We start from the raw sequence: 51,833 nt of genomic DNA, 5'->3' as shown, positions 1-51,833 counted from the left end.
ACTCAATGAGTCCAGAGCCTAGGAGTGTACCAAGGTTGGCTTTGGGCCACCCTTCAAATTTTGCAAATTCCGGCCCCCTGCGCGTTGCAGACGGGTCGTAGCAGAGGCGCGACCGTCCGCTTCTCGCGCATTCCTGCCGTTCGTCCAAGGTGCAGCGATTGGCAGCTCTCCGCACCCTTTCTGTCGTCTCCCCTACCAAACTCTCCGCCTCTCACCCCTCCCCGCGCACCAGACGAAACCCCAGGTGGTCCGGGGGCAGGCCGACGGCGCAGCCGCCGACGCTGGCGTCGCGGACGAAGTCGATGATCGCCGCGCGGTGACGGCCGCCCGCGATGCGCACGCCGCAGTAATCGGACGTCAGCGTCACCCGGCCGCTTTGCGCGATGCGGCCGTTCTTCATGCAGCCGTCCGTCCATTCCCAGATGTTGCCGCCCATGTCCTCGATCCCGCGGGCGTTCTTGCCGAAGGCCCCCGCCGGGCGGACCGGAAGGCTGGCGCTGCCGCGCAGGAAGACGCCGCTTCTGTAGCTTTCCAGCATACGTTGGCCGGGATCGCGCGCCTCGGGCGGGGCGGCGGCGTCGCCGTAGCGCGCGCCCGCCGCCAGCTGCCATTCGACATCCGTGGGCAGGCGCCAGGGCAGGCCCGTCCGCTTGGCATACCAGCTGGCGAAGGCAGTCGCGTCGTACCAGTTGACATGCGTCTGCGGCAGATCCTTTCCCGAGGCGGCGGAGGTGGGCACCGGGGTGCAAGCGCCGTCTTCGATGCACGCGGCGTACTGGGCGCGCGTGACCTGCTGCTGCATGATCTCGAAGCCCGCGACGTCGGTGGCGATCGGACGCGGGGTCCGCGCCTTGCCCTCGTAGGAGAAATTGCCCAGCGGGCGCCAGTCGACCGTCCCCGCCGGGACAGTCACGGTGGCCGGCGCGTCGAAGGGCGGCGGCCCGGGATCGCGCGACAGGACGCCGAACCCCGCGAGCGCGGCGACGGCCAGCCCCGAAAGGGCGAGGCCGGGGAGCCCGAAGAGGGAAACGGTGCGTTTCATGGCATCCTCGTGCCAGGGCGGAAAAGGGGTTTCAGGCCCTCGGAAGGCCCGAAGGCGCGGCGGGGCGCGGCGGGGCGTGATCGGTGGGGGTTTGGGATCTGCGCCGGGCCTTCACGCCATGGCGTTTTCGATCCGACCGCTGTCCCTTGGGCCGTGCCTTGCGCCCTTTCCTATGTTTCGAAGGTGTCCCGGCAACCGGCAGACGCGATCCGCGCTGAGGAAAAAGACGCCCCCCCGCCGGCGAATTGCGACCCCGGGGAGCGGCCTTAGGCTGTGCCCGGAACGTCCCCGCGAAATCAAGGGGGCCGTCCGGGGTGGCCCCGGGCAACGCCGCCGGGCAAGTAGTGGCGGCCGCCCCTCCGGCGGCCACCCTCAGGGCTGGGGCGCTTTGCCCCCTCTCGCGCTGCCTTACGGCAGGGCCGTCTTGCCCTCGTAAGCGGCGTCGTACTCGGTCGGGGCCTGCACCTGTTCCATCAGGTCGTTGTTCCAGGTCCCCTCGACCACCACGTGGGCCGTCGCACCTAGGTTCACCGCCTCGATCAGGTTGTGGTTCACGTAGGCATAGACGCCCGGCTGCAGGAACTCGTAGAGCATCGCCCCGGCCGAGCCGCCGCGGATGAACCAGGTTTCAAGGTCGCGCTCGGGCGGGTTGGCGAACTTGCCCGTCTCCCACACGAGGTCGCCGTGCCCGCCGATCAGGTGCGGACGGCTGTCGCGGTTGGCCTGGCTGTGCACGAACAGCACCTTCTCGCCCTGGTTGGCGTGCAGCGCGCCGTCGCCGGTCAGCGATCCCACCTTGCCGTTGAAGACGACGTGGCTGGGGATCAGCCCGTTCATCACCTCGAGCGTGTCGGGATAGCTTTCGCCCACGTCCGAGAAGCGCTTGTAATCGCCGTTTTCATCCTTCGGGATGTAGAAGTCGTTTTCGCCGATGTAGAACACCTTGTCGTAGCTGACGGGGTTGCCCCGGTCATCCTTCAGCCCGTCCCGCGGCAGGACCATGATCGCGCCCGACATGCCGCTGACGACGTGCCAGGGGATCATCGGGCCGCCCGGGGCGCAGTGATAGACGAAGGTGCCCGCGCGGGTCGCCTTGAAGCGCAGCGTCGTCTTCTCGCCCGGGTTGACCAGCGTCAGGGAGCCGCCTCCGAGCGCGCCGGTCGAGGCGTGGAAGTCGATGTTGTGCTGCATCATGTTCTCAGGCGAGTTGTAGAGCGTCAGCTCGACATAGTCGCCTTCGTGCACCACCATCAGCGGGCCGGGGATCGACCCGTTGAAGGTCATCGCCTGCAGGTAGGCGCCGCTGTCGACCTCGACCTCCTTCTCGACGATCTGCATCTCGAACTCGACGATCCGCGGCTCGGCGGGGGCGGTCTGTTCGTGGTCGTGCACCATGGGCGGGCGCACCAGCCGGTGCTTGACACGCTTGAGCTTCGACAGATCGACGGACTCGGCCATCGAGGTATCCATTATCTCATCGGCCTTGGCCGCCTTGGCCAGGATGGGTGCGGCTGCAACGCCCGCGGCTCCGATCAATGCAGCTCTTCTCGTAAGCACGTCCAGTCTCCTTTTGGATCCGTGTTGCGTTTGAGAAGACCCTAGCCACCCCCGTCGCGGCGGACTTTGCGCAGGAACAAGTTCGTTAAGATTTTCGAAGGTGCCGGGGATCTTTTCCGCGCGCCCCGGGCGCGCCGGCCTAGGCCGGGGGCCGCCCCGCCCCGCGGGGGGCGATGGGAAAGCTGCTGCGCGACAGCACCGCGCCGGCGGCATCGACGACAAGGCGGAAGGCGCGGTCGCCCCGGAAGAAGGTCATGCGCCAGCGGCCGGCATCCGCCCCCTCCCCGGTTTCCGAGCGGGTGGCGATGCCGCCGCCGCGCATCTCGTCCCGGACCTGATCGGGGGTGATGCCGAAGGCCTCAGCGATGACCCCGGCATCGACGACAAAGCCGTCTTCCGTTCTTGATATCGTGGTCATCCCGCCTCCTGCGCCGACCGCCCTTCCCTGCGCGGATCTGTCCGATCGCGCCGGATCTGAATAGGTATTTACAATACCGATTAAGGATTTTACCCCGGCGACGCAACCGCGACAAAGGCCCCCGATGACACTTTCCTGCCCCCAGCCCCCCGATTCGCGTACGGATCTGCCCGCGACACCACCGTCGCGCAGCCCTTCGGTCCGGCCGCAGATCACGGCCGAGATCGAGGCGCGGACGGGGCTGGACGACGACGTGCTGCGCCACCTGGTCCATGCCTTCTACGCCCGCATCCGGCAGGACCCGGTTCTGGGCCCGATCTTCGCCGCACGCATCTACGACTGGCCCCCGCATCTTGAGCGGATGACGACCTTCTGGTCCTCGGTCGCGCTGATGACCGGGCGCTATCACGGCGCACCGGTGCCCAAGCACGCGGGACTGCCGATCGACCGGACGCATTTCGACCGCTGGCTGGCCCTCTTCCGCGCCACCGCGGACGAGGTCTGCACCCCCGTGGGCGCCGCCCACGTGGCCGAGCGGGCCGAGCGCATCGCGCGGTCGCTTCACCTTGCCGTTCAGGACGCCCGGACCACCGGCGTTCCCAACCTGACCTGAGGCCCCCCATGACGCAGACCCCGGACATCGACATCGCCCGCGTGCAGGACCCCGATCCGAAGGATGGCCGCGCCCGCCTGCTGGTCGACGGCATCTGGCCGCGCGGCATCTCGAAGGAGGCGCTGGGGCACGACGACTGGATCCGCGGCGTCGCCCCCCAGCGACGATCTGCGCAAGTGGTTCGGCCATGACCCGGACAAGTGGGGCGAATTCCGCAACCGCTACCTGCACGAGCTGTCGCAGGCCCCCGAAGCGACCCGGCAGTGCCTGGACTGGTGCAGCAAGGGGCCGGTGACGCTGCTGTTCTCGGCCAGCGACCGCGACCACAACCAGGCGGTGGTGCTGCGCGACTACCTGGCCCAGCGGCTGAAGGGGGGCGGCGCGTGATGGGCATCCTCGCGCTGCTCATCCCCGTGACGCTGGTGATGGGGGCGGCGGGGGTCGCGGTGTTCTTCTGGGCGCTCAGGAACGGCCAGTTCGAGGACCCCGAGGGCGACGCCCACCGCATCCTTCAGACCGACGACCGCCCGCTTCCCGCCCCTGACGACACCGACCGGAGGTATGCAAGATGATGCAGCGCCTGACAGGCCCCGAACGCCAGCTTGCGATGACCTTGTGCGTCATCGTCGCGCTGGTCGGACTGCTGATGGCCGCGGCGGGGCATGGCGACCCCTTCGGCACCCATGGCGGAATCGTCCTGATCGCCGCCTGTGCCGCCGCGCTTTTTGTGCTGCGCGCCATGGGCGAACCCGAACCGACCGAGGACCGCAGCCGCAGCTACTACGACGACCCGACCAAGGTCGGCCTGATCATCGCGCTTTTCTGGGCCGTGGCGGGCATGGGCATGGGCGTCTGGGTCGCGGCGCAGCTGGCCTGGCCCGAGCTGCGTTTCGACGCGGCGTGGTCCAGCTTCGGCCGCATCCGCCCGGTGCACACATCGGGCGTGATCTTCGGCTTTGGCGGCAACGCGCTGATCGCCACGTCCTTCCACGTGATGCAGCGCACCAGCCGGGCGCGGCTGGCCGGGCACGTGTCGCCCTGGTTCGTGTTGCTGGGCTTCAACCTCTTCTGCGTGATCGCGGCGACGGGCTATCTGATGGGCGTCACCCAGTCGAAGGAATACGCCGAGCCCGAGTGGTACGCCGACATCTGGCTGGTGATCGTCTGGGTCGCGTATTTCATCCTATACATCCGCACCCTCGCCCGCCGGAACGAGCCGCACATCTACGTCGCCAACTGGTACTATCTGGCCTTCATCCTGGTGGTGGCGATCCTGCACATCGTCAACAACCTGGCCGTGCCCGCCAGCCTTGCCGGCGCCAAGAGCTATTCGGCATTCGCGGGCGTGCAGGACGCGATGACGCAGTGGTGGTACGGGCACAACGCGGTGGCGTTCTTCCTGACCGCCGGGTTCCTCGGGATGCTCTACTACTTCCTGCCGAAACGGGCCGGGCGGCCGATCTATTCCTACCGCCTGTCGATCCTGTCCTTCTGGGGCATCGTGTTCTTCTACATCTGGGCGGGATCGCACCATCTGCACTACACTGCGCTGCCGCACTGGGTGCAGACGCTGGGCATGACCTTCTCGGTCATGCTGCTGGTGCCCAGCTGGGCCAGCGCGGGCAATGCGCTGATGACGCTGAACGGCGCCTGGCACAAGGTGCGCGACGACGCCACGCTGCGCTTCATGATGGTGGCGGCGGTGTTTTACGGGCTGTCCACCTTCGAAGGGTCGTTCATGGCGATCCGCGCCGTCAACTCGCTGTCGCATTACACCGACTGGACCATCGGCCACGTCCACGCGGGCGCCATGGGCTGGGTCGCGCTGATCACCTTCGGGTCGATCTATTCCGTCGTGCCGCTGCTGTGGAAGCGCGAGGGGATGTATTCGTGGAAGCTGGTCGAATGGCACTTCTGGCTCGCCCTGAGCGGGACCGTCATCTACGTCTTCGCGATGTGGAACAGCGGCGTCGTGCAGGGGCTGATGTGGCGCACCTACACCGACAGCGGCACGCTGGCCTATTCCTTCACCGACACGCTGGTGGCCATGCACCCCTATTATGTCGCCCGCGCCTTCGGGGGACTGCTGTTCCTGACCGGCGCGATCCTGGCCGCGATCAACGTCTACCTGACCATCCGTCACGCCCCTGCAGCAGACCCCGCGGCCGATCCCGCATCCGCCCCCCCGCGTGACCGCCCCACCTCGTCCGAGGCGGCCGAACCCGCCGTTCCGGCAGCGGAGTAAGCGCCATGTTCCGCAAGATCCTTTCCCCCTTCGCCCGCCTCTTCGATCTGCAGGCCCGCACCCACTACCGCACCGAGCGGCATTCGATGGCCCTGACCTTCGGGATCATCCTGGCCGCCGGGGTGGGCGGCTTCGTCGAGATCGCGCCGCTTTTCACCATCGACGACACGGTCGAGGCGGCACCCGACATGCGGGTCTATACCCCGCTGGAACAGGCCGGGCGCGACATCTACGTGCGCGAAGGCTGCTATGCCTGCCATTCCCAGATGATCCGCACGCTTCAGGACGAAGTGGACCGTTACGGCCCCTATTCGCTGGCCGTGGAATCCAAGTACGACCATCCGATGCTGTGGGGGTCGAAGCGGACGGGGCCGGACCTCGCCCGGCTGGGGCAGAAATACTCCGACGACTGGCACCTGCGTCACCTGATCGACCCGCGCGCCGTGGTGCCGGAATCGGTGATGCCGCAATATGCCTTCCTTCTGGACAAGACGCTCGACACCGAAAGCCTGCCCGCCCGGTTGGCCGCGCTGCGGGCCGTGGGCGTGCCCTACACCGACGCGCAGATCGACAACGCCGCCCAGGACGCGCGCGGGCAGGCGCGGCCCTTCACCGAAGGCGCCGACGGCGTGATCGACCGCTACGGGGACGACACCAACATCCGCGTCTTCTCGGCCCAGCAGGACCGGGTAAGCGAGATGGACGCGCTGATCGCCTACCTGCAGATCCTGGGTGGCCTGACCGACGCGGCGGAAAGGACGCAGCCGGCGGGGGCGCAGGACGCCCGGGCCGCCGTCGCAGGCCCCGCCCCCCAGCCGACAGGAACGGAGTAGGCCCATGGACATCACCCACGCGCTCACCGCGGCGATCGCCAAGTCCTTCGGACTGTTCTACCTGATCGCCTTTTCGGCGGGGATCACCGCCTATGCCTTCTGGCCATCGCTCGGCCGGCGCTTCGACAAGGCCGCCAAGAGCATCCTGGACGACGAGGAGGGACCATGTCGGTAAAGGAACGCGACCCGCTGACCGGTCACCAGACCACCGGCCACGAATGGAACGGGATAACCGAGCTCAATACCCGCGTGCCGCGCGCGGTCTGGGCCTTCATCATCGTCACCCACGTCTGGGCGGTGATCTACTGGGTGCTGATGCCCGCCTGGCCCGGCATCAACGACTATACCCGCGGCCTTCTGGGCATCGACCAGAAGGACAGGGTCGAAAGACAGGTGGTCGCCGCCGATGCCGCCCGCGGCGTCTGGACGGACCGCATCGCCGCGCTGGATCTGGAGCAGATCCGCGACGAGTCCATGCTGATGGCGCATGTGGACCGCACCGCGCCCGCCCTCTTCGGCGACAATTGCGCGGCCTGCCACGGCGCGCGGGCCGAGGGCGGCCCAGGCTATCCGTCGCTGACGGACGGCGCGTGGATCTGGGGCGGCGCGGATGACACGATCTTGGAAACCCTGCGCGTGGGCGTAAATTCCCCCCACCCCGAAACCCGGTTCGCGCAGATGCTGGCCTTCGGCCGCGACGGCATCCTCAGCCGCGACGAAGTGCGCATCCTCGCCGATTACGTCCAGTCGCTGGCCGGCCTCGACAGCGGCGCCGGCCCTGCGCGGCTGGACGCGGGCGCGGCGCTCTTCTCCGACAACTGCACCAGTTGCCATGGCGAGGACGGCACCGGCACGCCCGAGCTGGGCGCGCCGAACCTCACCGACGACGCATGGATCTACGGCAGCAGCGACGCGGCCCTGTTCAAGACGATCCACGATGGCCGCCAGGGCTGGATGCCCGCGTGGGAGGATCGCCTGACCCTCGCGCAGCGCAAGATGCTGGCACTCTACATCACCGGCCTGGCGGACGCCGAGGGGGGGCCCGATGGCGATTGACCGGCCCCGCCTCTTCGCCCTCGCGGCGGCGGCGCTGGTCACCGCGATCTTCGTGGCGGCGAACGTCCACCTCGTGTCGGTCTCGCTGTCGTCGCAACCCACCTGCATCGCCACCAAGGAGGGCGCCGGCCATCACCGCCCGGCGAAACCGTCATGCTGAGCCAGTCCGATACCCCGACCCGATCCGACCCGACGCAGCCCGACAATCCGCATGCGGCGGGCGTGATCCCCGAGGTCGTCCCGCCCCTGCCCCGCCCGCGTTCGCATGCGCGCGACCTGCCCTGGCGCACCGCCTTCGGCTGGCTGCGGTTGGGCTGGCGCGACCTCTGGACGGCACCGCTGCCCAGCCTCGCCTATGGCCTCGGGGTCTTCCTCGTGTCGCTTGCGCTGGTCTGGGGTCTTTTCCGCTTCGAAGCCGACTACGCGCTTTTCCCGGCGCTTGCCGGTTTCCTGGTCGTGGGGCCGATGATCGCGGCGGGGCTTTACGAGAAGAGCCGCCGGATCGAAGAGGGCCTGCCGGTTGGCCTTCCGCCGATGCTTTTCGTGCGTCTGCGTTCGGGCCCGTCGGGGATCTTCGCAGGGGTGATGCTGCTGGGCCTCTTCCTTTTGTGGATGCGCGCCGCGGTACTGATCTACGCGCTGTTCTTCGGCATGGTGGCCTTCCCGGGCACGGACGAGATCCTGCCCATGCTGCTTCTGACGCCCACCGGCTGGGCGCTTTTGCTGGTCGGCGCGGCGGTCGGCGCGCTCTTCGCCGCCTTCGCCTTCGCCATCGGGGTCTTTTCCATGCCGATGCTCCTGGCCGAGCGGACGGACGCGCTTTCGGCGCTTGCCATCAGCATGGCGATGGTCTGGGCCAACCGGCCCGTGATGATCGCTTGGGGCGCCATCACGGCGGCCCTCTTCGCGCTAAGCCTGCTGACTCTAGGACTGGCCCTGATCCTGGTCTTCCCGCTCCTCGGCCACGCGACCTGGCACGCCTACCGCACCCTGCGCGCCCCTGCCGAAACCGTCCCCGACCCCCGCATGTTCATCCCCCCGGCGTGACGGGGGAAGTCTACCTCGGTTAGCGGGAGATATGTCCACGCACCCCGCTCAGGAGGTCTAGGGTTGGGGCTCCTTCTATATCAAAGCCAGAGGATGACGGTCGCAGCGCGTGCGATTGCTGAGAAGAAAGTCCGTAGGCAGCGGTCGTAACGGGGCACACTCCTCCGCAAATCCTTGCGCTCAAGACATGGTATGCAAGATTGCTGATATTCGAATACGATGATCTCTGCGTGCAGGAGCTCAGTCCAATCAACAGGAGAAATGCATGAGAACCGCTGCCGCGATATTGACTATCCTTGCCAGCCCAGCTTTCGCAGACGAGGATGTCGTGGATCTCCTCGCTCGGCAGGGCTGTACAGTCGGGCCAGCGACCCACGCTGAGGGAGTGTCGAGCGCGCAAGTCACGGCTTTTGTGCAGGACGCATTGGACGACAATCTCGCGGTGCGGGTGGGAGATTACACTGTCCTGGATGCAAGCATTTGCACCATGCGGCTTCCCGATATCGAGGACGCATGGTCATTGGATGACCCAAGGATCCAGGCGATCATCTCGGATATCGACGCCTACCCCGACGAACCCGGATGCTATTTGATAGAGCCGTCCAAAGCTTTCATTGAGGCGTATCCAGACGATAGCGCCAAAGCAAATGATGAATTCGTTGCCTTTCTGGCAAAGCACATCACCAGTGGCGAGCTAAGGTTTTATTCGCCCGATCCCCTATATACGCCCGTATCGTGGCAGGTCGTGCGCGGGGCTTGCGCAGAGCTTCCCAACATCGATGATCTGACGGCAACCCATGCCTATGTCACTGACGCAAACTTCGACAAGTATGTGCGCACAAGCGGAACTGATGTAACCTGTTCCAACGGACAATCCTTCAAGGCACAGCAAGCGACGCTTGAGATGCAAGGCGTCGACTTAATCACGTCCGAATACCCCGACCATGCGGTCAATGCCTTTCTATTCATGGAGCTGATGATACTGGCTTGGGCCTCCGATTTTCGCGTCGATATGACGATGCAGGATCGCGGCAAGCTGCGCCCGCCCATGTGCGGCCTCGGGCAGTGATGCGTACCGCACACCCACGATGACGCCTGAACAGAGCGTTCGAAACACCCGTTTTTGAGGCCTGCGGTAACCAGTCCGTGGCGCTCGTTCAGCAAAGCTCGATCGGTCCTGCACAACCGACGCTTGCGAGCGCCACAAAGAATGGCCGCTTCGGCGCAGGCCACCCGGTCACAGGCAACGCTTCTGAAGACAAGGGCAGGACAATGTGATGTCGTCCATCACCGGGCGGGAAACGTCACCAAGTCCTGCCTCTCGGGCGGGGAAGTATCGTTTCAATACAAAAATGCGGAAGCTCCGCCCCGCGCCGAGATTGCCTCTCTCGTCAGAAAGGTTTGCCCCTGACGGGTCGCGTGGCGCCCGGCAGCGTCCGAAGCTGCCGTTCAGGCAGCTCGTGGCGAATGGCTGGAAAGAGCCCTGCCACGACATTCGGTAGACCGTTCCCCGCGCACTGACGCGGGGGCTGATTTCAAACACAAGCACCTGCTTCGTGCTCCAAGACGGAGTTCAATCCGATATACGGATGGGGCCCGAAGCTAATGCGTGAAACGCCGAGGCTTGCCAGATCACCACTACCCGAAGAGTCAGCGACCATCACGTTGACCGGAAGCGAGACCGTCTCGCAGATCTTTCGGATGAGCGTCTTGTTTGTCAGTCCCGGCACGAAGAACCCATCCGCGCCTGTTTCGGCATAGGCAGCGGCGCGAGCGAGGGCATCGGCGACGAGATCGGCATGATCCGCATCGTGCGCTGCCTTCAGGAACACATCCGTGCGGGCGTTGAGGAAGACGGGAACACCAAGAGAGTCGGCAGCGGCACGGACAGCGCGCAACCGTTCCACCTGATCCTCGATGCTGTAGAGGCCGGGTGCGTTCACGACTTGATCCTCGAAGTTCAGACCGATGACGCCAAGCGCCAAAAGGCGGCGGACGTTGCGGCCTACCGTGTCGGGGTCGGCAGCATATCCTCCCTCGAAGTCCACTGTGACAGGACAATCCACGCTCTGCACGATCCTGCTAACAACCGCCAGCGCATCCTCGAGAGGTAGTTCCTCCCCGTCCTCATACCCTTGAGCCGCCGCCACCGACCAACTTCCGGTCGCGACGGCCTTGGTACCGGCGCGGACCACCGCCTTCGCACTGCCGGCATCCCAGATATTGTAGAGGACAAGCGGGTCATTCGGGACATGCAGGCGGTGAAACAGCTCGGCCTTGTCGATCTGAGCTGTCATGCAGTGCTTTCCTTCTTCGTTGTCTTGAGCTGTCGCTCGATCTCTATGAGCCGCTGTTTCCGCCAGAGACCGCCGCCATAGCCGGTAAGGGAGCCGTCAGCGCCGATGACACGGTGACAGGGGATCATAAGCGCGATCTGATTGGCCCCGTTGGCGCGGGCGACAGCCCTCACGGCCGAGGGACGGCCGACCTGCCGCGCGATGTCGGAATAGCTGCGTGTCTCACCTGCCGGTATCTCGCGAAGGGCGCCCCAGACGTCCTGCATGAAGGCGCTTCCGGAGAGGGCTAGCGGCGTCTCGAATCGCTCCGAGCGAGCGGCGAAATAGTCGGCCAGTTCCGCAGCCGCCTGCTCCGAGGGCGGCATGGGGCCAATCCCGAGTCCCTCCTTCGACATGGTTTGCAATCGTGCCAGTTCGGCGGGCAGCCCTTTTCGATCTATGAACTCCAGCAGGTGCAAGTGACTGCGACTGCTGACCGCGATCATGTCGCCCAAGGGCGTGGGTATCCACGTCGCCCGCAGCAGCCGATCCGCCCGGAGATCAGCAGGCGCACAGCCCAGAAGACGGGCAAAAGCCGCGCGAAAGGCGCTGGACGATTCAAAACTCGCCTCGTGTTGGGCCGTGATGACCTTCCCGCCGGTTGCGAGCGTCGCGAACCCCTCGCGCAGGCGGCGCTGGCGCGCCATCTCCAAAAACGTCATGCCGAACTGTCGCTTGAAGCTGCGCCGGACTGTGGACGGATCATAGCCCAGCTGTTCGACATGCCCCTCGGACCAGCGCAGGTCCGGCCGCTCGTCCAGCGCATGAAGCAGGGCGGCGATGGTCGGATCGGCCAAGGCCGCAGCCTGAAGCGGGTGACAGCGCTTGCAAGCGCGGTAGCCCGCCTCGATGCACTCTCCGATCGTGGCAAAGAACATGCAGTTCTCCGCCTTCGGCTTCCGTGCGGGGCAGGTCAGCCGGCAGAACACGCGGGTGGAGGACACGCAGACAAAGGCCTGCCCGTCCAAGCGAGGATCGCGGGCCAGCAACGCGGCATAGAGGGCTTGGTGGTCAGGGAGATCAAACAACATGAGGATGTTCTACTCCCGTCTGATGCGCCGCGTCGCCGCTTTTCGGGCGTCTATTCTTTTTCGCGCTGGACCAAACGGCAGCTATGTCCCGCAGAGCCGCCGCTCGCGCCAGCCGCAGGGAATGGCAGTTTCGGAGCAGGTCGCCCGGCCCGACGCAACGCTTCTGACGAAAAGGGCAGGACTATGCCCTGTAGTCCATTACCGGGATTTTGGTGGAGCCGAGGGGGATCGAACCCCTGACCTCGTCATTGCGAACGACGCGCTCTCCCAACTGAGCTACGGCCCCATCGCCGCGCGGTTTCGCGCGTCCGGGAGGGAATGTCAAGTGGCCCGGCGGGGCCGCCCGACACGGTCAGTCGACGAAGGACAGGTACTCGTCCTCGTCCATGAAATCATCGAGATCGGAGAGATCCCCGGCCCGCAGGCGATAGAGCCAGCCGTCGCCGATCGGGTCGGCATTGACCAGACCGGGGTTGTCGGCCAGCGCCTCGTTTATCTCGACGATCTCGCCGTCCACGGGCGCCATCAGGGTGGCGGTGGCGTCCTCGCCCTCTAGGGTGACGACCTCGTCGTCCTGTGCGACGGTCTCGCCGACCTCCGGAAGATCGACGAACAGAAGCTCGCCCAGATTGCCGGTGCCGTGCTCGGTCAGACCGACGACGACGAGGTCATCCTCGATTCGCAGCCACTCATGCTCTTCGGTGAATTTCATCGCGCAGCTCCTCGCCTTGGCCCCGGCGGCGCGCACCGCGTCGGGGGTCGATTTCACTCGCAATGTCCCGCGGGCGGCATCGGTTCCGGCCCGGGGGCAGATCCGCCGGGTTGCCGCGGTAGAAGAGGCCCCCGGGTCATTCGCTCAGGCCGGCACGGGCAAGGGCCGACCGGTGCGGGAGGGCGCCAAGGATCGGACGGCGGACATGGCCGGAGACTGCCCTGCGCAGGTTGCGGGGGCGGGATGGCGGGGGCGGGATGGCGGGGGGCCGACTTGCATCGGCCGGCGCGCCGCGGCATCCGTGGCGTCATGGCAGACCCGTATTTCTTCGGCTATGGATCGCTCGTGAACCGGGCGACGCATCTTTACCGCACCGCCTTTCCCGCCACGTTGCCGGGCTGGCGACGGGTCTGGCGGCACACCGCCCTGCGCCCCATAGCCTTTCTCACGGCCGAGCCCGACCCGGAGGCCGAGATCGACGGGCTGATGGCCGCGGTGCCGGCTGCCGACTGGGCCGCGCTGGACGACCGGGAATACGCCTATGACCGCGTGCCCGTCACCGGCCTGCGCCACGCCCTGCAAGCTCCGCTGGAGACCGCGATATACACCATCCCACCGGGCAGGCATGCCAGCCCCGACCGCGCCCATCCGATCCTGCTAAGCTATATCGACACGGTGGTTCAGGGGTATCTGGCCGAGTTCGGGGCGGAGGGCGTGGCCCGCTTCTTCGGGTCAACCCATGGGTGGGGCGCACCGATCCGGGATGACCGCGCCCAGCCGCTCTATCCCCGCCATCAGCGCCTGACTGCTTCCGAGACGCGTTTGGTCGACGACTGGCTGCATGAGGTCGGCGCGCATCCGCAGGCCGCCGTCGCTCCCGATCGGTAACGCGAGTCCGACGCCCAGCCCCCCGCGACCGACGGATGGGCAGCGGCCCCCGGCGCGACGGATGAGCAGTGGCCCCGGCCATAATCGAGCCCTCTCAGACGAGGCGGTAAGGGCCTGTCGCACAATCTCTCAGACTGCAGGCCGCAGACGTGGCGCCGGGGCCGCGCGCGCTGTCGTGCGTCGGTGGGCCCCGGGGGGTCAGCTTTTGGCTATGTGCGTTCCATGGGGCCAGCGCCACTGCGCCTGCCACGTCTCGCAGTCCATCAGATGGGCGAAAAAGGGCGTATCAGGCGCGGGCGACTTGGCCGGTGGCAGTGGCCATCCGGTCCGCGCGCCAAGTTTGCGTCAGAAAGGCTGGCCGCGGCGGCAGTCATGGCACCGCCGGTGGTGTCGGACGGCGGACACATCCGGGCCGCAGCCCATCGACCTGTTTCGCGTCGCACACCACCCTGAAGCACCCCGCCCCGCCCGGGGGGGAGACGGCCCGGGCAGACCCCGGGCGGTGGCCTCAGTCTTCCGACGTGTCGCCGGTCGCGTCGGGGTCCGCGGCGCCGGGCGCAGCCTCGTCCGGCGTCCCGGGTGCCTGGGCCTCACCTTCGGGGGCGGGCGTCTGCGGCGCGGGGGTTTCGGGGGCCGCAGCGGAGGGCGCTGCCTCGGGCGTGGCGGTGCCGCTGGTGCCCTGTGTCAGGGCCCCGTTTTCCCACACGCCGCTGGCTGTCTCGCCGCTGGAGTAGCGGATCGTGCCTTCGCCCTGGCGCTTGCCCGCGGCGAACTGGCCTTCGTAGACGTCGCCGTTGGAATAGGTCGCGACGCCCTGCCCCTCGATCTCGCCATCCGCCCAGGCGCCGGTATAGGAGAACCCGTCGGGCATGGTGATCGTGCCCTGCCCCTCGCGTTCGCCATCGACGAACTGGCCTTCGTAGACGGTACCGTCGGCGTAGGTGGCGGTGCCCTGCCCCTCGCGCTGGCCCTCGGACCACTCGCCTTCGTAGCGATAGCCGTCGGGGTGGGTCATCACGCCCATGCCGTCGTTCTGGGCATTGGCAAAGCTGCCTTCGTAGACCAGCCCGTCGGGATAGGTCGCCACGCCCTCGCCCGAGATCACGCCGCCCGACCACTCGCCTTCGTAGGTCGAACCATCGGCATAGGTGATCTTGCCGGTGCCGTCGGGCACGTCGTCGCGGAACTGGCCCACGTAGACCGAGCCGTCGGGATATTCCAGGCGGCCTTCGCCCTCGATCCGGCCGGCGATCCAGGTGCCGGTGTAGACGTTGCCGTTCTCGGACCGATAGGTCCCCTCGCCCTCGCGCGCGTCGGCGGCAAAGGCGCCTTCGTAGACGTCGCCGTTGGCGTAGGTGACGGTGCCCTGTCCCTGCCGTTCGCCCGCGACCAGCTGGCCCTCGTAGACGTCGCCGTTGGGCTGGGTCAGCGTGCCTTCGCCGTTGATCTGGCCGTCCTGCCAGTCGCCTTCGTAGACCAGCCCGTCGGGCATCCGCAGCGTGCCCTCGCCCGAGCGGACGCCGCGGACCAGCGTGCCTTCGTAGACCGCGCCGTCGGGATAGGTGATCGTGCCCTGCCCCTCTTTCACGCCGTCGACCCATGCGCCGTCGTAGACATAGCCGTTGGGGCTTTCCATCCGGCCCAGGCCGTGGTGCCGCGCGTTGCGGAAGCCGCCTTCGTAGCGCACGCCGTTGGCGTAGACCGCCAGCCCCTGGCCGTTGATTTTGCCGTCTTCCCACTCGCCTTCGTAGGTGCCGCCGTCGGCAAAGGTGATCTTGCCGATGCCCTGCGGCTTGCCGGCGACGAACTCGCCCTCGTAGATCGACCCGTTGGGAAAGCGCGCGATGCCGGTGCCGCGGATCTCTCCATCCACCCACTCGCCGGAATATTCGTACCCGTTGGGCAGGCGATAGGTTCCGGTGCCGTCCTGTTTGCCGTCCTGGAACGTGCCCTCGTAGACGCCGCCGTCCTCGTATTGCTTGGTCACGACTTCATCGATGGCGTCCTGCGCCCACGCCACCCCGGGCAGGGCCCAAGGGGCCGAGACGGCACAGGCCACGCCCAGCGAAATCGCCCTCATGCGAAGCCGGTCCTGCCGAGATTTCTGCACGTTACGCCCCCGTTTCGTCGCTCAGGCGGGCCCTTGGCCCAATTCCTCGGTAACCTAACCAGCGCCCCGATGGCCCGCAACGGTTTTTGCCCACGCCGCCCGCGCCGGTGACTTCACACCGCTTCACGTTCTGCTAAGGCTCACGGGCGACGATGAAGGAGCCCCGCCGCCATGCCCGATCCGCAGGATACGTTCCGCCTGACCATCGCCCAGCTGAACCCGGTGGTGGGCGATCTGGAGGGTAATGCCGCCCGCGCCCGGGCCGCGTGGGAAGAAGGCCGCGCCGCGGGCGCCGACCTCGTCGCCCTGCCCGAGATGTTCCTGACCGGTTACCAGATCTACGACATGGTGATGAAGCCCGCCTTTTCGGGCCACGCGATGCAGGTGCTCGACCAGCTTGCCCGTGATTGCGCAGACGGGCCCGCCCTGGCCATCGGCGCGCCCTATGCCTTCGGCGAGCGGCTCTACAACTCCTACGCCATCTGCCGCGGGGGCGAGGTCGTCAGCCGCGCGCTGAAGCACAAGCTGCCCAACTACAACGTGTTTGACGAACGGCGGATCTACGACGAGGGCCCGATTTCCGGGCCCGTCGCGATAGGGCCCCTGCGCGTGGGAACGCCCATCTGCGAAGATGCCTGGCATGTCGACGTGGCCGAGGCGATGGCCGAAAGCGGGGCCGAGATCCTGCTGGTGCCCAACGGCTCGCCCTATTTCCGCGACAAGTTCGACATCCGGATGAGCCACATGGTTGCCCGCACGGTCGAGACGGGGCTGCCGCTGGTCTATCTCAACATGGTGGGCGGGCAGGACGACCAGGTGTTCGACGGCGCCTCCTTCGTGCTGAACCCGCACGGCGTGCTGGCACGGCAGCTGCCCGCCTTCGACGAAGAGATAGCGCATGTCGATTTCACCCGCACCGACGCGGGCTGGCGCGCGGTCGAAGGCCCCCGCGTCGTCCATCCCGACGCGTGGGAGCAGGACTACCGCGTCATGGTAGAAGCCCTGCGCGACTATTGCGCAAAGACCGGGTTTTCAAAGGTCCTTCTGGGCCTCTCGGGCGGGATCGATTCCGCGCTGGTGGCCACCATCGCCGCCGATGCGCTGGGGCCGCAGAACGTGCGCTGCGTGATGCTGCCCTCGGAATACACCTCCGAGCATTCGCTGCAGGATGCCAAGGCCGTGGCCGAGCGGCTGGGCTGCCACTACGATTTCGTGCCGATCACCGAGGGGCGCGATGCGATCACCGCGACGCTGGCGCCGCTGTTCGAGGGGCGCGATGCCGACCTAACCGAAGAAAACGTGCAGTCCCGCCTGCGAGGCCTGCTGCTTATGGCGATGTCGAACAAGTTCGGCGAGATGCTGCTGACCACCGGCAACAAGTCCGAGGTCGCGGTGGGCTATGCCACGATCTACGGCGACATGGCAGGCGGCTATAACCCGATCAAGGATCTCTACAAGATGCGGGTGTTCGAAACCTGCCGCTGGCGCAACGCCAACCACCGCCCCTGGATGCGCGCGCCCGGGGGCGAGGTCATCCCGCAGCGGATCATCGACAAGCCGCCCTCGGCCGAGCTGCGCGCCGACCAGCGCGACGACGACAGCCTGCCGCCCTACGAGGTGCTGGACGACATCCTCGAATCACTGATCGACCGCGAAGAAAGCGTGATCGAACTGGTGCAGCGCGGCCATGACCGCGAGGTGGTGAAAAAGGTCGAAAAGCTGGTCTACCTCAGCGAATACAAGCGGTTCCAGTCCGCCCCCGGCGCCCGGCTGACGCCACGCGCCTTCTGGCTGGACCGCCGCTATCCGATCGCCAACCGCTGGCGCGACCCAAGCTGAGGGGCGCGCCCCGGTCTGACAGGGCGCTTCACGCTGACGAGGCGGACGAAGGCCACTTCGGCCCTCAGGTCCAAAGCTCGGTCACCGGGCCCGACGCGCCGTGAACCGGGTCGGTCTGCGGCGGGGGCACGGCGGCGATTCGCGGCTGCGCAGCCTGCGCCGCGTCGGGATCATCACGCAGGGCCTCGGGCGCGGCCTGACCCGGGGGATAGGCGCCGACGACGCCGAAATCGTCGCTGGACGACAAAAGGCAATGGCCGGTGCCCGCGGGCAGCACGATCACGTCGCCCGCCGCCACCTCGGCCACCGGCCCCTCGGGCCCGCCGATCTGCACGCGGGCGTGGCCGGCGCTGACGCCCAGCGCCTCGTGGCTTTCGGGGTGCCAGTGCTGGATGTCGTATATCGTCCAGTCCCATAGCCCGACCCAGCCGTTCCCCGCGAACCGCGCGCGGATCGCGTCGCTGCCGCCCGGCGCCGCCCCGCGCAGAATCAGCGCTGGCCACCGGGGATGATTGGGAATGCCGGCCGTGCCCGGCACCGAAATCCGTTCTGCCTCGCTCATCGCACATCCTTTCCGCGCCGCCGCACAGTCTGGGGCCTTTCCCTTGCGGCGGGCATGTATATGTCTGCCACTGCAACACATTTTCCGAAAACGGAGTTCCGACATGGCAGCCCCCAAGATCGCCGTGATCTTCTACACCACCTACGGGTCGAACCACGATGCCGCCGTCGTCGCGGCGGATGCCGCCCGCGAGGCCGGCGCCGAGGTCCGCCTGCTGCGCGTCAAGGAAACCGCGCCCGCCGAGGTCGTCAACGGCCAGGACGCGTGGAAGGCCCAGCTGGACAAGATGCAGGACATCCCCGAGGTCACGCCCGAGGATATGGTCTGGGCCGACGGCTACTTCTTCTCGGCGCCCACGCGCTATGGTGTCGTGGCCAGCCAGATGCGCGCCTTCATCGACACGCTGGGTCCGCTCTGGCAGGAAGGCAAGCTGGCGAACAAGACCTTCACCGCGATGACCAGCGCCCAGACGCTGCATGGCGGGCAGGAAACGACGCTGTTCAGCCTCTACACCTCGGCGATGCACTGGGGCTGCTACCTCGTCGCCCCCGGCTACTGCGACCCGGTTAAGTTCGAGGACGGCGGCAACCCGTACGGCTACAGCTTCATGGCCGGCCAGCTGGACGACACCGGCCGCAAGTCGATCTCGTTCCAGGCCCGCCGCCTGACCGAGACGACGGCCAAGCTGGTCGCCTGAGCCTTCCGGCACCGGCGGGGCGCCCAAGGCGCACCCGGCGGACCCGCCAATCCTTCCCGCCCGCACCGGAAATGGCGCGGGCGGTGTCATTTACAGGATGCATCGGCGGAGACTGGGGCCCGGACGGGCAAGCCCCCTCCGCGGTCCGGCGACGCGACACCGCTCTGTCTTGAACGCGCGGGACGGGGACGCCTTCGGGCCGCGGGCCTTCGCCTGCACGGGGACCCGCGATCGCCGTCGTGGTGCAGCCGTCCAGTCCGCCGCTTGTCCCGATGCGCCCCTTGGCCACGCGCTGGCTTGAGAATCGCGGGGGCCGGTCCGCCTCGCCCGCATGGCGGAGGAGGGCGACGGCCCCGGGCGTCCCTGTTCAGTCGGGGCGCGGGCGGTCGTCCCAGTCGTCCGACAGCATCCGGGCGGCATCGCCTTCGGGGTCGTCGAACTGCCGCCCCCTGACCGCCCAGACAAAGGCCAGAAGGCCGATCCCCCCAAGGAACAGCGAGACCGGGATCAGGATCGCCAGCACCGACATCAGCGCAGCCTCAGCGCGTTGATCGACACCGTGATCGACGAGAACGACATCGCCAGCGCCGCGGCCAGAGGCGTGGCCAGTCCGGCCAGCGCCACCGGGATGGCGACCGCGTTGTAGGCCGCCGCGACGCCGAAATTCTCGACGATCCGGCGGGTGGCCGACCGCGCGGTCGCCAAAGCCGCGGGGATCTCTTCCAGCGTGCCGCCGATCAGCACCGCGTCCGACACGACCCGCGCGGCATCCAGCGCGCTGGCCGGCGAAATCGAGGCACGCGCGGCGGCCAGGGCGGCGGTGTCGTTCAGCCCGTCACCCACCATCAGCACCTGCCGGCCCGCCTGCGTCAGGTCGGCCACGCGCGCGGCCTTGGCCTCGGGGTCGAGCCCGGCCTCCCAGTCGTCGATCCCGGCCCGCGCCGCGACCTCGGCCACCGCCGCGGCGACGTCGCCCGAACACAGGCGCACCGCGACGCCCCGGGCCCGCAGCGTGGCCACGGCCTCGGCCGCGCCGGGGCGCAGGGTTTCGGAGAACCGGATCGCCACCGGCGCGCCGTGCCCGGTGCCAAGGTAGGTCGCGGTGCCGTCGACCCGCGTGGCCCCCACCCAGTCGGCCCGGCCCAGGCGCGCGCCGCCGGAGCCCGCGACGCCGCGGCCCGGCTCTTCCCGCAGATCGCCCAGCTCGGCGGGCGCGATGCCGCGCGCGGCGATGGCACGGCCAAGGGCGCGCGCCAGCGGGTGCGAGGATGCCTCGGCCAGCGCGCGTGCGATGCCCAGATCGCGTGCGGGCAGCGCGTCCAGCCCCACCGGATCGGGGCGCCCGTCCGTCAGCGTGCCGGTCTTGTCGAAGATCACCGTGTCGATCGTCGCCAGGCGTTCCAGCGCGGTGTCGGATTTCACCAGCAGACCGTGGCGGTAAAGCCGCCCCGTCGCCGCCGTCGCCACCGCGGGCACGGCCAGGCCCAAAGCGCAGGGGCAGGTGATGATCAGCACCGCCACCGCGATGTTGAGCGACAGGCGCACGTCGCCCGAGGCCCAGAGCCAGCCCAGGAACGCCGCGGCAGCCAGAAGATGCACCGCGGGGGCGTAGATCGCCGCCGCGCGGTCGGCCAGCGGGGTATAGCGCATCCGCGCGGTTTCAGCCCGGGCTACCAGGTCGCGGATGCGGCCCAGCGCGGTATCGGGCCCAAGCGCCGTGATCCGCAGCGTCACCACGCCCGACAGCGCCACCTCGCCCGCGTGCACCGCATCCCCGGGGCCCGCGGCGACGGGCAGGCTTTCGCCCGTCAGGAACGCGCGGTCGAGGTCGGTGGTGCCGGACTCGATCACCCCGTCGGCGGCAAGGCGATCGCCCGGGCGCACGCGGATCAGGTCGCCCGGGGCCAGATCGGCGATGGCGACCAGTGCCTCCTGCCCCGCGGCGTCGACCCGGCGGGCGCGCGGCACCTCCAGCGCAGAAAGCTCGGCCGCCGCGGACCGCGCGGCACGGCGCATCCGGGCGTCCAGCAGTCGGCCCGCCAGCAGGAAGAAGGTCAGCGACAGCGCGGCATCGAAATAGGCATGCGCCCCGTGCTGGGTGGTCTCGTAAAGCGACATGCCCGCCGCCAGAAGCAGGGCCAGCGAAATCGGCACATCCATGTTCAGCCGCCCGACACGCAGCACCCGCACGGCCGAGACGAAGAAGGGCTGCGCCGAAAACGCCAGCGTCGGCAGCGCGATGGCCGCCGAGATCCAGTGAAACAGGTCGCGCGTCGCGTCACTGGCGCCCGACCAGACGGCCACCGACAGCAGCATGACATTCATCATCGCGAAGCCCGCCACCGCGAGGCGCATCAGCAGGTCGCGGCCGGCGGTGTCCTCGGACCGCGCCAGCGTCGCGGCATCAAGCTCGTGCGCCTCGTAGCCCGCGGCCTCGACCGCGGCGACCAGGGGCGCGGCCTCGAGACCCGGCGCCTCGACCGTGGCGCGGCGCAGGGTCAGGTTCACCCGGGCGGCGCGCACGCCGGGCACCGTGCCCAGCGCCCTTTCGACCGTCGAGATGCAGGCCGCACAGTGGATGCCCGGCAGCGCCAGAAGGATCTGCGAGTCGGCGTCGCCCATCAGCGCCCCCCGCCCTGCCCCGCGCCGGGCAGTCTCGGTGGCGAGCGGCGCCGCGGCACAGGCCGGACAGGCGCTGATCGCCACGCCGCCGCTCATGGCCGCACCCGCAGTTCCAGCCGCTGCCGGAAGGGCGTGCCGTCGGCGGCCTCGGCCGTCAGGCGCAGGACCCATAGCCCCCGGTGCAGATCCGCCGGCGCGGTATAGGCCGGCCCGGTCTTGGCCAGCTCCAGCACCCGGTCTTCGGACACGTTGGTAGGGCGGCCCAGGTCGGCCGAGATGCGCGGCGGCAGGATCGGGCGCCCCTCGGCATCCTCGATGCGCAGCGTCACGCGGCCGTCAGCATACGTCGCGTCGGCCTGCCAGCCCAGCGCCTCCTGCGCCTCGCGCTCTTTGTCGAAGACCTGGCTTGCGACATAGGAATTCGCGGTTTCAAGACCAGGGAAGGTGCCCACCGCCTTGACCGCCATCGTGACGTTGACGGCGATGATGATCGCAAAGGCGCCGACGGTGATGCCGGCGACGTGCCAGCCTGTCAGTTCACGGGTCATTGCTGTTCCCTTCCGTTGAAGACGCTGTCGCGCGAGGCGCGATCGCCGTTCGAGGTATCCTCGATCCAGAACCGGATGTCGCTGGCCCCGGTCTCGGCCGGGTCGGTCCCGGCGGGGGCGGTGACGTAGACACGCTGCGGCTCGGTCGAATCGGGGGCCACGCGCACGGTCTCGTATGGCGTGCCTTCAAGCGAAACGCGATAGGACGGGTGTCCCGTCACCCCGATCCGGAATGGCCGCGCCTCGCCATGCTTGTTGCGCAGACGCAGATCGTAGGTGTTGCGCACCGATCCGTCGGACAGCGTGACGAACTGCGGGTTGCGCACGGGCGCGACGCTCATCTCGATGTCGGGGCGGATGAAGAGCGCCACGATCAGCCCCACGCCCACCAGCGCCCACAAGGTGGTGTAAAGCAGCACCCGCGGCCGCAGCACGTGTCGCAAGAGCGGGCGCGGTGCCGCGCCCGCGCGTTCGGCGCGTTCGTCGGTCAGCGCGAGGTAGTCGATCAGGCCGCGCGGCTTGCCGACCTTGTCCATCACCTCGTCGCAGGCATCGATGCACAGCCCGCAGGTGATGCAGGCCATCTGCTGGCCGTCGCGGATGTCGATTCCCATGGGGCAGACGTTGACGCAGGCGTTGCAGTCGATGCAGTCACCCGCCCCGGTCTTGACCGGGATCGGCCCGCCGACGCCGGTGGGCAGGCCCGGCATCGGGATCACCGGCGCGCGACCGCCGGCCTGCGGACCCGCGGCATAGGTCGCGGCCTCGGCGGCCTCGGCCTTGGCGCGGCGGCGCATGCCCTTGCCGCGCGGCTCGCCCCGCCATTCGCGATAGGCGACGGTCAGCGTCTCCTCGTCCATCATCGCCGCCTGGATCCGCGGCCAGGGACACGCGTAGATGCAGATCTGTTCGCGCATGAAGCCGCCGAAGGTGAAGGTCGTGGCCGTCAGGAAGGCGACCGAGCCATAGGCGACCATCGCCGCCTGCCCGGTCACGAGATCGAGCGCCAGCGTCGGCGCATCGGCGAAGTAGAAGACCCAAGCCCCTCCGGTCGCGACGGCAATTGCCAGCCAGACCAGGTATTTCGTCATCCGCAGCCGCCACTTGCGCGCGTTCCAGGGCTGTTTCCACAGGCGGATGCGGGCGTTGCGGTCGCCCTCGATCCAGCGTTCCACCAGGATGAAGAGGTCGGTCCAGACGGTCTGCGGGCAAGTATAGCCGCACCAGACCCGGCCCAGCGCCGAGGTAAACAGAAAGAGCCCCAGCCCCGCCATGATCAGAAGCCCCGCGACGAAGTAGAACTCGTGCGGCCAGATCTCGATCCAGAAGAAGAAGAACCGGCGGTTGGCGAGGTCCACGAGCACTGCCTGATCGGGCAGGTTCGGACCGCGGTCCCAGCGTATCCAGGGAAGCAGGTAGTAGATCCCCAGCGTCAGCCCCATGATCCACCACTTCAGGCGTCGGAACCGGCCCGACACCCTGCGGGGAAAGATGGGTTCACGCGCGGCGTAAAGCGCGCCGCTTTCCGGAGAGGTCGCCATGGCGGATACACCTGTACTCTGTTCGCGCGCGCCTTATCGCGCCGCGGCCCGTCCGGCGCCTTGATGTGGATCAACGGTGAATGTCGCACCCCCCGGGCGAAGCGTCGGCGCGCCGCGGGGGCTGACGCTGCCGCGGTTTGAACCGCCCGCCGAGGCTGTGCCCGGGGGATCGCACCAACGGGGTCGGGACAGCCACCCCTTGCCGGACGCGGTATGCCCGGGGTGCGGGACGCCCGCGGCAGGACCCGCCACCCGCCGGCGGGCATTCAGTGCCGAGGGGGCGGCCTTTCTTCGCCGGGGGTCCGGGCGCTGCACCCCTGCGGGCCCGCCATCCCGCGCAGCTTATGGCGCCTCGTCCGAGGCGGCGTTCTGGATCCACGACACGAAGGCGCGGGCGCGCGGACGCAGCTGGGTGCGGCGGGTGACGACATGGTAGCCCCGGCCCGGCACCTCGTCCTCGAACAGCACGCGGATCCGGCCCTCGTCGATGTCGGGTTCGACGAAGGCGCGCGGGGTGGCCGATATGCCGTCGCCGCGGCGCACGCCCTCGATCACCAGGTTGCCGGGCAGGTGCGTCATCGCGCCCGTGCGCGCGCTGGTCACGCCCTGCCGGGCCAGCCAGTCGTTGACCTCGGTGGTGCCGACCTCCTGCAGCCACGGCAGGTTCAGCAGGTCCGCGGGCGATTCAATCCGGGCCTCGCCAATCAGCGAGGGGGCCGCGACGATGACGATCGACGTCTCGAACAGCAGCGTCGACTCGACCCCGGTCCACGCGCCGTCACCGTAGCGGATTGCGACGTCGATGCCCCCGGGCGCAGGGTCCACCCGCGCGGGCGTGGGGTTCAGCATCAGGTCGATGCCGGGATGCGCGGCCCGGAACGCCGACAGCCGGTCCATCAGCCACATCGCGGCGAAAAGCGGCGTGGTGGTGATCTGCAGCGGGCGGAGCGATTCCGCGCCTGTCAGCACCTCGACCTCCTGTACGATCGCGTCGAAGGCGCGGCCAAGCGTGTCGGCCAGCGTGAACCCCGCCGTGGTCAGCGCCAGCCGCCGCCCGCCGCGTTCGACCAACGGCACGCCCATCTCGCTTTCGAGCGTGCGGATCTGCTGGCTGATCGCGGCGTGACTGACGTTGAGCGCGCGCGCGGCGCCCGACAGGCTGCCATGCTCGGCATAGGCCGCAAACGCGCGCAGAGCGCCGAGAGAAGGGAGTTTTCGCCAGTCCATCGCTTAAGCCTAGCTTGCATGACGCAAATCCGAAACGCCTTTTTGCCGCGCCGCAGCGGACGCATATCCCCCGCCGGAGAGAGAGACACCAACCCCGAAGGGATACCCCGATGCTGAACATTTTCGCCCAGACGCTGATGAACGCGACCATGCGCCCCGGAACCACCCCCGTGCCGCGCCCTGCCACGCGCAAACCGCGCCGCTAAGGCGCCCCCCGGCGTGTCCTGACGCCCGGCACAGCCCCCCCGGGGGCCGGGGCCCGACTGTGGCCCTGCAAGGTGAAGCCTTGCTTTACGACGCCCGCATGATGGCGCCGCCGCCGATCCCTATCGACGGCGGCGCAGGCGCGCCCTTGCCGCAGCCAGCCCCCCAGTGAAAAAGCAAATGCGCCCATCGGGCCCGGGCCGGCGCAGAACTGCGGTCGGGCAAAGCCCCCGCCGCGGAGCCCCGTTGCCCAAGCAAAGCCGCCCTCGGGAGGGATCCCCCGGGGGCGGTGCGGCGGGAGCCTCCCCGCGGCTGCTGTATCGGACGCCGGCCCGCGTCACGTGCGCGAACAGAGTGCGGAACCGGCGCCGTATCACCCCTCTCCCGGCCCCCTCAGACGCGGGACAGGGGCAATGCGCGTGACCTATTCGCCCCCGCCCAGCCCGTGGACATAGGCGGCGACCGCGTTGATCTCAGCCTGGCTCAGACCCTGGCCGGGGCGGAAATCCTCGCTCCAGGCCGGCATGACGCCGAAGCGGGAATAGGTGATCGTCTCGGTCAGCGTCGCGGGATCGCCGCCATAAAGCCAGATCGCGTCTGTCAGGTTCGGCGCCCCGACACTGCGGTCGCCGGTGCCCGCGTCGCCATGGCAGACGGCGCAGTTGTCGGCAAAGAGCTGCGCGCCCGTCTCGGCCAGCGCCGCGTCATGATCCTGGCCCGAGATGTTGCGCACATGGGCCACGAGGGCGGCGATGTCTTCGTCCTCGAGGATGTCGCCGAAGGCCGGCATTTCAGAGTACCGGGTGTCGGGCGACTGTTCGTTGCGCACGCCGTTGGTGACGGTGAAGGCGATATCGTCGATCTCGCCCCCCCAGAGCCACGCGTCGTCCAGAAGGTTGGGATAGCCCACCGCCCCGTTCGCGCCCGAACCGTGGCACTGCGCGCAGTTGTTGCGGAAGACCGACGCGCCCGCGTTCATCGCAAAGCCCTGAAGCTCGGGGTGGTCGCCCAGCGTGGTGAGGTCGGCCGATGCGAGCTCGTCCATGATCCCCGCGTTCGCGGTCTCCACGGCGGCGATCTCCTGCGCGACCTCTTCGCGCGTGGAGTAGCCAAGAAGCCCCGGCGTCGCCTCGCGGATCATGGGCCAGGCGGGATAGGCAACGGTATAGAGCAGCCCCCAGACGACGGTGGCGTAGAAGGTCCACAGCCACCAGCGCGGAAGCGGGTTGTTGTATTCCTCGATCCCGTCCCAGGAATGGCCGGTCGTCTCGACGCCCTTGGAATTGTCCTTCTTGCTCATTTCGGCATGTCCTTTGGGATATCGGTGCCGTTGCAGGCGCAGTCGGGGCAGCCCCTGTCGCAGCCCGCGTCGCGGGCCACGGCGGGGGCGGTCCCATGCGCCGCCTCGTGTGCCGCCGGCTGCGCCGGCGCCTTCTCGTTACGGAAAACCATGGTGCTGGCATCGTCGTGGATGGCCCGCGATCCGGGACGCAGAGCCCAGCCGATGCAGCCGATGAAGAACAGCGTCAGCGCCAGAAGCACCCAGCTGTCCGCGATTTCGCGCAGGATGTGATAATCCATGACCGGACCTCCCTAGCGGCTTTCGTCAGGCTCGAAGGTCGAGAAATCGACCAGCGTACCGAGCATCTGCAGATAGGCGATCAGCGCATCCATCTCGGACGTGCCGGGCTGGCCGTCGAAGTTGCGCACCTGTGCCCCCGGATAGCGTTCGAGCAGGCCACCCACGTCGCCGTAGGGATCGGTCTGGACCTGGAAGTCCGCCGCCGCCGAGGCGATCATCTCGTCAGTATAGGGCACGCCCACGGCGCGGTGCGTTTCCAGCAGCTCATCGCTGTGCTCGGGTGTGATCAGCCGGTCCGACAGGAAGTCGTATTTCGGCATGATCGATTCGGGCACGACCGACTGCGGGTCGCTCAGGTGGTCGACATGCCATTCGTCGGAATAGCGGCCGCCCACCCGGGCCAGATCGGGCCCGATGCGCTTGGACCCCCATTGGAACGGGTGGTCGTACATCGATTCCGCGGCGAGGCTGTAGTGCCCGTAGCGTTCGACCTCGTCACGCATCGGCCGGATCATCTGGCTGTGGCAGACATAGCAGCCTTCGCGGATGTAGATGTCGCGGCCCGCCAGCTCCAGCGGCGAGTAGGGGCGCACGCCCTCGACCTCTTCGATCGTGTTCTCGAGGTAGAAGAGCGGCGCGATCTCGACGATGCCGCCGATGGTGACCACCAGGAAGGACAGCACCAGAAGCAGGGTGGCGTTCTTCTCGATGATCGCGTGGCGATTGATCAGGCCGGTCTCGGGCGGCAGTTCGTTCGGGACCTCGCCATGGGCGATATCGCCCAGCTGGCTGACCTTGGGGTCCTTGTCGGGATCGGGAATTTTATCGTTGTCGGCCATTTGTCCGATCTCCTCGTCTTAGGCGTTGGCCAGGGCGGCGGTTTCGGCCTTGGCCGGGGCGCGCCGCACCGTCATCCAGAGGTTCCAGGCCATGATCAGCCCGCCGGTGAGGTAAAGCCCCCCGCCCAGTGCGCGGACCACGTACATCGGGAATTTGGCGGCGACGGTGTCGGCGAAGGAGTTCACGAGGAACCCGTTGGCGTCGACTTCGCGCCACATCAGGCCTTCCATGATGCCCGTCACCCACATCGACGCGGCGTAGAGCACGATGCCGATGGTCGCGAGCCAGAAGTGCCAGCTGACCGCCGAGAGCGAATAGAGCCGCTCACGGTTCCAGAGCCGGGGCGTCAGGAAGTAGAGCGCACCGAAGGTGATCATCCCGTTCCAGCCCAGCGCACCCGAATGCACGTGTCCGATGGTCCAGTCGGTGTAGTGGCTGAGGCTGTTGACCGCGCGGATCGACATCATCGGGCCCTCGAAGGTCGACATGCCGTAGAAGCCGATCGACACCACCATCATCCGGATCACCGGGTCGGTGCGCAGCTTGTCCCACGCGCCCGACAGCGTCATCAGGCCGTTGATCATGCCGCCCCAGCTGGGCATCCACAGGATCACCGAGAACACCATGCCCAGCGTCGCGGCCCAGTCGGGAAGCGCGGTGTAGTGCAGGTGGTGCGGACCGGCCCAGATGTAGAGGAAGATCAGCGCCCAGAAGTGGATGATCGACAGCTTGTAGGAATAGACCGGGCGTTCGGCCTGCTTCGGCACGAAGTAGTACATCATGCCCAGGAACCCGGCCGTCAGGAAGAAGCCCACCGCGTTGTGGCCGTACCACCACTGGGTCATCGCATCCTGCACCCCGGCGAAGACCTGCACCGAATGCGAGCCGAAGATCGACACCGGCAGGCTGAGGTTGTTGACGATGTGCAGCATCGCGATGGTCACGATGAAGGCCAGGTAGAACCAGTTCGCCACGTAGATGTGCGGCTCTTTGCGCTTGATGATCGTGCCCAGGAAGACCGCGAGGTAGGCGACCCACACGATGGTCAGCCAGATATCGACGTACCACTCGGGCTCGGCGTATTCCTTGGACTGGGTCGCGCCCAGCAGGTAGCCCGTCGCCGCCAGCACGATGAACAGGTTGTAGCCCCAGAACACGAACCACGCGAGGTTGCCGCCCCAGAGCCGCGCCGCGCTGGTGCGCTGGACGACGTAGAACGACGTGCAGAGCAGGGCGTTGCCGCCGAAGGCGAAGATCACCGCGCTGGTGTGCAGCGGGCGCAGGCGGCCGAAATTGGCATAGCCCTCGGCCCAGTCGAAGTTCAGCACCGGAAAGGCCAGCTGGCAGGCGATGAAAACGCCGACCAGAAAGCCCACGACACCCCAGAACGTCGTCGCGATCACGCCGTAGCGGACGACGCCATCCATGTAGGCCTTTGGGTCGGGCACGAAGCGGTCCTCGTCGATGCCACGCAGCACCCACAGGAACAGCCCGCCCGACACCAACATGATGATGATCGCGTGCACCATATAGGCCAGGTCGCGCGCATAGTTGGCGGCGATGGCCGCCAACAGCGCGACAAGGCCAAGCACGATAAGCTTGACGTAATCCAACATTCCTCGCTGTCCCCTTCTCGGCCCGCCGGAGGGTCCGGCGGGTTTGACTTGCGCCGGGGGATGGCATGGGGGGACCTCACGCCGCCTTGATCCACATCAAGCTATCCCGCCGCGATGGTTGACGTGCGTCAACGACGCCGCGGACGGCCCGCGCCACACTGCTTTCGAACCGATTTCAGACGAAGGAGTGACAGAGATGGCCGTCAAATCGATCCTGACCGTGGTGAAGGATCTCAAGGCCGACGCGCCCAGCCTGGACGCCGCCTGCACGATGGCCGAGGCCGAGGGCGCGCACCTGACGGTGCTGTGCCTCGGGCTCGACCGGACCCACCCCGGACTTTACTACGCGGGCGCCAGCGCGGTGGCGATGCAGGCCTCGATCGACGAGGCCCGCGCCGATGCCGCCGCGATCGACGCGGGCGTGCGCAAGACGCTGGGCGCCTCGGGCGTGTCCTGGGACACCGTGCCGGCGGTGGCGCAGCTTGAAACCATGACCCAGCGGGTGGCCGAGGCGGCACGATTCGCCGATCTGGTGGTGCTGACCCGCCCCTACGGGCCCGGCCGCAGCTCCGAGGACCCGGTGGTGGTCGAGGCCGCGCTGTTCGCCGGCGGCGCGCCGGTTCTGGTGGTTCCGCCCGGCTGCACCCCGCCCGCCGCACCGCGGATCGTCGTCGCGGGGTGGAACGACAGCCCCGAGGCGCTGCATGCGATCCGCGCGGCCCTGCCGATCCTGGTCGCCGCCGACCGCGTTTCGGTAACGCTGGTCGACCCGCCGGCCCATACCGCCGACCGCTCCGACCCCGGCGGATCGCTCAGCCAGATGCTGGCGCGCCATGGCGCCCGGCCCGACATCGCGGTGCTGTCGAAATCCATGCCCAAGGTCTCCGACGTGATCCTGCGCCACGCACAGGATCTGGGGGCCGAGTTGATCGTCATGGGCGCCTACAGCCACTCGCGCCTGCGCGAGGCGATCCTGGGCGGCGCCACCCGGGCGATGCTGGAAAAATCCGACGTCCCGCTTCTGCTCTGCCGCTAGGACGCACCGGATGCGGCGGCATCTTCGTCGCCGCGACCGCCCAGACAAACGGGGCGGGGCCACCACGGCCCCGCCTTCCCTTTTGTCCTGCCACGGCCGTTTTCGCGGCCGCCGGGGCGCGCTATGCTCGCCCGTATGCGGATAAGACCTGCCAGATCCGGGGATGCGGCCACGCTCGCCCTCATTTTCCATTCCGCGGTGCATGGCATCGCGCGCGGCGACTATTCCGCAGACCAAGTCCGGGCCTGGAGCCCCGCGCCAATGCCCACCGCCACCAAGGAGGACCGGCTTGGCGACGGGCGGCAGGTCTTCGTGGCCGTGGACGCCCGCGACACGCCCCGCGCCTTCATCGAGCTTGAGGCAGACGGCCATATCGATTGCTTCTACTGCCACCCCGACGTCGCCGGAACCGGCGTCGGCGCGGCGCTCTACGCCTGGCTTGAGGCCGCGGCGCGGCAGGCCGGCATTGCCCGCCTTTACGTCGAGGCCAGCGATCCCGCGCGGCGCTTCTTTGCGAAACAGGGCTTCTCGGTTCTGCACCGCCGCGAGTTCGCGCGCCGGGGCGTGATGCTGCACAACCACGCGATGGAGAAGCGACTGGCCTGACGCTTTTCGGGCGCGATCGGCCGGCCAGTCTTCGGCTTCGATCCCGGCAGTGCCGGTGACGGGGCGCGCAGGAGGTGTCCGGGGGCACGAACGGTGCTGCGGCGCGCGCACCCCGGAGATGCAGCAAAGGCGTGGGCACGGGGCCCTGCCCGCCCCGCATAGGGGCAGCTTCGGTGGATTGACGCAGGGCGCGGGGCTTGCTAGCTGCCGCCGCTTCATCCCACGTCATCGTCAGGGGGCTTTCATGGCACGCAAGCGCAAGGGGCGCGACATTTCCGGCTGGATCCTGCTCGACAAACCGGCGGGCGTGGGGTCGACCGACATGGTCAACAAGCTGCGCTGGGCGTTCCAGGCCAAGAAGGCGGGACATTCCGGCACGCTCGACCCCGCCGCGACCGGGCTTCTGGCCATTGCGCTGGGCGAGGCGACGAAGGCGATCCCCCACGTGACTGACGCGCTGAAATGCTACCGCTTCACCGTGCGCTGGGGACAGGCCACCGACACCGACGATGCCGAGGGCACGGTGATCGACACCGCCCCCGGGCGCCCCGACGACGCGGCCATTCGCGCCGCTCTGCCGGACTTTACCGGCGATATCGACCAGGTGCCCCCCGCCTACTCGGCGGTCCGCGTCGACGGCGCGCGCGCCTATGACCTGGCCCGCGACGGCGCCGCGCCCGACCTTGCCGCCCGCCCGCTTTTCGTCGAGCGGCTGGACCTGGTCGACCGGCCCGACGACGACACGGCGGTGTTCGAAATGGTCTGCGGCAAGGGTGGCTACGTCCGGTCCATCGCCCGTGACCTGGGGCGGCAGCTGGGCTGTCTTGGCCACGTGGTGACGCTGCGCCGGCTCTGGTCCGGCCCCTTCGACCTGAACGACGCGGTGTCGCTGGACGACATCGAACGGCTCGCCCGCACGCCCGAGATCGATGCGCTGATGCTGCCGCTCGAGACAGGGCTGGGCGACCTGCCGCAGGCGCGCTGCGACGACGTTGCCGCGTTGCGCCTGCGCAACGGCAATCCCGCCCCGGTGATCACGAGCGAGGCGGAGTACGGCGAAACCGCCTGGGCCTCGTGCAACGGGCGCGCCGTGGCGATCGGCATCTACCTCGCGGGCGAACTGCGCCCCTCGCGGGTCTTCGTCACCTGAGGTCTGTGCGCCCCCGCACCCGCCCCGCGCGCTCCGCCGCGATGTCAGGGGCGGAGGCCTGCGCTAAATGGTGGGGAGAACCGCAGCCCGGGGGATGACCCATGCCGAACCAGATCCAAGGGATCCATCACGTCACCTCGCTGGCCTCGGACGCCCGCGCCGTCGACAGCTTCTTCACCGCCGGGCTTGGCCTGAGGCGGGTGAAGAAGACGGTCAACTTCGACGCGCCCGACGTCTATCACCTCTATTACGGCGATGCTGTCGGCACGCCGGGCTCGGTGATGACGTACTTCCCCTTTCCCGACGCCGCCCGTGGACGGCGCGGCAGCGGCGAGGTCGGCGAGACCCGCTTTGCCGTGCCGCCCGGCAGCCTTCCGGCCTGGCGGGACCGTCTGGAGGCGCTGGACGCGGCGCCGCGGCCCGGCACCCTCTTCGACGCGCCGATGCTGGGCTTTTCCGGCCCCGACGGTGACGGCTTCGCGCTCGTGGAGGCCGAGGACGACCGCACCCCGTGGGATGCTGCGGGGATCGCGCCCGGGATGGCGGTGCGGGGCTTTCACTCGGCCCGCCTCGACCTTGCCGATATCGGCCCGACGGCAGATTTGCTTGCCCTCATGGGCTTTGCCCGCACCGCCACCCGGGACGGGCTGACCCGCTTCGAAATCGCGAATGGCAATGGGGCGCATAGGATCGACCTGCGGACCAGCCCCGATGGCCGGGCGCGGCAGGGGGCGGGGTCGGTCCACCACATCGCCTTCTCGGTGCCCGACAGCGCCGCGCAGGACGCCATCCGCACCGAGCTTGAGGCCGCGGGCCTGCGGCCTACCCCGCAGATCGACCGCGACTATTTCCAGGCCATCTATTTCCGCAGCCCCGGTGGCGTGCTGTTCGAGATCGCGACCGACGCGCCGGGCTTCGACCGCGACGAGCCGCGCGAAACCCTCGGCACCGCGCTGTGCCTGCCCGCCCAGCATGCGCACCTGCGAGACCGGCTTGAGCAGACGCTGCCCCCGCTCGACTGAACTGACCCTCCCGCGTGGCGGGCAACGCGCCCTGCCACGGGCGGCCGGTCCGCGGGCTCCTCCCCCCCCCTTCGCAGCCGGCGCCGCACGTCCGCTGCCCTCCGCCCGCCCGCGCATCACGGATCGCGCCCACCCGGCCCGTTCCGGCGCACCCGGGCGGCGCCTCCCGGCGGAGGGCCGCTGCCACGCGCCACCCCGATCCGCGAGGCGCGTTGCCAGATGCGGGGTGGCGGGGTATCGACACCGTCATGACCGGCGATGCCCCTTCCTCCTCCCCCGTAGCCCCACCCCGGTTCGTCGCCGACGCGGTGCTCAAGCGCGATGCCTTCTCGGAAACCGTGTCAGGCCACGACGCCGCCGACCCGGCGCACAAGCTGGCGCTGCGGCGGCTCGACGGCCTGCCCGCCTATTCCCGATGGCTCGCCCGCTGGCTGGCCGCGCGCGAGGCACGGGCGCTGGCGGCGGTATCGGGGATCGCCGGCACGCCCACCTTCCTGCACTTCGACGGCACTGGCCTTTTGCGCGACTGGACCGAGGGGCGCCCGTTGCAGCACGCCCGACCTGCCGACGCCGCGTGGTATCGCGATGCCCGCCGCCTCCTGCGCGAGATGCGGCGCCGCGGGGTCACCCACAACGACCTGGCCAAGCCGCAGAACTGGCTGGCAACGCCCGATGGCCGTGCGGCGGTCATCGACTTCCAGCTGGCGCACCTGCACCGGCGCCGGGGCCGCTGGTACCGCCTCTGCGCCTACGAGGATCTGCGCCACCTGATGAAGATGAAGCGGCGCTATGCCCGCGCGCAGATGACCCCGCTCGAACTGCGACTGGCGGCCGAGCGCTCCGCCCCTTCCCGCCTGTGGCGCGCGACGGGCAAGCGCGCCTACATCTTCGTCACCCGCCGCCTGATCCACTGGTCCGACAACGAAGGCGCGGGCGACCGCCTGGGCGACGAGGGCCCCGCCCTGCACGCCGAGCTTCTGGCGCATCCGCGGATCCATGATGCCGCGATCGCCACCTACCCCCGCCCCGGCGGCGGCGCGGGGCTCTATGGGTTCGCGGAAACCGACCTGTCCGCCGCCGACCTGCGCCGCCTCCTGCCGCGCACGCGGATCGAGCACCTGCAACCCGTCGCCCGCCTGCCGCGCGACGCCGCCGGCGCACCGCGGCACGACCTGCTTGGCCTGATCGCGGCCAACCGGATCGACGAGATCGCGGCCCTCGCCGAACGCGACCCGGCGCTCAGCGCCGAACTGGCCCCCATCCTCGCCACCCGCAGCAACCTCACCGACCGCGACCGCGCCTGACCCGGCACGCCGCGCCCCTGTTTCTCTTCTTCTGGAAATACTCTCCGGGGGTGCGGGGGTGGAAAACCCCCGCGGCGCAACATCCCGCCCCTCAGAACGGCGGCTTGGCGTGAAACCGCACCTCGGCACCGCCGTCGGGATGGCGCAGCCGCAGCTCCTCCGAGTGCAGCATCATCCGCGGATACGCCAGCGCCGCCCCCTCGGCATAGAACGGATCCCCCAGGATGGGGTGGCCAAGGTTCAGCATGTGCACGCGCAGCTGGTGCGACCGCCCGGTCTTGGGCAGCAGCCGCATCCGCGTCTCGTCCTCCCCGCGCCGCATTACCCGCCAGTCGGTCAGCGCTGGCTTGCCGGTCTCGAAATCGACTTTCTGCAGAGGCCGGTTCGGCCAGTCCACGATCAGCGGCAGGTCGATCTGCCCGCGATCCTCGGCCACCCGTCCCGCGACCCGGGCGACATAGGACTTGCGGATATGGCGCCGCTCGAACTGCAACCCGATGATCCGCTGCGCCCGCGGATTGCGGGCAAAGACCATCACGCCCGAGGTATCGCGATCCAGCCGGTGCACGAGCAGCGCGCCGGGATAGGCCGCCTCGAGCCGCGCCTGCAGGCAGTCGGCCAGATGCTCGCCCTTGCCGGGCACCGACAGAAGACCCGCCGGCTTGTCGACGATCAGCAGGTCATCGTCGACATGCAAGAGGACAAGCGGGTCCGAAGGCGGATCATAGGGGGTCGAGGTCACGGGCATCGCCATCGCCTAGCCCCCCTGCCCCCGCGGGGCAAGACCGGCTGCACCGGGAGGTAAGCCGCCCCCCCGCCGGCGGCACGCGTGCCCTAGCCCGCAGCGAGCGGGCCGAAGGTCGCCGCGAGGATCGCGGAAAGCGCCCTTGCGTCGGCCGGACCGAAGGCCGCGGGCCGGTCGCTGTCGATGTCGAGCACGCCCAGAAGCCGCCCGGCCCCGTCACGCACCGGCAGCACGATCTCCGACCGGGTCGAGGCGGCGCAGGCGATATGGCCCGGGAACGCTTCGACATCCTCGACGATCTGCACCTCGCCCGTCCGCGCCGCGGCCCCGCAGACGCCGCGCGAAAACGGGATGACGAGGCATCCGTGCCCGCCCTGGTAGGGGCCGATCTTCAACGTCTCGGGCTCGGTCACGCGGTAGAACCCGGTCCAGTCGAAGCGGTCGTCGGCATGATGGATCTCGCAGGCCAGCGTCGCCATCAGCGCAACCTCGTCGCGCTCGCCCTCGCAAAGAGCGGCGCACCGGCGCGCCAGGTCGTCGTAATCCGTCACTTGGATCCTTTCCGGGGCCGTCCCGCCCCCGCTTACGGTATTTCAAGATGTCGACACTAGCCTGCAGGCAGAAACTGCAAAAGGGCGATCCGATGAAACTGGAATCCAAGACACGGGGCGAGGTGATGATGGTCTCCATCGCCGAACAGCGGCTCGATGCTGCCGTCACGGTCGACTTCAAGGATGCGATGCGGGGCCTGCTGAACGGCGCCCCGGCCCGCATCGTCCTGGACATGAGCCGGGTGCGTTTTCTCGACAGCTCGGGCCTGGGTGCGATCATCTCGGTGCGCAAGTCGCTGGACCAGACGCAAGAGCTCGAGCTGGCCGAACTGACCCCGGCGGTCGAGAAGGTTTTCCACCTGACCCGCATGGATACCCTGTTCCCGATCCATGCCAGCACCCAATCGGCGTGGGAGCCCCGGTCGCGTGCGTCCTGATCGCCCCACCCAATGGGGCGCGGCGGACCCCGCGCCCGGGGCCGGGGCGGACCCTGCCCAATGCTTTGCCCCATCCCCCGCCTCGTCGGCGGGGGCCGAGGCGCCGGGCCGGATCAGGCACCGTTTCCCGGCCTGCCCGATGGCCGTGCGCGACCTTTTGGAGCGGGCCGCAGCCAACCCCGCCCTGGCCCACCGCTTCGACGACCGGGCCGAACTGGTGCTGGCCGAGGCCCTGAACAACGTGGTCGAGCATGCCTGCGCCCACCGCCCCGACGCGATGATCGAGGTGACGCTTGAGTGGCGCGCGGCTGCGCTGACCTGCCGGATCGTCGACGAGGGTGCCGAGATGCCCGGCGGCCTGCCCGGGGTCACCGACACGCCCCGGGCCGAGGACCTTCCCGAGGGGGGATTCGGGTGGTGCCTGATCCACGCGCTGGCCTGCGACCTGCGCTACACCCGCGCGCGGAACCGCAACTGCCTTGAGTTCACGATCCCCGCCGCGCCCTGATCGCCGTTCCGTGAGCAGGGCGCCATGGTTAGGGCACCGTGATCGGGGCACAGTGAGAGCAACACCGTGATCGGCCCCCCGACCGCCGCTCTTTGACCCGGGCGGGCCGACACCGCGGGACCGCGGGCGCGGCCGCATTGCAAAGTGCCGCGCGGTGCGCCTCGCCTTTTGCGGAGCTGTTCCCCCCCGGGGCCCTGCCCCCTTTGTCCCATACGTCGCCTGCGGGTCTGCGCCCTGAAATGGCCCCAATGCCACCGCACGGATGACGGGTTGATCTGGCACAAGAGGCTGGTAGCTGAAAGACGCTTCCCTCGGCGCCGTGCGTTACAGCCCCCACCCAGTGCGCGGCGCCGAGGCTCTTACCCTTCCCCCCCTCTCCTCCCAAAGGCTTCCGCCTGTCCGCGTTGCCCCCTAGAACTGGGACAACGAGATTGCGGGAGGGACCCCATGCGCGACTTTCAGACCCCGGGCCGGTCGGCCGTCTTTGCTGCGAACGGGATGTGCGCCACCTCGCATCCGCTGGCCGCCGCGACCGCCGTGGATATCCTGAAATCCGGCGGCAACGCCGTCGACGCCGCCATCGCCGCGGCGGTCCTTCTGGGGATTTGCGAACCGCAGATGACCGGGATCGGCGGCGACTGCTTCGCGCTGATCTCGAAACCCGGCGAGGATGTCATCGGGATCAACGGCTCGGGCCGCGCGCCCACCGCGCTCGACACCGCCGCGCTGCGCGAGGCGGGGCATAAGGCGGTACCGCCCGACCATATCGCCTCGGTCACCGTGCCGGGCGCGATGCATGCCTTCTGCACCATGTCCGAGGCGCATGGACGGCTGGGGCTGGACCGCCTTCTGGCCCCCGCGATCCGCTATGCCGACGAGGGTGTGCCCGTCGCCCCGCGCACCGCGTTCGACTGGGCCGAGGGCGCGGCGATCCTGCAAGGCGCGGCGCGGCGGCACTACCTGGTGCAGGGCGCCGTGCCTAAGGTCGGCACGATGTTCCGCGCCCCCGGGCAGGCCGAGGTGCTGCGCCGCGTCGCCGCAGAGGGCCCCGCGGGGTTCTACGACGGCGAGGTGGCCGAGGACATGCTGACCTCGCTCGCCGGGCTTGGCGGCGCGCATGACGCCGATGATTTCGGGCGCATCGCCACGGACCGCGTCGATCCGATCTCGGGCCGCTACGGCAGCGCCGACCTGATCGAGCTGCCGCCCAACGGACAGGGGGCGACGGCGATCCTGATGGCGGCGATCCTGTCGCAATTCGACCTTGCCGGGATGGACCCGCTGGGCGCCGACCGCGCCCATGTCGAGGCCGAGGCCGCGAAGCTGGCCTATGACGCGCGCAACCGATTCCTTGCGGATGCCGACCACGTCACGAGGATCGAGCACATGCTGGACCCCGACACCGCCCGCCGCCTTGCCGGGCTGATCGAGATGGATCGCGCCCTGCCCGATCCGATGGCCGCCGCGGGGCATATCCACCGCGATACGGTCTACCTGACCGTGGTGGACCGGGACCGGATGGCGGTGTCGCTGATCTACTCGATCTTCCACTCCTTCGGCTCCGGCATGGCATCCGACAGGTTCGGCATCCTGTTCCAGAACCGCGGGGCGGGCTTTGCGCTGGACCCCGCGCATCCCAATGATGCCGCCGGGGGCAAGCGGCCGATGCACACCATCATCCCCGCCATGCTGGCCCGCGAGGGGCGCGTGGCGATGCCCTTCGGCGTGATGGGCGGCGCCTACCAGCCGGCGGGACACGCCCGCGTGCTGGCCAACATCGAAAGCTACGGTATGGACCCGCAGGCAGCCATCGACGCGCCGCGCAGCTTTCCCGAGGCCGGGCGCCTGACGCTTGAGACGGGGTACCCTGAGTCCGTTGCCGCAGACCTTGCCGGACGCGGACATGACGTCGTTCGGGCCGCGGCGCCGCTGGGCGGCGCGCAGGCGATCGCGATCCACACCGACGGCGTTCTGGAGGGCGCCTCCGATCCGCGCAAGGACGGGCTGGCGATCGGGTACTGACCCGGCGCAACCGCCCAGGTCGGGGCTTGCGGCGCGGCATGGCAGAGCCGTGGGAGGTTACCATACGCCGCGCCAATGTCGGGGATCACGGCGCGGCGGCGGGCGCGGCGCGTCTGTCGTCACGAAAGGGGTGCCTGCGGCAGGTGGTGTGCGGGCAGAATGCCCCTCAGGGCGGACGAAACACCGCAGCCAGTCGCCAAGGCATTGCCGGTGCGTCCAGCCTCCAATGCCACGGCGCCACAGATCCCGGGGACCCCGGGCCGAGGCATCAGTTCATCTGGAAATGCAGCGGGTAGGTGCCGTCTGAGATTTCGCCAAAAAGATCGGGCAGATCGGGGTGGGTCACGGGCTCGCCCGAGTAGTCCGCGATCAGGTTCTGCTCGGACACGTAAGCCACGTAGTAGCTTTGGTCATTCTCGGCGAGGAGGTGATAGAACGGCTGGTCCTTGTCGGGGCGCGCATCCTCGGGAATGGACTCGTACCATTCCTCGGAATTCGCGAACATCGCGTCGACATCGAAGACCACACCCCTGAAGGGATGCTTGCGATGCCGTACGATTTGGCCGAGATGATATTTCGCGCGGGTCTTCAGCATCGGGACGGTCCTCTTGGCATTATCGAATACCCCAGATGCCCGGGTTTTGTCCATCGAGGCCGCCCGTTCGCGGGGAAACACACTGTGAACCTCGTCCTGACAGTGGCCGAGGTGACGGCCCCCGTCTTCCTGATCGCGATGACCGGGTTTCTCTGGGTGCGGCTGGGCTTCGAATACCGGACCGAGTTCGTGACCCGCATCGCGATGACCGTGTCGCTGCCCTGCCTTGTCTTCGTCACCCTGATGCAGACCGAAATCGACCCCTCGGCCCTGACCGTGGTCAGCGCGGCGGCGGTCGCGTCCTATGCCGCGGTGACGCTGCTGATGTGGGCGCTGGCCGCCCTTCTGCGGCTGGAGCTGCGGACGTGGCTGGCGCCGCTGATCTTCGGCAACACCGGCAACCTGGGCCTGCCGCTGGCGCTTTTTGCCTTCGGGCCCGAGGGGCTGGGCTACGCGGTGGTGATCTTCGCGATCATGGCGGTCTATTCCTTCACCTTCGGCATTTGGATCGTCTCGGGCGGCGGGTCGGTCCTGAAGCTTCTGCGCGAACCGCTGCTGGCCGCGACCCTGCTGGGCGCGCTGTTCCTGTGGCAGGGCTGGCAGACGCCCGCGTTCCTGACCAACACCCTGGATCTTCTGGGGCAGATCGCGATTCCGATGATGCTGCTGACGCTGGGCGTGGCGGTGGCGCGCCTGCATCCCGCGGGCCTTGGCCGCGCCGCGGCTGTGTCGGTGGTCAAGCTCGCGGTCTGCACCCTGGTGGCGGCCTGCGCCGCGCGGGTCTTCAACCTGCCACCCGTCGCGTTCGCGGTGCTGGTGGTGCAGCTGGCGACGCCGGTGGGCGTGACCTCCTATCTTCTGGCGCAGAAATACGGCGCTGATTCCCAGTCGGTCGCGGGGCTTGTCGTGGCATCGACCCTGATCTCGGTCGCGGGGCTTCCGCTGATTCTCGCCTTCGTCCTCTAGGCCTGCAGATTTTACGTTTCACGGAGCGGTGGTTTTCGGGTAAGCTGGCCGGAAAACAGACGACAAAAAAACATAATAAAACATAGCGAGAGGCAGATGAGCAGACTTCTTCGCGCCCTGATTCTGTGCCTGATCGCAGCGAACTGCGGCAGCAGCGATCACTCGGCGCCACGCGACTTGGACAATGCGTGCAGCATTGTCAGCCAGCGTCCGCATTACCTGCGGGCGATGAAGCGCACCGAACGCCGGTGGGGCGTGCCCGTGGCGGTGCAGATGGCGACGATCCATCAGGAATCGAAATTCATCGGCAATGCCCGCACCCCCTTGAGGTTCACCCTGGGGGTGATTCCGATGGGCCGCCAAAGCTCGGCCTACGGATATTCGCAGGCGCTTGACGGCACTTGGGACGAATACAAGGTTGCCCAGGGCAAGCGCCGCGCCAAGCGGGACGATATCGAGGACGCGACCGATTTCATGGGTTGGTACATGGATGGCACCTCGCGCCAGATCGGCATCCCGAAATGGGACGCCGAGCGGCAGTACCTGGCCTACCACGAAGGCCGCGCGGGCTATTCCCGGGGCAGCTACCGCGCCAAGGGCTGGCTGGTCAGCGTTGCCCGCCGGGTCGGCGACCGGGCCGTGCGCTACGACCAGCAGCTGCGCGGCTGCCGCAAGATCTGAGGGTTCGCGGGCCCGCTGCGCGCGGGCCCGACCCACCTGCCCGGGCCGCAAGCGTCACTGACGCTTGCGGATCTCGTTCTGGACCGAGAAGAGCGACGCCGACAGGCCCATGCCGGTCTGCATGTCCGACAGCACCACGGTCGTCCGGGCGCCGGTATCGTCGGTCACCACCCACTGCCGAAGCTCGACCGGGTTGCCGGTAAAGACCAGGTCGATTCGCCCGTATTCGGGATGCGCGGGATCCTGCGCCACGACGATGGTCTTGTTGCCGTCCTGCGTGTGCCCCACCACCATGTTGCGGCGGCTGAGGTCAACATTCGCCTCGAGGATGATCGACAGCGGCGTCTGCGACAGCGGGTATTGTTCGGGCGTGGACGAATTCGACCTGTTGTCGAAAACGGCGACCTGCCCGCCGCCTGCCATCACCAGCGATTGCTCGGGCGGCGCATAGTCGAAACGCATCCGACCCGGCCGCTGGATATAGAGCGTACCGGTCGAGATCGTGCCGTCGGCATTGATCTGGGTGAACTGGGACTGCGCGGTCTGAAGCTGGTTGAGATAGTTCGAGATCGCATTCAGCGGGATCGGCGCTGCGCTCGCGGGTCCGGCCAAGCCGGCCGCCGTCAGGGCGGCTGCGGCTGTGCCCAGGAAATGTCTGCGGTCCATCGTCTCTCCTCATATCCGTGTCCGGGGGGATATAGGCAGGCAATGCGAAACCGCCACCATCGGGCAATAACAGCGCCGTGTCATCGGATAACCGGCCAGATTCCGCCCGCCCGGAACCCATGCGGCGCAGCACGCATTTCCCCGTCAGACAGACGACGCCCCGCCACGCGCGGGGCCACAGGAATGGAGATGCAAGGATGCCCGAAGTTTTCGTCGAAGGCCTCGAAGACAATGCCCGCCAGTCGATGGTGGATTTGCTGAACGAAACCCTGTCCGACACCATCGCGATGACGCTGGCCGTCAAGCAGGCGCACTGGAACCTCAAGGGCCAGGGCTTCATCGGCGTGCACGAACTGCTCGACGATGTCGCGGGGCGCCTGCGCGAGGCCTCCGACCTCATGGCGGAACGCGCGGTGATCCTGGGCGGCATCGCCAAGGGGACCGCGGAAGAGGTCGCATTGGACAGCAAGGTCGAGGCCTATCCCCTCGACATCACGGATATCGAGGATCACGTCCGCGCACTGACCGACCGGTTCAAGGCCTTCGGGAAGACCCTGCGCAAGGGCATCGAGGCCGCGGGCGAGGCCGGCGACGACGATACCGAGGACCTGCTGACCGAGGTGAGCCGCGCCGCCGACAAGGATGCGTGGTTCATCGGGGCGAACTCGCCCAAGTCGAAGTAAGGACGGCACGCGCGCCGCGCCCGCACTCAGATGCGGCGGGGGGCCGCTGGCACGAGCGTTATGCAAGAAGGGCCCGGAGGGACGGCAATCCCTCCGGGCCCTTTCGTTTTGTCCGCGGAGCCGCCGGACCGTGGCCCGGCTCACCCCCGCAAAGGGGGCTGCCCCAAGTCGGGTTGCCTCAGGTCGGTTCCGGAACGAGGATCTCGCGCTTGCCGACGTGGTTGGCGCTTGAAACGACGCCCTCTTCCTCCATCTGCTCGACCAGCCGCGCGGCCTTGTTGTAGCCGATCGCCAGCTTGCGCTGGATGTAGGAGGTCGAGCACTTGCGGTCCTTGATGACGATCGCCACCGCCTGGTCGTAAAGCGCGTCCTCGCCGTCGGTGTTGCCCCCGGTGCCGAGCCCCAGAACCGCGTCGATATCGCTTTCCTTGTCCTCGGCGGGGCCCTCGACCACCCCGGACTTGTAATCCGGCGGACCGAACTGCTTGAGGTAGGACACGATCTCCTCGACCTCCTCGTCCGAACAGAAGGGCCCGTGCACGCGGGTGATCTTGGACCCGCCCGCCATGTAGAGCATGTCGCCCATGCCAAGAAGCTGCTCGGCCCCCTGTTCGCCCAAGATGGTGCGGCTGTCGATCTTCGAGGTCACGCTGAACGAGATCCGGGTGGGGAAGTTCGCCTTGATCGTGCCGGTGATAACATCGACCGACGGCCGCTGCGTGGCCATGATCAGGTGGATTCCGCTCGCCCGCGCCATCTGCGCCAGCCGCTGGATGCAGGCCTCGATCTCCTTGCCCGCGACCATCATCAGGTCGGCCATCTCGTCGACGATGACGACGATGAAGGGCAGCACCTCGGGCTTGATCTCTTCGGTCTCGAAGACCGGCTCTCCGGTATCGTCGTCAAAGCCCGTCTGCACGGTGCGGCTGAACATCTCGCCCCGCGCCAGCGTCTCCTTCACGCGGCCATTATAGCCTTCGATGTTGCGCACGCCCATCTTGGACATCTTGCGATAGCGGTCCTCCATCTCGCCGACGACCCATTTCAGCGCGACGACGGCCTTCTTGGGGTCGGTGACCACGGGCGACAGCAGGTGCGGGATGCCGTCGTAGACGCTGAGTTCCAGCATCTTGGGGTCGATCATGATCAGCCGGCATTCCTCGGGCGTCAGCTTGTAGAGCAGCGACAGGATCATGGTGTTGATTGCCACCGACTTGCCGGACCCCGTGGTCCCCGCGATCAGCAGGTGGGGCATCTTGGCAAGGTTGGCGACGATGGGGTCGCCGCCGATGTCCTTGCCCAGCGCAAGCGGCAGCGAATGCTTGCCGTCGCCGAATTCGCGCGCCGACAGGATTTCGCGCAGCACGACCTTTTCCCGCTGGGCGTTGGGCAGTTCGATCCCGATCACCGACCGGCCCGGCACGGTCGACACGCGGGCCGACAGCGCCGACATCGACCGCGCGATGTCGTCGGCCAGGCCGATGACCCGGCTGGCCTTGAGGCCCGGCGCGGGCTCAAGCTCGTACATCGTGACCACGGGGCCGGGCCGGACCGACACGATCTCGCCCTTCACGCCGTAGTCGTCGAGCACGGTTTCCAGCATCCGGGCGTTTTCCTCGAGCGCCTCGTCCGACAGGTGGTGCCGCTCGATCGAGCTGGGATTGGTCAGCAGGTTCAGGGGGGGATGTTCGTAGTCGGAATAGCGGTCGTCGAATTCGAGCCCCGGCTGCGCCTCTTCCTGCGCGCGGCGCGAGGTCTGCGGCGCGCGCTTCGGCGAATGATGCACCACGGCGCGGCGTTCCTGCGCGACCGGCACGGGCGCCGCGGACTTGCCGCGCCCGGTCTCGAAAAGCGGCTCGGCCGTCAGGCCGGCCCCGGCCTGCGCCGCCTCGGCGGGATCCACAAGCTCGGACCGCGGCATGTCCGCGTCGCGCGACGCGGCATGGCCGGCGTCGTCTTGGGCGTCGTCGTAGTCAGAGGCAGGGTCGTCGTATGCGGGATCATAGGCCTCCGCGTCGTGGGCCGCGGTGTCGTAGGCGGCATCGTCGTAAGCGTCATCGTCGTAGGCGGCACCATCGTAGACGTCGGCGGCAAAGGCCGCATCGTCATGGCTCATCTCTTCGGCACCCGGTCGGGGGGCGGCGGGCGACATGACGCGCGGGGCGGCCTGAGGCGCATGCGCCTCGGCGGTCAGCGGCGGCTCGCCCATCTGCTGGGCCTCGCCACGGGGGGCCTTGGGCAGGATCATCGGCTTCGGCCCGCGCGGGTGTCGCGCGCGCTGGACCGGGGGCTCGGCCCGGCCATCGGGCTTGGCGGCCAGGATCGGGCGCGCGCGGACCCGCGACTTGATCACGTCGGCGATCTTCTCGCGGATGCGTTCGCCATCGCCGTCGCCTTCGACCTCATCGTCATAGTCCGGCAGGCCGTCCGGATCGGCCTCGGGGCGCGGCGCCTCTTCGGCGGGACGCCGGCGCAGGACTCCGGGCAGAAAGCCCAGAAGCCCGCCGCGACGCGACGCCGGGGCCGCATCATCGTCCGCGTCCCTGTCCCAGTCCTCGTCCCAGTCCCCGTCTTCGACCAGCGGGTCGAACTGCGGCACGCGGGGCGTTCCGGCGCGCGGCGCCGGCGAAGGCGCCGGTTCGGCCTCGCGGCTGGCGCGCAGCACGGGGCGGGTGCGCCGCGCGGGCTCGGGCTCGGGCTCGTCCTCGATCACCGCGTCGGCGGCTTCGATCGCCGCGGCCTGCCGCGCCTCGGCCCGGCGCACGCGCGCGTCGGCGTGGCGCGACTTGGCGGCCTTGAGCCCCGCCGCGCCGCCGCGGGCCATGCCCGACGCGCCGCGTCCGAAAGCCGAAACGAGGGTGGCGTAGCTCATCACAACGCTGCCGACGAGGAAGGCGAGCCCCAGCCGAACCTCGCGCATGTCGCAGCCCATGACGAAGAGCCCCAGGGCAAGCGTGCCCAGCGCGCTGAGCACCGCCAGAAGCTTCAGCCCGAAGGCCGCGTTGACCGGCAGGAAGCCCAGGAACGCGCCCAGCACGGTATCGCCGAAGAGCCCGCCCAGACCGAAGGAATGCGTCCACTCGGACCCCGGCACGTGGGTCGAGGCATAGACGGCCACCAGAGCCACCGCGAGCGGCGCGAAGATCACCCGGCCGATGGCGCGGTCCTCGCCGACATGCAGCACGAAGCGCAGCCCCCAAGCGGCGAGGATCGCGACAAGGCTCCAGGCCCCCCAGCCGACGATGACGAAGAGGGGCGAGGCGATGGAGGCACCGAAGCGGCCCAGCAGGTTGCGCGCGGGATCGTCGGTGGCCGACAGCCAGCTTGGATCCTCGGGGACGTAGGAGCCCAGCATCAGCGCGACGGCCAGGGCCGCGACGATCAGACCGATGCCAAGCATCTCCTTGCCGCGGCGTTCGATGACCGCCTGGGTTTCGCGGTCGAAAAGTGGATCCCGGTGCCGTGCCTGATATGCCATCTTCGTCCTACCTCGTGCCATAAAGTGTCGCGCGGATCGCGGTCAGACCGCGCGCCATTTCGTCTTCCGGGGCCACCATCGCGACCCGCACGTAGCCTGCACCGGGATTCGCGGGCCCCTCTCCGCGCGCCAGATAGGCGCCGGGCAGAACCCGCACCCCGGTCTTCGTCCAAAGCTCCAGCGCCGCCGTCTCGCCGTCGGGGACGGGCAGCCACAGGAAGAACCCCGCCTGCGGGGCCTGCGCGCCCGGAACGTCGGCAAAGATGTCGTCGGCCAGGCGATACTTGCGCTGATAGAGCGCGCGATTCTCGTCGACATGCGCCTCGTCGGCCCAGAGCCGCGCCGCCACCGCCTGCAGGGGCCCGGGCAGCGGGGCGCCCGCGTAGGCGCGCAACTGCCGGATGCGCGTCATCGCCTGCGGCCCTGCGGCGACGAAGCCCGACCGCAGGCCCGGCACGTTCGACCGCTTGGACAGCGAATGGAACGCCACCACCCGCTCGGGGTCGGCGCCGTGCGCGGCGGCCACCTCGAGGATGCCCGGAGGCGGCGCGTCACGCCAGATCTCGGAATAGCATTCATCGGCGAGGATGCGGAAATCGTGCCGCTCGGCCAGGTCCAGCAGGCCGCGCCAGTAGTCGCGCGAGGCCACGCCGCCCTGCGGGTTGGCGGGCGAACAGACATAGGCCGCGGCGACGCGGTCCAGCGTCTCGGGCGGGAGGGCGGCGTAGTCGGGCAGGAACCCGGTTTCTTCGGTCGCGGCGACGAACACGGGCTCGCCCCCCACCGAGGCCGCGGCGACGGCATAGACCTGGTAGAACGGGTTCGGGATCAGCACCACGGGCCGCGCACCGGCCTTGTCTTCGGGCACGAGCGCCATCGCGACGTTGTAAAGCCCCTCGCGCGTGCCGTTGAGCGGCATCAGCCGGTCGTGGCCGACCTCGACCCCGTAGCGGCGGCGCAGCCAGCCCGAGATCGCGTCCAGCAGTTCGGGCGTGCCGTCGTTCGCGGGGTAGCGCGCGAAGTCGGCGACCGTTTCGGCCAGCACCTGCCCCACCCAATCGGGAAAGGGGTGTTTCGGCTCGCCGATGGACATGTGCAGCACCGGCCCGCCCGCCGGATGCGGGTCGAGCAGCGACCTGAGCCTCGGAAAGGCGTATTCGGGCAGGTTCGAAAACCTAGCGGGAAACTGCATCAATGCCTCGGTATTTCGGGGTCATTGCGCCCCGTTTGGGCCCGAGGATAGGCGCCCCGCCCCCCGCGGGTCCAGAATTATGGTCGGGTTGACGGGGGTTTGACGGCCGCCCTGTGGCTTTTAGGCCAAGGCCCGTTCGACCGCCGCCGCCAGCCGCAGAAGCCGCGGCTCGGACCGCGGCGGTCCCATCAGGCTGATACCGCAGGCGTCGCGCCCGGTGGGCAGGGTGATCACGGCAAGGCCCATGAGGTTGCCGATGCGGGTGTTGCGCAAGGTCATCATGTTGGCGCGGGCAAATTCCTCATCGACCTCCAGCGCCGCCGCCTTGGGCGGCAGAATCGGTGCGGTGGGAATCAGCACCGCGTCGACGCCCGCCGTGGCCGCCGCATAGTCGGCCTTCAGGGCGTCGAGCTGGCGCCATGCAGCGACATACTCCGCCGCCGTGACCGTTGCGCCGCCGCGGAAGCGCTCGCGCACGGGGGGGAACATAACCTCGGGGTCGGCCTCGATCAGGGCGCCCCAGACACCATAGCCTTCGGGCGCAAAGAGCTTGGGCGACAGGGCGTTGGCCGCCGCAACCGCGGGCAGCGACAGCCGTGTCACCTGCGCGCCTGCCTCGTGCAGCCGGTCCACGGCGGCCTCGAACGCGGCGCGCGGCGCGTCTTCGATGTCGTCCATCGCCAGGGTGTCGAGCACGGCAAGGCGCCGCCCGGCCAGTTTGGCGCTGCGCAGGTCGGAGGGCTGCGCCCCCTCCAGCACCGCCAGCATCAGGCCCGCATCCTCGACCGTGCGGGTCAGCGGGCCCACGGTGTCGAAGCGTGGGGCCAGCGGCACGACGCCTTCGCAGGACAGGCGCCCGGCCGAGGTCTTGAGCCCCACCAGCCCGTTCCACGCCGCGGGCACCCGCACCGATCCGCCGGTATCCGACCCCACCGCCGCCGCCGCCAGCCCGAAGGCCACCGAGGTCGCCGCCCCCGAGGACGACCCGCCCGACACGCATTCGGTATCAAAGACGTTGGGCGGCGAGGCGGTGACGGGGTTGAGACCCAGGCCCGAGAACGCCAGTTCGGTCTGGTGCGTCTTGCCCAGGCAGACGAGCCCCGCCGCCGTCGCGTTGGCCAGCACCCGCGCGTCGCGGGCGGGCACGCGGTCGCGCAGCAGCGCCGACCCCGATTCCGTCGCAACCCCGGCGGTGTCGAAGAGGTCCTTCCACGACACCGGCACACCGTCGAGCGGCGAGCGGCGCAGCCCCGCCCGGGCGCGCGCCTCGGCCCCGGCAGCCTCGGCCCGCGCGCGGTCGGGCGTCAGGCGGGCATAGATGCGCTCGGCATGGGGGTGGCGCAGGATGGCGTCGAGGAACGTCTCGGTCAGCGCGACGGGCGAAATCTTGCCCGCCGCGATCCCCCGGCCCAGCTCTGCCGCGCTCATGCCCCGCCAGTCGTCGCGTCGTTCGCCCGTGTCCATATCGCCCGGTCCTGCCCTATTTCGTCGCAGCCCGACGCTAGCGGCGCCAGGGCGCATGGACAATGCCGCCCCGGCGATCATATTTCGCCCATGCGCACCGATACCGATATCCTGATCGCCGGCGCGGGCCTCAACGGCTCGACGCTCGCCCTTGCCCTGGCGCGCGAAGGTTTTCGCGTCACCCTCGTCGATCCCGCGCCGCCGGGGCCACTGGCCGACGGGCGCAGCTACGCGCTGTCGCTGGGCTCGGTCCGGGCGCTGAAGGCGCTTGACCTGTGGGGCGCAGTGGCCGCCGAGGCCCAGCCGATCCTGCGGATCGCCGTCAGCGACGGCCGCGCGGGCGAAGGCGCCTCGCCCCTGTCGCTGCATTTCGACCATGCCGAGATCGAAGAGGGCCCGATGGGCCAGATGGTCGAGGACCGGCACCTGCGCCCCGCGCTGACCGAGGCGCTGACCACGCAGGACATCACCCGGATCGACGGCGTCGCCGTCACCGCCCAGACCCCCGGCCCCACCGGGGTCGAGGTGAGCCTGAGCGACGGGCGCCGGATCACCGCCACGCTGCTCGTGGGCTGCGACGGTGGGCGCAGCGCCACCGCCAGGCGTGCCGGGATCGACCGGATCGGCTGGCGCTATTGGCAGACGGCGCTGGTGGCCACGGTCGCGCACGAGCTGCCGCACGAGGGCACCGCGCACCAATTCTTTATGCCCGAGGGCCCGCTGGCCATCCTGCCCCTGCGCGGCAACCGCGCCTCGCTGGTGTGGAGCGAGGACCGCCATCGCGCCACCTCGCTGGCCCGCAGCGACGATGCAGGCTACCTGGCGGCGCTGCGGCCGCGCTTCGGCGATTTCCTTGGCGAGATCACGCTTCTGGGTGGGCGCTTCAGCTATCCGCTGGGCCTGTCGGTCGCGCGCCGCTTCGTTGCCGATCGCGTCGCGCTGCTGGGTGACGCGGCGCATGTCGTGCACCCGATTGCCGGGCAAGGCCTGAACGCGGGGATCAAGGACATGGCCACGCTGGCGCAGGTGCTGGTCGAAGCGCGGCGGCGCGGCGAAGATTTCGGCCGCAGTGACGTGCTGGAACGGTATCAGGCCTGGCGGCGGTTCGACGTGGCCACGCTTGCGCTGGCCACGGATGGCATCAACCGGCTGTTCTCCAACGATAACCCGCTTCTTCGCGCGACCCGCGACCTGGGACTGGCCGCGGTCAACGCGCTGCCGGGCCTGAGACGCGGCTTCATCCGCGAGGCGGCAGGCCTGACCGGCGACTCTCCGCTGCTGTTGCAGGGACGCCCGATATAGGCGCAATTCGCGCTATCCCGGCGTAGACCTGAGCGGCGGTTGCCTTCACTTTGTGTTCAGACCACCGCTTCGGGGATTCGTACCATGAGCTTTCTGGACAGGCTGTTTGCCGCCTTCGTCTTCGGGCTGAGCGGCGGCTGGGCAATCCTGCCGCTGGGCCCCCGCCTGGCGCAGACCGGCCTGCCGGTCTGGGGGGCGAGCCTGTGTTTGATCGGCCTGCTCTACCTTGGCCTCGGCGCGGTGCTGATCGCGCCAACGGCGCGCCGCGCCTGGGCCCGCAGCCTGTTTATCACCGGCCTGCTTCTGGTCGGCGTGCCGCGCGGCCTGCCCGACATCGGTCCGCCGCTGGGACTGGTGGCGCTGACCGTCGGCGCGTGGCTGGCCCTGCCGCGCCATCGTTCCCGCCGCAAGAACGCGCTCGGTCCGTCAGACGGCAGCTCGTCCTGATCACACCGCCCCGCCCGGCGGCCTGTGGCCACCATGGCGGTGTGCATGGGGTTGGTGCGGGGACATGCCGGACCGTCTGACGGATCAGTCGATCTTGCGCGCCTCGTCGACCAGCATGATCGGGATGCCGTTGCGGATCGGGTAGGCCAGGTGCGCGGCCTTGGAAATCAGTTCCTGCCGGTCGGCATCGTAGGTCAGCGTGGCCTGGGTCTGCGGGCAGACCAGCGCCTCGATCATGCGGCGGTCGAAGGGGCGCGGTGCCTCGCCCGGTTCTACGTGAAACGGCGGCTCCTGCCCGGCCTGGTGGCCGGCGCTGTCCACGGCAGCCTTTTCGGTCGGAAGGGCCGCATCGGGATGAGGGGCCGCGGGTGCGCCGCGGGGACGGTCGGTCATTGCATTATCTCCTCGTCTCCGCCGCCGCCGCGCAGCGCGAATTCGATCAAGGTCACCAGGGTTTCGCGGCGCGTTTCCAGGGTCGGCGCTTCCAGCAGCGCCTGCTTGTCCTCGGCCGCGAAGGGACAGAGCATCGCCAGCGAATTGATCATGAGCTCGTCCTCGGCCTCACGCATCGAGGACCAGTCGGTCTTGAGCTCTTCGCTATCGAAGTAGCGCTCCAGCAGGTCGAGGAACCTGTCGCGGTCAAACCCCGGGTCATGCTCGACAGCGGGATTCAGATCGCGCGAAAACCCGTCCCAGGTCACGTCGCAGCGGCGATACGGGGTGAAGCCCGACACCTCGCCCCGGACCCGGAACCGCGAAGCACCGGAGAGCGTGATCATGTAGCGGCCGTCCTCGGTTTCCGAGAACGCGGTCACGCGTCCCGCGCAGCCGATGGCGTGAAGCCGATCCCCCCCCTGCCCGCCGGGCACCTCGCGCGGCTGGATCATGCCGATCAGCCGGTGCGGGGTCTTCAGCGCATCGTCGAGCATCGCCAGGTAGCGCGGCTCGAAGATGTGCAGCGGCAGGCGGGAGCGCGGCAGAAGCAGCGCCCCCGGCAGGGGAAAGACAGGCAGTGTGGTCGGTAGGTCAGCGTCCCGGATCATGTCCGCTGACCTAGGCCGCGCCGGGGCTCAGGCAAATATCATCGACGACAACCGCCGCCGCCCGGTGCGCGCCAGCGGATCCTGCGGCGGCAGCGCGTCGAAAATGGTGAAAAGCTGGGTCTTTGCCGCGCCCTCGTTCCATTCGCGATCCCGGCGGAAAAGCTCGAGAAGCTGATCGACCGCCGCGTCGGGTTCGCCCCGTGCGTAGAGAGCCTGTGCCAGGTCGAACCGCGCCTGGTGGTTGTCGGGCTCGGCCTCGACCGTCTGGGTCAGTTCCGAGACCGGGCCGGCATTGGCGGCCTGCTTCGCAAGCTCAAGCTGGGCATGCGCGGCCTCAAGCTCGGGCGCGTGGGACAGGGCGGCGTCGGCGCCGTTCAGGATCGCCTCGGCCTGGTCCAGATCGCCCATCGCGATATAGGCACGCACCAGCCCGCCATAGGCCTTGGCGTTGGACTTGTCCTCGCCCACGATGGCGGCGAAGGTCTGGGCGGCGTCCTGCGCCGCGCCCTGCGCCAGCATCTCCTCGGCCGCGGTCACGGCCTCGTCCAGGCCGCCCGACTCATCACCGCCCCCGGTCTGCACCAGACGGTCGACGAAGGCCTTGATCTCGCTCTGCGGCACCGCGCCCTGGAACCCGTCAACCGGCTGGCCCTTCCAGAAGGCATAGACGGTGGGGATCGACTGGACGCGCAGCTGCTGGGCGATGGCCTGGTTCTGGTCGACATCGACCTTCACCATCTTCACCGCGCCCTTGGCCGCGCGCACTGCG

General features: G+C 68.8%; 52 protein-coding genes, 1 tRNA gene and 2 pseudogenes (1 of these 55 only partly in view). 26 read left to right on the top strand and 29 right to left on the bottom strand.

Translation table 11 applies throughout. The features are described 5' to 3' along the window. Window positions 1–211 precede the first annotated feature (211 nt). The 3 genes from EKE94_RS17765 to EKE94_RS17755 all read right to left on the bottom strand — a co-directional run bounded on the left by EKE94_RS17765 (window position 212) and on the right by EKE94_RS17755 (window position 3,017). The gene (locus EKE94_RS17765; protein WP_127907978.1) at window positions 212–1,042 is read right to left on the bottom strand and encodes an SUMF1/EgtB/PvdO family nonheme iron enzyme; all 831 of its coding nucleotides are present in this window, start codon (window positions 1,040–1,042) and stop codon (window positions 212–214) included. Between the two features lie 408 nt (window positions 1,043–1,450). Next, window positions 1,451–2,599: a copper-containing nitrite reductase gene (gene nirK / locus EKE94_RS17760; RefSeq protein ID WP_127907977.1), complete on the bottom strand. Its 1,149-nt coding sequence runs from the start codon at window positions 2,597–2,599 to the stop codon at window positions 1,451–1,453. 139 nt (window positions 2,600–2,738) lie between these two features. Continuing rightward, window positions 2,739–3,017, bottom strand: coding sequence for a DUF6522 family protein (locus EKE94_RS17755; RefSeq protein WP_127907976.1), 279 nt, complete (start codon window positions 3,015–3,017; stop codon window positions 2,739–2,741). Window positions 3,018–3,141: 124 nt separating this feature from the next. On the opposite strand from EKE94_RS17755, the gene EKE94_RS17750 reads away from it, so the two are divergent. The 9 genes and pseudogenes from EKE94_RS17750 (at window position 3,142) to EKE94_RS17715 (ending at window position 8,811) form a co-directional block, all read left to right on the top strand. Next, on the top strand, window positions 3,142–3,630 hold the full coding sequence (locus EKE94_RS17750) for a group III truncated hemoglobin (protein WP_235856088.1): 489 nt from the start codon (window positions 3,142–3,144) through the stop codon (window positions 3,628–3,630). 8 nt (window positions 3,631–3,638) lie between these two features. After that, window positions 3,639–4,017 (top strand): annotated as a pseudogene (locus tag EKE94_RS17745) (DUF488 domain-containing protein). Continuing rightward, window positions 4,017–4,202, top strand: a complete 186-nt coding sequence (gene ccoS / locus EKE94_RS17740; protein WP_127907983.1) for a cbb3-type cytochrome oxidase assembly protein CcoS — start codon at window positions 4,017–4,019, stop codon at window positions 4,200–4,202. Before EKE94_RS17745 ends, ccoS (EKE94_RS17740) begins: the two are co-directional and overlap by 1 nt. Continuing rightward, window positions 4,199–5,875: a cytochrome-c oxidase, cbb3-type subunit I gene (ccoN, locus tag EKE94_RS17735; protein ID WP_127907975.1), complete on the top strand. Its 1,677-nt coding sequence runs from the start codon at window positions 4,199–4,201 to the stop codon at window positions 5,873–5,875. Before ccoS (EKE94_RS17740) ends, ccoN (EKE94_RS17735) begins: the two co-directional genes overlap by 4 nt. A gap of 5 nt (window positions 5,876–5,880) precedes the next feature. After that, window positions 5,881–6,708, top strand: coding sequence for a cytochrome-c oxidase, cbb3-type subunit II (gene ccoO / locus EKE94_RS17730; RefSeq protein WP_127907974.1), 828 nt, complete (start codon window positions 5,881–5,883; stop codon window positions 6,706–6,708). 4 nt (window positions 6,709–6,712) lie between these two features. Beyond that, window positions 6,713–6,883: a cbb3-type cytochrome c oxidase subunit 3 gene (locus tag EKE94_RS17725; protein WP_127907973.1), complete on the top strand. Its 171-nt coding sequence runs from the start codon at window positions 6,713–6,715 to the stop codon at window positions 6,881–6,883. Further along, window positions 6,874–7,764, top strand: coding sequence for a cytochrome-c oxidase, cbb3-type subunit III (gene ccoP / locus EKE94_RS17720; RefSeq protein WP_127907972.1), 891 nt, complete (start codon window positions 6,874–6,876; stop codon window positions 7,762–7,764). The genes EKE94_RS17725 and ccoP (EKE94_RS17720) overlap by 10 nt, the downstream gene beginning before the upstream one ends. Next, window positions 7,754–7,924, top strand: coding sequence for a hypothetical protein (locus tag EKE94_RS18740; protein WP_164871017.1), 171 nt, complete (start codon window positions 7,754–7,756; stop codon window positions 7,922–7,924). Before ccoP (EKE94_RS17720) ends, EKE94_RS18740 begins: the two co-directional genes overlap by 11 nt. Continuing rightward, window positions 7,918–8,811: a DUF2189 domain-containing protein gene (locus EKE94_RS17715; protein WP_127907971.1), complete on the top strand. Its 894-nt coding sequence runs from the start codon at window positions 7,918–7,920 to the stop codon at window positions 8,809–8,811. Before EKE94_RS18740 ends, EKE94_RS17715 begins: the two co-directional genes overlap by 7 nt. Window positions 8,812–8,891: 80 nt before the next feature. On the opposite strand, the pseudogene EKE94_RS17710 reads toward EKE94_RS17715, so the two are convergent. Then, window positions 8,892–8,987: pseudogene (locus tag EKE94_RS17710) on the bottom strand (IS5/IS1182 family transposase); the annotation flags it as partial. An 89-nt stretch (window positions 8,988–9,076) separates the two neighbouring features. Here EKE94_RS17710 and EKE94_RS17705 point away from each other — a divergent pair. Then, window positions 9,077–9,880: a hypothetical protein gene (locus EKE94_RS17705; protein ID WP_127907970.1), complete on the top strand. Its 804-nt coding sequence runs from the start codon at window positions 9,077–9,079 to the stop codon at window positions 9,878–9,880. A gap of 466 nt (window positions 9,881–10,346) precedes the next feature. Here the strand turns inward: EKE94_RS17705 and EKE94_RS17700 are convergent, their stop codons facing one another. From EKE94_RS17700 to gcvH, 4 genes are all read right to left on the bottom strand, one after another. Beyond that, window positions 10,347–11,108 carry an isocitrate lyase/PEP mutase family protein gene (locus tag EKE94_RS17700; RefSeq protein ID WP_127907969.1) on the bottom strand — a complete coding sequence of 254 codons (762 nt, stop codon included), beginning with the start codon at window positions 11,106–11,108 and terminating at the stop codon, window positions 10,347–10,349. Beyond that, window positions 11,105–12,178 carry a bifunctional transcriptional activator/DNA repair enzyme AdaA gene (locus EKE94_RS17695; protein WP_127907968.1) on the bottom strand — a complete coding sequence of 358 codons (1,074 nt, stop codon included), beginning with the start codon at window positions 12,176–12,178 and terminating at the stop codon, window positions 11,105–11,107. Before EKE94_RS17695 ends, EKE94_RS17700 begins: the two co-directional genes overlap by 4 nt. A 210-nt stretch (window positions 12,179–12,388) precedes the next feature. After that, window positions 12,389–12,464, bottom strand: a tRNA-Ala gene (locus tag EKE94_RS17690). A gap of 66 nt (window positions 12,465–12,530) precedes the next feature. Then, a complete protein-coding gene (gene gcvH, locus EKE94_RS17685) occupies window positions 12,531–12,890 on the bottom strand; it encodes a glycine cleavage system protein GcvH (protein WP_127907967.1) in 360 nt (119 codons plus the stop codon). 309 nt (window positions 12,891–13,199) lie between these two features. Here gcvH and EKE94_RS17680 point away from each other — a divergent pair, with 309 nt between their 5' ends. Then, the gene (locus tag EKE94_RS17680) at window positions 13,200–13,778 is read left to right on the top strand and encodes a gamma-glutamylcyclotransferase family protein (protein ID WP_127907966.1); all 579 of its coding nucleotides are present in this window, start codon (window positions 13,200–13,202) and stop codon (window positions 13,776–13,778) included. Between the two features lie 508 nt (window positions 13,779–14,286). Here EKE94_RS17680 and EKE94_RS17675 read toward each other — a convergent pair. Then, window positions 14,287–15,858, bottom strand: coding sequence for an MORN repeat-containing protein (locus EKE94_RS17675; RefSeq protein ID WP_127907965.1), 1,572 nt, complete (start codon window positions 15,856–15,858; stop codon window positions 14,287–14,289). Between the two features lie 201 nt (window positions 15,859–16,059). Here EKE94_RS17675 and EKE94_RS17670 point away from each other — a divergent pair, with 201 nt between their 5' ends. Next, window positions 16,060–17,727: an NAD+ synthase gene (locus tag EKE94_RS17670; protein ID WP_127907964.1), complete on the top strand. Its 1,668-nt coding sequence runs from the start codon at window positions 16,060–16,062 to the stop codon at window positions 17,725–17,727. Window positions 17,728–17,791: 64 nt separating this feature from the next. Here the strand turns inward: EKE94_RS17670 and EKE94_RS17665 are convergent, their stop codons facing one another. Then, the gene (locus EKE94_RS17665) at window positions 17,792–18,289 is read right to left on the bottom strand and encodes a cupin domain-containing protein (protein ID WP_127907963.1); all 498 of its coding nucleotides are present in this window, start codon (window positions 18,287–18,289) and stop codon (window positions 17,792–17,794) included. A 103-nt stretch (window positions 18,290–18,392) separates the two neighbouring features. Between EKE94_RS17665 and EKE94_RS17660 the strand changes: the two genes are divergently transcribed. Continuing rightward, entirely contained in the window at window positions 18,393–18,986 is a 594-nt protein-coding gene (locus EKE94_RS17660) for an NAD(P)H-dependent oxidoreductase (RefSeq protein WP_127907962.1), read from the top strand. A gap of 367 nt (window positions 18,987–19,353) precedes the next feature. On the opposite strand, the gene ccoS (EKE94_RS17655) is transcribed toward EKE94_RS17660, so the two are convergent. The 9 genes from ccoS (EKE94_RS17655) to ccoN (EKE94_RS17615) form a co-directional block, all read right to left on the bottom strand. After that, the gene (ccoS, locus tag EKE94_RS17655; protein WP_127907961.1) at window positions 19,354–19,515 is read right to left on the bottom strand and encodes a cbb3-type cytochrome oxidase assembly protein CcoS; all 162 of its coding nucleotides are present in this window, start codon (window positions 19,513–19,515) and stop codon (window positions 19,354–19,356) included. Continuing rightward, window positions 19,515–21,704, bottom strand: a complete 2,190-nt coding sequence (locus EKE94_RS17650) for a heavy metal translocating P-type ATPase (protein WP_127907960.1) — start codon at window positions 21,702–21,704, stop codon at window positions 19,515–19,517. The genes ccoS (EKE94_RS17655) and EKE94_RS17650 overlap by 1 nt, the downstream gene beginning before the upstream one ends. Further along, a complete protein-coding gene (locus tag EKE94_RS17645; RefSeq protein WP_127907959.1) occupies window positions 21,701–22,156 on the bottom strand; it encodes a FixH family protein in 456 nt (151 codons plus the stop codon). Before EKE94_RS17645 ends, EKE94_RS17650 begins: the two co-directional genes overlap by 4 nt. Further along, window positions 22,153–23,697 carry an RdxA/RdxB/FixG family protein gene (locus tag EKE94_RS17640; RefSeq protein WP_127907958.1) on the bottom strand — a complete coding sequence of 515 codons (1,545 nt, stop codon included), beginning with the start codon at window positions 23,695–23,697 and terminating at the stop codon, window positions 22,153–22,155. The genes EKE94_RS17645 and EKE94_RS17640 overlap by 4 nt, the downstream gene beginning before the upstream one ends. A 342-nt stretch (window positions 23,698–24,039) precedes the next feature. Next, window positions 24,040–24,924 (bottom strand): LysR family transcriptional regulator, encoded by an 885-nt coding sequence (locus tag EKE94_RS17635; RefSeq protein WP_127907957.1) that lies wholly within the window; start codon window positions 24,922–24,924, stop codon window positions 24,040–24,042. Window positions 24,925–25,552: 628 nt separating this feature from the next. Further along, window positions 25,553–26,428: a cytochrome-c oxidase, cbb3-type subunit III gene (gene ccoP, locus EKE94_RS17630; protein ID WP_127907956.1), complete on the bottom strand. Its 876-nt coding sequence runs from the start codon at window positions 26,426–26,428 to the stop codon at window positions 25,553–25,555. Beyond that, window positions 26,425–26,709: a cbb3-type cytochrome c oxidase subunit 3 gene (locus EKE94_RS19175; protein ID WP_127907955.1), complete on the bottom strand. Its 285-nt coding sequence runs from the start codon at window positions 26,707–26,709 to the stop codon at window positions 26,425–26,427. Before EKE94_RS19175 ends, ccoP (EKE94_RS17630) begins: the two co-directional genes overlap by 4 nt. Window positions 26,710–26,721: 12 nt before the next feature. After that, a complete protein-coding gene (ccoO, locus tag EKE94_RS17620) occupies window positions 26,722–27,549 on the bottom strand; it encodes a cytochrome-c oxidase, cbb3-type subunit II (protein ID WP_127907954.1) in 828 nt (275 codons plus the stop codon). Window positions 27,550–27,567: 18 nt separating this feature from the next. Beyond that, window positions 27,568–29,166 (bottom strand): cytochrome-c oxidase, cbb3-type subunit I, encoded by a 1,599-nt coding sequence (gene ccoN, locus EKE94_RS17615; protein ID WP_127907953.1) that lies wholly within the window; start codon window positions 29,164–29,166, stop codon window positions 27,568–27,570. Window positions 29,167–29,362: 196 nt separating this feature from the next. On the opposite strand from ccoN (EKE94_RS17615), the gene EKE94_RS17610 reads away from it, so the two are divergent. From EKE94_RS17610 to EKE94_RS17590, 5 genes are all read left to right on the top strand, one after another. Next, complete coding sequence (locus tag EKE94_RS17610; protein ID WP_127907952.1) at window positions 29,363–30,202, top strand: universal stress protein; 840 nt, start codon at window positions 29,363–29,365, stop codon at window positions 30,200–30,202. A 123-nt stretch (window positions 30,203–30,325) separates the two neighbouring features. Beyond that, the gene (locus EKE94_RS17605) at window positions 30,326–30,808 is read left to right on the top strand and encodes a GNAT family N-acetyltransferase (RefSeq protein WP_328590512.1); all 483 of its coding nucleotides are present in this window, start codon (window positions 30,326–30,328) and stop codon (window positions 30,806–30,808) included. Window positions 30,809–31,052: 244 nt separating this feature from the next. Beyond that, complete coding sequence (gene truB / locus EKE94_RS17600; RefSeq protein WP_127907950.1) at window positions 31,053–31,958, top strand: tRNA pseudouridine(55) synthase TruB; 906 nt, start codon at window positions 31,053–31,055, stop codon at window positions 31,956–31,958. A gap of 101 nt (window positions 31,959–32,059) precedes the next feature. Beyond that, window positions 32,060–32,980: a VOC family protein gene (locus EKE94_RS17595; RefSeq protein WP_127907949.1), complete on the top strand. Its 921-nt coding sequence runs from the start codon at window positions 32,060–32,062 to the stop codon at window positions 32,978–32,980. 248 nt (window positions 32,981–33,228) lie between these two features. Further along, the gene (locus tag EKE94_RS17590; RefSeq protein ID WP_127907948.1) at window positions 33,229–34,284 is read left to right on the top strand and encodes a serine/threonine protein kinase; all 1,056 of its coding nucleotides are present in this window, start codon (window positions 33,229–33,231) and stop codon (window positions 34,282–34,284) included. A gap of 91 nt (window positions 34,285–34,375) precedes the next feature. On the opposite strand, the gene EKE94_RS17585 is transcribed toward EKE94_RS17590, so the two are convergent. Together EKE94_RS17585 and EKE94_RS17580 are read right to left on the bottom strand one after the other, a co-directional pair. Next, complete coding sequence (locus EKE94_RS17585; RefSeq protein ID WP_235856085.1) at window positions 34,376–35,038, bottom strand: pseudouridine synthase; 663 nt, start codon at window positions 35,036–35,038, stop codon at window positions 34,376–34,378. Between the two features lie 80 nt (window positions 35,039–35,118). Then, window positions 35,119–35,580: a GAF domain-containing protein gene (locus EKE94_RS17580; RefSeq protein ID WP_127907947.1), complete on the bottom strand. Its 462-nt coding sequence runs from the start codon at window positions 35,578–35,580 to the stop codon at window positions 35,119–35,121. A gap of 92 nt (window positions 35,581–35,672) precedes the next feature. Here EKE94_RS17580 and EKE94_RS17575 point away from each other — a divergent pair, with 92 nt between their 5' ends. The 3 genes from EKE94_RS17575 (at window position 35,673) to EKE94_RS17565 (ending at window position 38,547) form a co-directional block, all read left to right on the top strand. Beyond that, complete coding sequence (locus tag EKE94_RS17575) at window positions 35,673–36,017, top strand: STAS domain-containing protein (protein WP_127907946.1); 345 nt, start codon at window positions 35,673–35,675, stop codon at window positions 36,015–36,017. A gap of 139 nt (window positions 36,018–36,156) precedes the next feature. Further along, window positions 36,157–36,525: an ATP-binding protein gene (locus EKE94_RS17570; RefSeq protein WP_164871015.1), complete on the top strand. Its 369-nt coding sequence runs from the start codon at window positions 36,157–36,159 to the stop codon at window positions 36,523–36,525. 447 nt (window positions 36,526–36,972) lie between these two features. Continuing rightward, window positions 36,973–38,547, top strand: a complete 1,575-nt coding sequence (locus tag EKE94_RS17565; RefSeq protein ID WP_127907944.1) for a gamma-glutamyltransferase family protein — start codon at window positions 36,973–36,975, stop codon at window positions 38,545–38,547. A 268-nt stretch (window positions 38,548–38,815) separates the two neighbouring features. On the opposite strand, the gene hspQ is transcribed toward EKE94_RS17565, so the two are convergent. Continuing rightward, window positions 38,816–39,142 carry a heat shock protein HspQ gene (hspQ, locus tag EKE94_RS17560; RefSeq protein ID WP_127907943.1) on the bottom strand — a complete coding sequence of 109 codons (327 nt, stop codon included), beginning with the start codon at window positions 39,140–39,142 and terminating at the stop codon, window positions 38,816–38,818. Between the two features lie 84 nt (window positions 39,143–39,226). On the opposite strand from hspQ, the gene EKE94_RS17555 reads away from it, so the two are divergent. Continuing rightward, the gene (locus EKE94_RS17555) at window positions 39,227–40,108 is read left to right on the top strand and encodes an AEC family transporter (RefSeq protein ID WP_127907942.1); all 882 of its coding nucleotides are present in this window, start codon (window positions 39,227–39,229) and stop codon (window positions 40,106–40,108) included. 96 nt (window positions 40,109–40,204) lie between these two features. Then, window positions 40,205–40,789 carry a transglycosylase SLT domain-containing protein gene (locus EKE94_RS17550; protein WP_127907941.1) on the top strand — a complete coding sequence of 195 codons (585 nt, stop codon included), beginning with the start codon at window positions 40,205–40,207 and terminating at the stop codon, window positions 40,787–40,789. Between the two features lie 54 nt (window positions 40,790–40,843). Here the strand turns inward: EKE94_RS17550 and EKE94_RS17545 are convergent, their stop codons facing one another. Then, complete coding sequence (locus EKE94_RS17545) at window positions 40,844–41,455, bottom strand: LolA family protein (RefSeq protein WP_127907940.1); 612 nt, start codon at window positions 41,453–41,455, stop codon at window positions 40,844–40,846. A 197-nt stretch (window positions 41,456–41,652) separates the two neighbouring features. On the opposite strand from EKE94_RS17545, the gene dps reads away from it, so the two are divergent. Further along, the gene (dps, locus tag EKE94_RS17540) at window positions 41,653–42,138 is read left to right on the top strand and encodes a DNA starvation/stationary phase protection protein Dps (RefSeq protein WP_127907939.1); all 486 of its coding nucleotides are present in this window, start codon (window positions 41,653–41,655) and stop codon (window positions 42,136–42,138) included. Window positions 42,139–42,316: 178 nt separating this feature from the next. Here the strand turns inward: dps and EKE94_RS17535 are convergent, their stop codons facing one another. The 3 genes from EKE94_RS17535 to EKE94_RS17525 all read right to left on the bottom strand — a co-directional run bounded on the left by EKE94_RS17535 (window position 42,317) and on the right by EKE94_RS17525 (window position 48,272). Beyond that, complete coding sequence (locus tag EKE94_RS17535) at window positions 42,317–45,616, bottom strand: DNA translocase FtsK (protein WP_127907938.1); 3,300 nt, start codon at window positions 45,614–45,616, stop codon at window positions 42,317–42,319. A 7-nt stretch (window positions 45,617–45,623) separates the two neighbouring features. Then, complete coding sequence (locus tag EKE94_RS17530; RefSeq protein ID WP_127907937.1) at window positions 45,624–46,808, bottom strand: aminotransferase class I/II-fold pyridoxal phosphate-dependent enzyme; 1,185 nt, start codon at window positions 46,806–46,808, stop codon at window positions 45,624–45,626. 120 nt (window positions 46,809–46,928) lie between these two features. Then, window positions 46,929–48,272, bottom strand: coding sequence for an amidase (locus tag EKE94_RS17525; RefSeq protein ID WP_235856084.1), 1,344 nt, complete (start codon window positions 48,270–48,272; stop codon window positions 46,929–46,931). 90 nt (window positions 48,273–48,362) lie between these two features. Here EKE94_RS17525 and EKE94_RS17520 point away from each other — a divergent pair, with 90 nt between their 5' ends. Continuing rightward, the gene (locus tag EKE94_RS17520) at window positions 48,363–49,574 is read left to right on the top strand and encodes an FAD-dependent oxidoreductase (RefSeq protein WP_127907936.1); all 1,212 of its coding nucleotides are present in this window, start codon (window positions 48,363–48,365) and stop codon (window positions 49,572–49,574) included. 84 nt (window positions 49,575–49,658) lie between these two features. Further along, window positions 49,659–50,021: a hypothetical protein gene (locus tag EKE94_RS17515; RefSeq protein WP_127907935.1), complete on the top strand. Its 363-nt coding sequence runs from the start codon at window positions 49,659–49,661 to the stop codon at window positions 50,019–50,021. An 84-nt stretch (window positions 50,022–50,105) separates the two neighbouring features. On the opposite strand, the gene EKE94_RS17510 is transcribed toward EKE94_RS17515, so the two are convergent. From EKE94_RS17510 to trxA, 3 genes are all read right to left on the bottom strand, one after another. Further along, window positions 50,106–50,258 carry a Trm112 family protein gene (locus tag EKE94_RS17510; protein WP_127907980.1) on the bottom strand — a complete coding sequence of 51 codons (153 nt, stop codon included), beginning with the start codon at window positions 50,256–50,258 and terminating at the stop codon, window positions 50,106–50,108. A gap of 152 nt (window positions 50,259–50,410) precedes the next feature. After that, window positions 50,411–51,064, bottom strand: a complete 654-nt coding sequence (locus EKE94_RS17505; protein ID WP_127907934.1) for an LON peptidase substrate-binding domain-containing protein — start codon at window positions 51,062–51,064, stop codon at window positions 50,411–50,413. Window positions 51,065–51,091: 27 nt separating this feature from the next. Next, window positions 51,092–51,833, bottom strand: partial view of a thioredoxin gene (trxA, locus tag EKE94_RS17500; RefSeq protein WP_127907933.1) — the 3' portion only. It continues 173 nt past the right edge of the window; the window shows 742 of its 915 coding nt (coding positions 174–915); its start codon lies off the right edge, out of view — the gene reads right to left on this strand; the stop codon is at window positions 51,092–51,094.

Origin of the sequence: Mesobaculum littorinae, assembly GCF_004011175.1 — a bacterium.
Taxonomy (GTDB): domain Bacteria; phylum Pseudomonadota; class Alphaproteobacteria; order Rhodobacterales; family Rhodobacteraceae; genus Tranquillimonas; species Tranquillimonas littorinae.
This window is presented reverse-complemented; position numbering and strand designations above follow the sequence as displayed.

Bases quoted from the DNA above. Each gene is read 5' to 3' on its own strand.
- EKE94_RS17765 (WP_127907978.1), bottom strand. From the start codon at position 1,042: ATGAAACGCACCGTTTCCCTCTTCGGGCTCCCCGGCCTCGCCCTTTCG.
- EKE94_RS17755 (WP_127907976.1), bottom strand. From the start codon at position 3,017: ATGACCACGATATCAAGAACGGAAGACGGCTTTGTCGTCGATGCCGGG.
- EKE94_RS17750 (WP_235856088.1), top strand. From the start codon at position 3,142: ATGACACTTTCCTGCCCCCAGCCCCCCGATTCGCGTACGGATCTGCCC.
- ccoS (WP_127907983.1), top strand. From the start codon at position 4,017: ATGGGCATCCTCGCGCTGCTCATCCCCGTGACGCTGGTGATGGGGGCG.
- ccoN (WP_127907975.1), top strand. From the start codon at position 4,199: ATGATGCAGCGCCTGACAGGCCCCGAACGCCAGCTTGCGATGACCTTG.
- ccoO (WP_127907974.1), top strand. From the start codon at position 5,881: ATGTTCCGCAAGATCCTTTCCCCCTTCGCCCGCCTCTTCGATCTGCAG.
- EKE94_RS17725 (WP_127907973.1), top strand. From the start codon at position 6,713: ATGGACATCACCCACGCGCTCACCGCGGCGATCGCCAAGTCCTTCGGA.
- ccoP (WP_127907972.1), top strand. From the start codon at position 6,874: ATGTCGGTAAAGGAACGCGACCCGCTGACCGGTCACCAGACCACCGGC.
- EKE94_RS18740 (WP_164871017.1), top strand. From the start codon at position 7,754: ATGGCGATTGACCGGCCCCGCCTCTTCGCCCTCGCGGCGGCGGCGCTG.
- EKE94_RS17715 (WP_127907971.1), top strand. From the start codon at position 7,918: ATGCTGAGCCAGTCCGATACCCCGACCCGATCCGACCCGACGCAGCCC.
- EKE94_RS17705 (WP_127907970.1), top strand. From the start codon at position 9,077: ATGAGAACCGCTGCCGCGATATTGACTATCCTTGCCAGCCCAGCTTTC.
- EKE94_RS17700 (WP_127907969.1), bottom strand. From the start codon at position 11,108: ATGACAGCTCAGATCGACAAGGCCGAGCTGTTTCACCGCCTGCATGTC.
- EKE94_RS17695 (WP_127907968.1), bottom strand. From the start codon at position 12,178: ATGTTGTTTGATCTCCCTGACCACCAAGCCCTCTATGCCGCGTTGCTG.
- gcvH (WP_127907967.1), bottom strand. From the start codon at position 12,890: ATGAAATTCACCGAAGAGCATGAGTGGCTGCGAATCGAGGATGACCTC.
- EKE94_RS17680 (WP_127907966.1), top strand. From the start codon at position 13,200: ATGGCAGACCCGTATTTCTTCGGCTATGGATCGCTCGTGAACCGGGCG.
- EKE94_RS17675 (WP_127907965.1), bottom strand. From the start codon at position 15,858: ATGAGGGCGATTTCGCTGGGCGTGGCCTGTGCCGTCTCGGCCCCTTGG.
- EKE94_RS17670 (WP_127907964.1), top strand. From the start codon at position 16,060: ATGCCCGATCCGCAGGATACGTTCCGCCTGACCATCGCCCAGCTGAAC.
- EKE94_RS17665 (WP_127907963.1), bottom strand. From the start codon at position 18,289: ATGAGCGAGGCAGAACGGATTTCGGTGCCGGGCACGGCCGGCATTCCC.
- EKE94_RS17660 (WP_127907962.1), top strand. From the start codon at position 18,393: ATGGCAGCCCCCAAGATCGCCGTGATCTTCTACACCACCTACGGGTCG.
- ccoS (WP_127907961.1), bottom strand. From the start codon at position 19,515: ATGTCGGTGCTGGCGATCCTGATCCCGGTCTCGCTGTTCCTTGGGGGG.
- EKE94_RS17650 (WP_127907960.1), bottom strand. From the start codon at position 21,704: ATGAGCGGCGGCGTGGCGATCAGCGCCTGTCCGGCCTGTGCCGCGGCG.
- EKE94_RS17645 (WP_127907959.1), bottom strand. From the start codon at position 22,156: ATGACCCGTGAACTGACAGGCTGGCACGTCGCCGGCATCACCGTCGGC.
- EKE94_RS17640 (WP_127907958.1), bottom strand. From the start codon at position 23,697: ATGGCGACCTCTCCGGAAAGCGGCGCGCTTTACGCCGCGCGTGAACCC.
- EKE94_RS17635 (WP_127907957.1), bottom strand. From the start codon at position 24,924: ATGGACTGGCGAAAACTCCCTTCTCTCGGCGCTCTGCGCGCGTTTGCG.
- ccoP (WP_127907956.1), bottom strand. From the start codon at position 26,428: ATGAGCAAGAAGGACAATTCCAAGGGCGTCGAGACGACCGGCCATTCC.
- EKE94_RS19175 (WP_127907955.1), bottom strand. From the start codon at position 26,709: ATGGATTATCACATCCTGCGCGAAATCGCGGACAGCTGGGTGCTTCTG.
- ccoO (WP_127907954.1), bottom strand. From the start codon at position 27,549: ATGGCCGACAACGATAAAATTCCCGATCCCGACAAGGACCCCAAGGTC.
- ccoN (WP_127907953.1), bottom strand. From the start codon at position 29,166: ATGTTGGATTACGTCAAGCTTATCGTGCTTGGCCTTGTCGCGCTGTTG.
- EKE94_RS17610 (WP_127907952.1), top strand. From the start codon at position 29,363: ATGGCCGTCAAATCGATCCTGACCGTGGTGAAGGATCTCAAGGCCGAC.
- EKE94_RS17605 (WP_328590512.1), top strand. From the start codon at position 30,326: ATGCTCGCCCGTATGCGGATAAGACCTGCCAGATCCGGGGATGCGGCC.
- truB (WP_127907950.1), top strand. From the start codon at position 31,053: ATGGCACGCAAGCGCAAGGGGCGCGACATTTCCGGCTGGATCCTGCTC.
- EKE94_RS17595 (WP_127907949.1), top strand. From the start codon at position 32,060: ATGCCGAACCAGATCCAAGGGATCCATCACGTCACCTCGCTGGCCTCG.
- EKE94_RS17590 (WP_127907948.1), top strand. From the start codon at position 33,229: ATGACCGGCGATGCCCCTTCCTCCTCCCCCGTAGCCCCACCCCGGTTC.
- EKE94_RS17585 (WP_235856085.1), bottom strand. From the start codon at position 35,038: ATGGCGATGCCCGTGACCTCGACCCCCTATGATCCGCCTTCGGACCCG.
- EKE94_RS17575 (WP_127907946.1), top strand. From the start codon at position 35,673: ATGAAACTGGAATCCAAGACACGGGGCGAGGTGATGATGGTCTCCATC.
- EKE94_RS17570 (WP_164871015.1), top strand. From the start codon at position 36,157: ATGGCCGTGCGCGACCTTTTGGAGCGGGCCGCAGCCAACCCCGCCCTG.
- EKE94_RS17565 (WP_127907944.1), top strand. From the start codon at position 36,973: ATGCGCGACTTTCAGACCCCGGGCCGGTCGGCCGTCTTTGCTGCGAAC.
- hspQ (WP_127907943.1), bottom strand. From the start codon at position 39,142: ATGCTGAAGACCCGCGCGAAATATCATCTCGGCCAAATCGTACGGCAT.
- EKE94_RS17550 (WP_127907941.1), top strand. From the start codon at position 40,205: ATGAGCAGACTTCTTCGCGCCCTGATTCTGTGCCTGATCGCAGCGAAC.
- EKE94_RS17545 (WP_127907940.1), bottom strand. From the start codon at position 41,455: ATGGACCGCAGACATTTCCTGGGCACAGCCGCAGCCGCCCTGACGGCG.
- dps (WP_127907939.1), top strand. From the start codon at position 41,653: ATGCCCGAAGTTTTCGTCGAAGGCCTCGAAGACAATGCCCGCCAGTCG.
- EKE94_RS17535 (WP_127907938.1), bottom strand. From the start codon at position 45,616: ATGGCATATCAGGCACGGCACCGGGATCCACTTTTCGACCGCGAAACC.
- EKE94_RS17530 (WP_127907937.1), bottom strand. From the start codon at position 46,808: ATGCAGTTTCCCGCTAGGTTTTCGAACCTGCCCGAATACGCCTTTCCG.
- EKE94_RS17525 (WP_235856084.1), bottom strand. From the start codon at position 48,272: ATGGACACGGGCGAACGACGCGACGACTGGCGGGGCATGAGCGCGGCA.
- EKE94_RS17520 (WP_127907936.1), top strand. From the start codon at position 48,363: ATGCGCACCGATACCGATATCCTGATCGCCGGCGCGGGCCTCAACGGC.
- EKE94_RS17515 (WP_127907935.1), top strand. From the start codon at position 49,659: ATGAGCTTTCTGGACAGGCTGTTTGCCGCCTTCGTCTTCGGGCTGAGC.
- EKE94_RS17510 (WP_127907980.1), bottom strand. From the start codon at position 50,258: ATGATCGAGGCGCTGGTCTGCCCGCAGACCCAGGCCACGCTGACCTAC.
- EKE94_RS17505 (WP_127907934.1), bottom strand. From the start codon at position 51,064: ATGATCCGGGACGCTGACCTACCGACCACACTGCCTGTCTTTCCCCTG.